The organism is Shewanella sp. SM29 (assembly GCF_025654245.1).
Classification (GTDB): Bacteria; Pseudomonadota; Gammaproteobacteria; order Enterobacterales; family Shewanellaceae; genus Shewanella; species Shewanella oncorhynchi.
Genome location: NZ_JAKKRN010000011.1, coordinates 1 through 57,671 on the forward strand (window position 1 = coordinate 1; position 57,671 = coordinate 57,671).

48 protein-coding genes and 1 other annotated feature (1 of these 49 running past the window's edge) are annotated in these 57,671 nt (G+C 46.8%); of the genes, 20 read left to right on the top strand and 28 right to left on the bottom strand.

Features of this window, described 5'->3' with window-relative positions:
• Both L5L77_RS09405 and L5L77_RS09410 read right to left on the bottom strand, forming a co-directional pair.
• On the bottom strand, positions 1–183 hold a 183-nt coding region (locus L5L77_RS09405; protein WP_263222623.1), incomplete at its 3' end, for a transposase domain-containing protein.
• A 99-nt stretch (positions 184–282) separates the two neighbouring features.
• Positions 283–2,766 carry a VolA/Pla-1 family phospholipase gene (locus tag L5L77_RS09410; RefSeq protein ID WP_263192227.1) on the bottom strand — a complete coding sequence of 828 codons (2,484 nt, stop codon included), beginning with the start codon at positions 2,764–2,766 and terminating at the stop codon, positions 283–285.
• A 262-nt stretch (positions 2,767–3,028) separates the two neighbouring features.
• On the opposite strand from L5L77_RS09410, the gene L5L77_RS09415 reads away from it, so the two are divergent.
• Entirely contained in the window at positions 3,029–3,766 is a 738-nt protein-coding gene (locus tag L5L77_RS09415; RefSeq protein ID WP_263192225.1) for a YciK family oxidoreductase, read from the top strand.
• Between the two features lie 146 nt (positions 3,767–3,912).
• Here L5L77_RS09415 and L5L77_RS09420 read toward each other — a convergent pair whose 3' ends face one another.
• The 6 genes from L5L77_RS09420 to rnm form a co-directional block, all read right to left on the bottom strand.
• Complete coding sequence (locus L5L77_RS09420) at positions 3,913–4,878, bottom strand: exo-alpha-sialidase (RefSeq protein ID WP_263184836.1); 966 nt, start codon at positions 4,876–4,878, stop codon at positions 3,913–3,915.
• 101 nt (positions 4,879–4,979) lie between these two features.
• Entirely contained in the window at positions 4,980–5,855 is an 876-nt protein-coding gene (gene rluB / locus L5L77_RS09425; protein ID WP_106650906.1) for a 23S rRNA pseudouridine(2605) synthase RluB, read from the bottom strand.
• Entirely contained in the window at positions 5,848–6,444 is a 597-nt protein-coding gene (scpB, locus tag L5L77_RS09430; protein ID WP_011788946.1) for an SMC-Scp complex subunit ScpB, read from the bottom strand. Before scpB ends, rluB begins: the two co-directional genes overlap by 8 nt.
• A gap of 6 nt (positions 6,445–6,450) precedes the next feature.
• On the bottom strand, positions 6,451–7,239 hold the full coding sequence (locus L5L77_RS09435; protein ID WP_263184837.1) for a segregation and condensation protein A: 789 nt from the start codon (positions 7,237–7,239) through the stop codon (positions 6,451–6,453).
• 159 nt (positions 7,240–7,398) lie between these two features.
• Positions 7,399–8,019 (bottom strand): L-threonylcarbamoyladenylate synthase, encoded by a 621-nt coding sequence (locus L5L77_RS09440; RefSeq protein WP_028760994.1) that lies wholly within the window; start codon positions 8,017–8,019, stop codon positions 7,399–7,401.
• A complete protein-coding gene (rnm, locus tag L5L77_RS09445) occupies positions 8,016–8,876 on the bottom strand; it encodes an RNase RNM (protein ID WP_168824188.1) in 861 nt (286 codons plus the stop codon). The genes L5L77_RS09440 and rnm overlap by 4 nt, the downstream gene beginning before the upstream one ends.
• 210 nt (positions 8,877–9,086) lie before the next feature.
• Positions 9,087–9,194: a sequence feature (Trp leader region), on the top strand.
• 96 nt (positions 9,195–9,290) lie between these two features.
• Here rnm and L5L77_RS09450 point away from each other — a divergent pair.
• The 16 genes from L5L77_RS09450 (at position 9,291) to xthA (ending at position 27,594) form a co-directional block, all read left to right on the top strand.
• Positions 9,291–10,976: an anthranilate synthase component 1 gene (locus L5L77_RS09450; RefSeq protein WP_263222625.1), complete on the top strand. Its 1,686-nt coding sequence runs from the start codon at positions 9,291–9,293 to the stop codon at positions 10,974–10,976.
• Positions 10,973–11,575, top strand: a complete 603-nt coding sequence (locus L5L77_RS09455; RefSeq protein WP_168824192.1) for an aminodeoxychorismate/anthranilate synthase component II — start codon at positions 10,973–10,975, stop codon at positions 11,573–11,575. The genes L5L77_RS09450 and L5L77_RS09455 overlap by 4 nt, the downstream gene beginning before the upstream one ends.
• On the top strand, positions 11,572–12,618 hold the full coding sequence (gene trpD, locus L5L77_RS09460; protein WP_263163363.1) for an anthranilate phosphoribosyltransferase: 1,047 nt from the start codon (positions 11,572–11,574) through the stop codon (positions 12,616–12,618). The genes L5L77_RS09455 and trpD overlap by 4 nt, the downstream gene beginning before the upstream one ends.
• Before the next feature lie 6 nt (positions 12,619–12,624).
• Positions 12,625–14,103 (top strand): bifunctional indole-3-glycerol-phosphate synthase TrpC/phosphoribosylanthranilate isomerase TrpF, encoded by a 1,479-nt coding sequence (gene trpCF / locus L5L77_RS09465; protein ID WP_263222627.1) that lies wholly within the window; start codon positions 12,625–12,627, stop codon positions 14,101–14,103.
• Between the two features lie 195 nt (positions 14,104–14,298).
• The gene (gene trpB / locus L5L77_RS09470) at positions 14,299–15,489 is read left to right on the top strand and encodes a tryptophan synthase subunit beta (RefSeq protein WP_012089560.1); all 1,191 of its coding nucleotides are present in this window, start codon (positions 14,299–14,301) and stop codon (positions 15,487–15,489) included.
• A gap of 5 nt (positions 15,490–15,494) precedes the next feature.
• Positions 15,495–16,331 carry a tryptophan synthase subunit alpha gene (trpA, locus tag L5L77_RS09475; protein ID WP_263222631.1) on the top strand — a complete coding sequence of 279 codons (837 nt, stop codon included), beginning with the start codon at positions 15,495–15,497 and terminating at the stop codon, positions 16,329–16,331.
• 246 nt (positions 16,332–16,577) lie between these two features.
• On the top strand, positions 16,578–17,009 hold the full coding sequence (locus tag L5L77_RS09480) for a glycerate kinase (RefSeq protein WP_105252115.1): 432 nt from the start codon (positions 16,578–16,580) through the stop codon (positions 17,007–17,009).
• Positions 17,010–17,080: 71 nt separating this feature from the next.
• Positions 17,081–17,365, top strand: a complete 285-nt coding sequence (locus L5L77_RS09485; RefSeq protein WP_028761002.1) for a DUF2798 domain-containing protein — start codon at positions 17,081–17,083, stop codon at positions 17,363–17,365.
• Positions 17,366–18,098: 733 nt separating this feature from the next.
• A complete protein-coding gene (locus L5L77_RS09490; protein WP_263222634.1) occupies positions 18,099–19,613 on the top strand; it encodes a lysine N(6)-hydroxylase/L-ornithine N(5)-oxygenase family protein in 1,515 nt (504 codons plus the stop codon).
• Between the two features lie 2 nt (positions 19,614–19,615).
• Positions 19,616–20,356, top strand: coding sequence for a GNAT family N-acetyltransferase (locus tag L5L77_RS09495; protein ID WP_263184843.1), 741 nt, complete (start codon positions 19,616–19,618; stop codon positions 20,354–20,356).
• 9 nt (positions 20,357–20,365) lie between these two features.
• Positions 20,366–22,294, top strand: coding sequence for an IucA/IucC family protein (locus L5L77_RS09500; protein WP_263184844.1), 1,929 nt, complete (start codon positions 20,366–20,368; stop codon positions 22,292–22,294).
• A 95-nt stretch (positions 22,295–22,389) separates the two neighbouring features.
• Complete coding sequence (locus L5L77_RS09505; RefSeq protein ID WP_263184845.1) at positions 22,390–24,612, top strand: TonB-dependent siderophore receptor; 2,223 nt, start codon at positions 22,390–22,392, stop codon at positions 24,610–24,612.
• Between the two features lie 123 nt (positions 24,613–24,735).
• Positions 24,736–25,824: a siderophore-iron reductase FhuF gene (gene fhuF, locus L5L77_RS09510; RefSeq protein WP_263184846.1), complete on the top strand. Its 1,089-nt coding sequence runs from the start codon at positions 24,736–24,738 to the stop codon at positions 25,822–25,824.
• A gap of 113 nt (positions 25,825–25,937) precedes the next feature.
• Entirely contained in the window at positions 25,938–26,483 is a 546-nt protein-coding gene (locus tag L5L77_RS09515; protein ID WP_028761007.1) for a septation protein A, read from the top strand.
• On the top strand, positions 26,483–26,782 hold the full coding sequence (locus tag L5L77_RS09520; RefSeq protein WP_028761008.1) for a YciI family protein: 300 nt from the start codon (positions 26,483–26,485) through the stop codon (positions 26,780–26,782). The genes L5L77_RS09515 and L5L77_RS09520 overlap by 1 nt, the downstream gene beginning before the upstream one ends.
• A complete protein-coding gene (xthA, locus tag L5L77_RS09525; RefSeq protein ID WP_168824214.1) occupies positions 26,782–27,594 on the top strand; it encodes an exodeoxyribonuclease III in 813 nt (270 codons plus the stop codon). The genes L5L77_RS09520 and xthA overlap by 1 nt, the downstream gene beginning before the upstream one ends.
• Before the next feature lie 992 nt (positions 27,595–28,586).
• Here the strand turns inward: xthA and L5L77_RS09530 are convergent.
• The 10 genes from L5L77_RS09530 to L5L77_RS09575 all read right to left on the bottom strand — a co-directional run bounded on the left by L5L77_RS09530 (position 28,587) and on the right by L5L77_RS09575 (position 39,767).
• Positions 28,587–29,012 carry an SMI1/KNR4 family protein gene (locus tag L5L77_RS09530; protein WP_131523523.1) on the bottom strand — a complete coding sequence of 142 codons (426 nt, stop codon included), beginning with the start codon at positions 29,010–29,012 and terminating at the stop codon, positions 28,587–28,589.
• Positions 29,013–29,199: 187 nt separating this feature from the next.
• Entirely contained in the window at positions 29,200–29,568 is a 369-nt protein-coding gene (locus tag L5L77_RS09535) for an SMI1/KNR4 family protein (RefSeq protein ID WP_028761011.1), read from the bottom strand.
• A gap of 485 nt (positions 29,569–30,053) precedes the next feature.
• On the bottom strand, positions 30,054–31,505 hold the full coding sequence (locus L5L77_RS09540) for a methyl-accepting chemotaxis protein (protein ID WP_263184847.1): 1,452 nt from the start codon (positions 31,503–31,505) through the stop codon (positions 30,054–30,056).
• Between the two features lie 104 nt (positions 31,506–31,609).
• The gene (locus L5L77_RS09545) at positions 31,610–32,101 is read right to left on the bottom strand and encodes a DUF1097 domain-containing protein (protein ID WP_028761013.1); all 492 of its coding nucleotides are present in this window, start codon (positions 32,099–32,101) and stop codon (positions 31,610–31,612) included.
• Between the two features lie 260 nt (positions 32,102–32,361).
• On the bottom strand, positions 32,362–34,608 hold the full coding sequence (locus L5L77_RS09550; RefSeq protein ID WP_263222637.1) for a xanthine dehydrogenase family protein molybdopterin-binding subunit: 2,247 nt from the start codon (positions 34,606–34,608) through the stop codon (positions 32,362–32,364).
• Position 34,609: 1 nt separating this feature from the next.
• Positions 34,610–35,113, bottom strand: a complete 504-nt coding sequence (locus tag L5L77_RS09555) for a (2Fe-2S)-binding protein (protein WP_113940726.1) — start codon at positions 35,111–35,113, stop codon at positions 34,610–34,612.
• A 3-nt stretch (positions 35,114–35,116) separates the two neighbouring features.
• Complete coding sequence (locus tag L5L77_RS09560; protein ID WP_263166745.1) at positions 35,117–35,899, bottom strand: nucleotidyltransferase family protein; 783 nt, start codon at positions 35,897–35,899, stop codon at positions 35,117–35,119.
• Positions 35,899–36,915, bottom strand: coding sequence for an XdhC family protein (locus L5L77_RS09565; protein WP_168824222.1), 1,017 nt, complete (start codon positions 36,913–36,915; stop codon positions 35,899–35,901). The genes L5L77_RS09560 and L5L77_RS09565 overlap by 1 nt, the downstream gene beginning before the upstream one ends.
• Before the next feature lie 322 nt (positions 36,916–37,237).
• The gene (locus L5L77_RS09570; RefSeq protein WP_028761018.1) at positions 37,238–38,977 is read right to left on the bottom strand and encodes a methyl-accepting chemotaxis protein; all 1,740 of its coding nucleotides are present in this window, start codon (positions 38,975–38,977) and stop codon (positions 37,238–37,240) included.
• Positions 38,978–39,122: 145 nt separating this feature from the next.
• Entirely contained in the window at positions 39,123–39,767 is a 645-nt protein-coding gene (locus L5L77_RS09575) for an MBL fold metallo-hydrolase (protein WP_131523516.1), read from the bottom strand.
• A 255-nt stretch (positions 39,768–40,022) separates the two neighbouring features.
• Between L5L77_RS09575 and L5L77_RS09580 the strand changes: the two genes are divergently transcribed.
• Positions 40,023–41,312, top strand: a complete 1,290-nt coding sequence (locus tag L5L77_RS09580; protein ID WP_028761020.1) for an alpha/beta fold hydrolase — start codon at positions 40,023–40,025, stop codon at positions 41,310–41,312.
• 210 nt (positions 41,313–41,522) lie between these two features.
• Here L5L77_RS09580 and L5L77_RS09585 read toward each other — a convergent pair whose 3' ends face one another.
• Positions 41,523–43,622 carry a DNA topoisomerase III gene (locus L5L77_RS09585; RefSeq protein WP_263222639.1) on the bottom strand — a complete coding sequence of 700 codons (2,100 nt, stop codon included), beginning with the start codon at positions 43,620–43,622 and terminating at the stop codon, positions 41,523–41,525.
• A gap of 166 nt (positions 43,623–43,788) precedes the next feature.
• Between L5L77_RS09585 and L5L77_RS09590 the strand changes: the two genes are divergently transcribed.
• A complete protein-coding gene (locus tag L5L77_RS09590; RefSeq protein WP_028761027.1) occupies positions 43,789–44,076 on the top strand; it encodes a hypothetical protein in 288 nt (95 codons plus the stop codon).
• 267 nt (positions 44,077–44,343) lie between these two features.
• Positions 44,344–45,822, top strand: coding sequence for an alanine/glycine:cation symporter family protein (locus tag L5L77_RS09595; RefSeq protein ID WP_105252099.1), 1,479 nt, complete (start codon positions 44,344–44,346; stop codon positions 45,820–45,822).
• 127 nt (positions 45,823–45,949) lie between these two features.
• Here the strand turns inward: L5L77_RS09595 and purF are convergent, their stop codons facing one another.
• The 9 genes from purF to fabB all read right to left on the bottom strand — a co-directional run.
• On the bottom strand, positions 45,950–47,464 hold the full coding sequence (gene purF / locus L5L77_RS09600; protein WP_028761029.1) for an amidophosphoribosyltransferase: 1,515 nt from the start codon (positions 47,462–47,464) through the stop codon (positions 45,950–45,952).
• A gap of 57 nt (positions 47,465–47,521) precedes the next feature.
• Entirely contained in the window at positions 47,522–48,010 is a 489-nt protein-coding gene (locus tag L5L77_RS09605) for a CvpA family protein (protein ID WP_028761030.1), read from the bottom strand.
• Between the two features lie 115 nt (positions 48,011–48,125).
• Positions 48,126–48,899 (bottom strand): SPOR domain-containing protein, encoded by a 774-nt coding sequence (locus L5L77_RS09610; protein ID WP_263175615.1) that lies wholly within the window; start codon positions 48,897–48,899, stop codon positions 48,126–48,128.
• The gene (gene folC, locus L5L77_RS09615) at positions 48,892–50,163 is read right to left on the bottom strand and encodes a bifunctional tetrahydrofolate synthase/dihydrofolate synthase (protein ID WP_263222641.1); all 1,272 of its coding nucleotides are present in this window, start codon (positions 50,161–50,163) and stop codon (positions 48,892–48,894) included. The genes L5L77_RS09610 and folC overlap by 8 nt, the downstream gene beginning before the upstream one ends.
• 44 nt (positions 50,164–50,207) lie before the next feature.
• Entirely contained in the window at positions 50,208–50,993 is a 786-nt protein-coding gene (gene truA, locus L5L77_RS09620; RefSeq protein WP_263184850.1) for a tRNA pseudouridine(38-40) synthase TruA, read from the bottom strand.
• A gap of 102 nt (positions 50,994–51,095) precedes the next feature.
• Positions 51,096–54,533, bottom strand: a complete 3,438-nt coding sequence (locus tag L5L77_RS09625; protein WP_263222644.1) for a FimV/HubP family polar landmark protein — start codon at positions 54,531–54,533, stop codon at positions 51,096–51,098.
• A gap of 177 nt (positions 54,534–54,710) precedes the next feature.
• Positions 54,711–55,727: an aspartate-semialdehyde dehydrogenase gene (locus tag L5L77_RS09630; RefSeq protein WP_263184852.1), complete on the bottom strand. Its 1,017-nt coding sequence runs from the start codon at positions 55,725–55,727 to the stop codon at positions 54,711–54,713.
• Between the two features lie 2 nt (positions 55,728–55,729).
• Positions 55,730–56,860, bottom strand: a complete 1,131-nt coding sequence (locus tag L5L77_RS09635; protein ID WP_263222645.1) for a 4-phosphoerythronate dehydrogenase — start codon at positions 56,858–56,860, stop codon at positions 55,730–55,732.
• Positions 56,861–57,020: 160 nt separating this feature from the next.
• On the bottom strand, positions 57,021–57,671 hold the 3' portion of the coding sequence (gene fabB, locus L5L77_RS09640; RefSeq protein ID WP_041408164.1) for a beta-ketoacyl-ACP synthase I. It continues 561 nt past the right edge of the window; the window shows 651 of its 1,212 coding nt (coding positions 562–1,212); its start codon lies beyond the right edge, outside the window; the stop codon is at positions 57,021–57,023.

The following is a 57,671-nucleotide window of genomic DNA, read 5'->3' on the forward strand; positions in this document are numbered from 1 at the left end:
CAAATCATCCATCGCGTCCATCGGCAATTTACGCCGTCTTAACGTCGCAACGCCCTGAGAGTCTAGGCAAGATTGAATTAACTCAGGTTCTAACACATCTGCTAAGCAGGTGAATTCGGTTAGGCGGGTAATATGAGTACGGGCGAGTGCTTCTGAGAGTTGCATAAAAAAATCCGATGACATGAGGTCATCGGATTTTGATCTTTTCAGCGAGATCGTCAAGCGATCTGTCTTAACTGATCGGCATTAAGCAAAGGCTGGGTTTTTCCGATTAAGGCAAGATTAGTTAGGACAAGTCGCAATGACCCCACTGTTTGTCACTAAAATCGTCGCATCGCCCTTACCTGCAGTAGCAGCATAGGTTGCCACTTGAGCCTGCATTTCAACCGTGGCAGCCGCGGCCATACCATCCGTTGATTCCTTTTCTTTAGGATCAACAATCGAACTGTGGTGACCTTTAGCGAAGCGCACAACGCCATGACCTTTGCTCGTGCTATCGGCACAAGGTAGCCCGATGGCAGCGATCAGTGGCTCAGTGCCCGATAATGGGAAGTTATCGACGCGATTAGGCAGCACTTGATCTGCTAAGTTACCGTTACCATCACCCGCCACTTCAATTAAGTGCACAGGTAAGCCTGTCGCTTTTAACATAGCAGCATGGTTAACAGGATCTGCAGAATCTACCGCTGTTTGAACCGCAAAGGCAAACGTCGGAATAAATTGGGCATATACCCCCTGCACCAGTGCCGCATATTCAGGGCTACCAGGCTCATAACCTGCTGTATTAGCCGCATCGACCTGTGCTTGGAAAGTTGCAGATGCCGTAATATTACTAAACAGCACTGGGCCAAAGGTTGCAGAACCTGCGAATGATCCTGCTAATCCACCTGCTGGCGCAACTAAGGATACAGCATTGATAGCATAAGCATTTGGCAAGGCATCGCCAGTTGCAGGATTCTTCATGCCTGTGCTGGCATAGGTCGCAAAATCGGTGCCCACAATGGCGCCTAAACTCAGACCTTGAGCACTGATTTTAGTCACATCAAATACTTGCGGCTGACCTGCTTGTGCTAAGCCCTGTGCTAAGCCCGTAAGAGCAAGACGCACCCCTAAATGGTCCATCGTCGCTTGACGGAAGTTATCTCGCACCGACAAAGTGCTAGAAATATTCACAAACACCAACGGGTTACCATTTTTAAAGGCATCCGGTTTACCGACAACTGCACCGAAGGCAGGATCTGTCGCAGAGACTTCATAAATACCATCACCGTTAGCATCGAATGAACGCGCACCGTGAAGTGGCATATCAATAGCAACAGTCGCAACCCCCATTGCCGCATACGTGCCGGCATAGGCCAATGACATTTCTTTACCGCCACCTAAACCGTGAAGGGCAATTGTTGTTGGCCAACCAGATGTAGGAGGAATAAACTCACGACCTTGCTGTTGATAAAAAGCGGCCAATTTCGTTGCATTGGGCATAGAAATCAGTACAGATACTGTTTCATAACCTTTGATTGCTGGAATAGGATTGAACTTAGTCAGATGTTTGGTTTTATCAACTGCCGTGCCATCGTCTAAAACCCATGTTTTACCCGCCATTAACGAGGGATTAGCTAAAGCATCAGCAGGGTTAGCAATACCATTAGCCACCGCTTGCATACCAAAATTATTCTGGCTGAGGGTGCCCGCTTGCAGTGCAAGTAGCACAGATACAGGGCTATCACCTTGGGCTTTCCAATGACCATTAATTAATGGTTTACCTTCAGCGGATAAACAACCAACTGAAGAACAATCACCGTAAATAGGCAGTTTAATTTTTGCCGTATACACATCAGCCAAGTTTGCGGCAACATAGGCAGCTCCAGCAGCTGGTGTTAAGCCCGCCACTTGAGCCACAGTCAATCCAGTTGGTGTTGGCATCTGGGCAAAGCTTGGTGCATAGGGAGCCCCCTTCGCCATCAGCAATTTGGTGGTTTCATAGACGTTAGCAACAGACTGAGTTGTAAATAAGCCAGAGTAACTGATGGTTAAAGGATCGACCTTATGGGCCGCAGCAATCCCTTTCTCATAACTATTCACTAAGGTTTGCAGCATCAATTGATCTGGTGTTTCTAAAGGTAACGTATTGATATCCAGCTTCAACAAACCATAGGTCGTTGAAGGAGCGATACCACGACCTTCAGAATCTTGAATAAGATTCGTTGTCGCATAAATATAAGATTGCCCAGCTTTGAGTGGCTTAAGCGGAATTATCACCACTTTTTTGCCCGAAGCGGTTGATATAAAGTCAACGCCAAACTGCAACTCAGCACCCACTTTACAGGCTGAAACTGACGGTTTAGCCTTACATTCGGGATCAGATGATAATGCGCCGCCTACTGTGGCTTCAAACATTCTGACAGCACCCGGTTGTGCAACCGATGCCGCCATTAAGGTCAGCGGTGTACCGTCATGTTTTTTCGCCAAATCGATATCAATAGAAATCGGTGATGTTGTCGACCACCCATCTAACGCCCCAAGCGCTATTTGTGGATCAACATAATTGCCCGAGCTTTCACCCGGAATTGATAATGTGCCATCTTTGGTGCCACTGAACAGCAAATCATTCGGTAATGGAACTTTTGAATTAGCAGGGTCGAACACCATGTGCGATTCAGGGATGAGCACTTCTGTCTTATCCTTGAGTTCATTAAAACTGTCCTCACCACATCCTGTGAGGCCCAGTGCAGATGCAATCGCAACACCCAAAATGAGTCTTTTCATCTTTTTTCCCCAAATCTTGTTGTAATAGTTTTGTTTTCCCCAAGAAATTAGTCACAATAGCTTTTAGATCTGTGACCAATAGGGCTTATGTTAGCCCCTAACTCATTTCAAGTTAACGTAAAAATATTGAGTTAGCCACAAGTTTGTCACAAAGATTTTAGCTATTGATAACAAAGTTTCATTCATTTGTTTGAAACATGCGTTTATCACTTCGGCGACTCTAGAAGTGGCGGGCATTCTCGCCAAGAGGAAAAAGAGACTCATGTTGGAATATCAAGCAACAAAAGATTTACTCAAGGGCAAGACGATTTTAGTCACAGGCGCTGGTGCTGGCATAGGCCGTACCGCCGCCATTAAGTTTGCAAAACACGGCGCCACTGTGATTTTACTTGGTAAAACAGTGAAAAAATTGGAAGCTGTTTACGACGTAATAGAACAAGCCGGTTATCCCAAACCTGCCATAGTGCCATTGGATCTTAAGGGCGCAACGGAACAAAATTATCGCGATATGGCCGATACCATAGCCGAGCAATTCGATCATTTAGACGGCTTATTACATAACGCTAGCTTACTCGGTGCCTTAGGTCCGTTTGAACACATAGATATTCCATCACTCGAAGACGTGCTCAAAGTGAACGTCACGGCCCAAGTCATGCTAACTAAAGCATTACTACCTGTGATGCGCCAAGCACCCAGTGCATCTATTATCTTTACGTCGAGCAGTGTGGGTCGTCAAGGCCGCGCCTATTGGGGACCTTATGCTTTCTCTAAGTTTGCCACCGAAGGTATGATGCAAGTTCTCGCCCATGAATGCGATGGCACCTCAGTTCGAGTTAACAGCATCAATCCAGGAGCTACCCGCACTGAGATGCGCGCTAAAGCCTACCCTGCAGAGAATCCACTGGATCTCAAAACCGCTGAAGAGATCATGCCGACCTATCTCTATTTGATGGGTCAAGATTCTAGTGCCGTCAACGGACAGCAGTTTAACGCACAGTAATCGAATCGCTTATTGAGTTTCTGCCTGTATGATTCAGCAATATTAAAGGGCCTATTTATGGCTCTTTATTATTTTAGATATTCTCAAAATGAAACCCAGAACTTGTCGATGATATTAAGAACGACAAAGATACCGCACCGCCAATCCTAGCTTAACTGAATTTTTGCAAAATAAATCATCGTTTTAGCTTTGGCGACTCTGTTTGACTCATCAAGCGAATTTTGTGTATCCAGCTGTGAGTCAGCTAACTCATGGCTGGAGTAATAACTTACCCACAACTCATTTCCGTCAATCACAACGCCCGCATAACTGGTATCGCCCTTCGATGGCAGTGTCAGTAGTTCTTGAACCACGCCAGTATCTGGATGAATTTCAACTAAAGCCGTACGAACTTGCTCATCGTATAAACGCACTACAGCCAACAAACGGGATTGATACATCAACATCACTGGCCCACCAATGCGCTTATCGAGTTCTTGCCATTGCCAATCGGTGAATGGCGCGCGACTGTGGCCGAGTAAACCGACAAATTCTGGGCCCCATACGGGATCGCGCCTCAATAGACAAAAGCCGTTTTCTTGATGAAAAACAATGGCAGTTTCGTTGACATAACCTTGATTATTAAACAGCTTTAGCCAAGTTTCAAACTTCACCCCATCCTCACTCTTATACAAACGGGTATCACCATCAGGCCCAGCGCGATAACCCACGCCATAGAGTGCATTTTGATGCTCGGTTAAGCGCCATAACCAATAGCCTTTATCCGCGACTTTTAACGCATCCGACCACGCTAGCCCATTGGCTGAGCGCCAAAGATATGATTGTAAGCCAGACTTATCGTGTAAAGTCCCGCCACCGAGTAAGAGTAATGCCCCTTGATACTCAATCAGTTTGCCATCGCGTAAATCCGCCTCATCCGAACGGATCAGTGCCACGCTCTGCCAAGTGTCGCCTAAATCCGCTGAGCGTAGAATTCGTAGCGCACCATCGGGTGATACATGGGCAGTCCCTTCACGGAAAACGCAAAACAGTGCCCCCTGAAACGTGATTAAATCGGTAAACGCATTATGGGCAGCGTGTTCCCAAATCCGTTTCACTGAAATTAGCTTCATTCATTCACTCCTCAATCCAACTGAGACTTGTTATAACATAGCTGCAAATAACAGAAAGCAAAAAGGCCGCTAAGCGGCCTTTTTCATTGGGATAAAACAACTTAGCTGCGCTGACGCGATGGCTTAGGTTTTCCCGAACCTGTCACTTTATGCTTACGTACTGCGCGGCGAATTTTGGCACTCTTTACTTGAGCACGGGCTACGCTGTGTTTATCGGCAGCAAGCATAGTGCGGGTTTCCGCTTCTAAACCTGCTAGTTTACGCAAGTAGTTAACTTGCTCCATTGGCAATTCAACCCAGCCACCCCGAGGCAGTGATTTTGGCAATTCAACCATACCGTAACGGATACGGATCAAACGGCTCACCTGCACTTCTTGAGATTCCCACAAACGGCGCACTTCACGGTTGCGACCTTCGCGTAAACACACATGCCACCACTGGTTCATGCCTTCGCCACCCGCTGGTTTGATGCTATCAAACTGCGCAGGGCCGTCTTCTAACATGACGCCAGTACGTAAACGTTGCACTGTCGCCTCAGGGATTTCACCAAAGGTACGCACTGCGTATTCGCGGTCGACTTCGTTCGATGGATGCATTAAACGGTTCGCCAACTCACCATCTGACGTAAACAACAATAAGCCTGAGGTGTTAATGTCTAAACGACCAACCGCTACCCAGCGTGAATCACGCACTTTAGGTAAGCGATCGAATACCGTTGGACGGCCTTCAGGATCTTTACGACTACAAATTTCGCCTTCAGGTTTATGATATGCCAGCACACGGCAAATCACGTCTTCGGCAGACTTTAAGGAAATGGCTCTGCCATCAATACGCACTTTAGCATCCGCTTCAATACGATCCCCAAGGCTAGCAATTTCACCATCAATACTAACTCGGCCTGCAGCAATCCATGCCTCCATCTCACGACGGGAGCCATGGCCTGCACGGGCCAAGACTTTCTGCAATTTTTCACTCATTAGTATTTTGCTCTTCTGACTGTTCTGGCGCTGATTTCAAACCTGAAAAAACCGCCTGCAATGACTCAGTATCCGACAGCGGCGGTAAATCCGCTAAGGTGTCTAAGCCAAAATATGCTAAAAATTCTAAGGTAGTGGCATATAATGCGGGTCGCCCCGGTACTTCTTTATGGCCAACTACTTTAATCCAATGTCTATCTGACAAACTTTTTATGATGTGACTACTAATGGCCACACCGCGCACCTGCTCAATATCGCCACGAGTCACAGGTTGACGATAAGCAATCACCGCCAAGGTTTCTAATGTCGCACGCGAATATTTAGGCGCCTTTTCTTGCCACAGAGGCTGCAAAAAAGGACTCAAGACTTCTAAGGTCTGGAAGCGATAACCTCCAGCGACTTTCACAAGTTGCACACCTCTGTCTTGATAATCCTGCTGCAGCTCATCCAATGCAGCTTTTATTTTGTCTCTGGAAACCGTGAAATCCACCAATACAGTGTCTTTCAACATTTTCGCCGACAAGGGTTTCCCCAATACAAACAAACTCGCTTCAATAAGCTGTTTTAATTGAGTCGGATTTATCTGCATCAATAATTAATAGGCCTTAACGTAAATAGTTGAAAACGGCTCTGTTTGGTACAATTCGACCAATAATTCTTTGACTAATTCCATCAAAGCTAAGAAGGTGACTACCACGCCGGCACGGCCTTCTTCTAGGGTAAATAAACGTTCAAATGCCGTAAAATCTTCCGAGTTCAACATGGCTAAAATCTGGCTCATGCGCTCACGGGTCGATAACTGTTCACGCTTAACATGATGATCTTCATAGGCATCGATACGTTTGAGTACATCACCAAAGGCGCGGGCAATTTCAAACAACCAAACTTCTGGCGGGATCATTAACGGCTTAATGTCGGGTGCTGCCACTGCTTTGGCTTGAAATACATCCCGCTCGAGCCGCGGTAAATCATCGAGTTTTTGCGACGCTTCTTTAATCACTTCATAGGCTTTAAGCTGCCGAATAAGCTGTGCCCGAGGATCTTCCTCAACCTCATCTTCAGCCACCATACGCGGCAGCAGCAAACGGGATTTAATCTCGGCAAGCGTTGCCGCCATCACTAAGTAATCGGCAGCAAGTTCGATTCGAGCCTGAGTCAGCAACGTAATATATTCTAAATACTGCGCGGTGATTTGCTGAATGGGTAAATCGACAACGTCTAATTTTTGCTTACGGATCAAATATAAAAGTAAATCCAATGGCCCTTCAAAGGACTCGAGGAACACTTCCAATGCCTCAGGCGGAATAAACAAATCCAGCGGCATTTCGGTCATTGCCTGACCACGAATAACGGCTAAGGGTAAACTTTGTTGCGTGCCCTGCATCCGCTATCTTGCTCCGTTAACACTGCGCTATCCAACCTAGGCTAACGCCAAACGCGCGATTATACCTGTAAATCTACGGCGATAAAACTGCCAAATGTTGACTACCACTATCAGAATCACTTACCCGCATCCATTAGCGATAAATCTAATGTGGCAGATTTAGAGGAACGGCGTGATATCACCCGCGCCTTCACGTAAAATCTCGGCGCCATCTTCAGACATATCAATCACAGTCGTTGGCTTTTCGCCTAAATAACCACCGTGGATAATCACATCCACTTGATGCTCGAGCAAATCACGAATTTGTTCAGGATCAGACTCGGCAAATTCTGCATTCGGCATCACTAAACTGGTCGACATCAGCGGCGCATCTAAGGCTTCAAGCAACGCCAGTGCGATCACATTGTCGGGCACACGAATACCTATGGTCTTTTTCTTGTCATTTTGTAAGCGACGCGGTACTTCTTTAGTCGCTTTGAAAATGAACGTATAAGGCCCAGGCGTGCAGCTTTTTAGGATGCGATACGCCTGATTATCCACTTTAGCGTAGGTCGCAAGCTCGGATAAATCACGGCACATCAAGGAAAAGTTATGATCGTTCTCAATTTGACGAATTCTCGCCATCCGCGTCATCGCGTCTTTCTCACCAATCAGGCAGCCTAAGGCATAGCCCGAATCGGTGGGATAAACAATCACACCGCCGCTTTTCAATACGGCAACCGCCTGACTAATAAGCCGCGTTTGCGGATTTACTTCATGTACATAAAAAAACTGACTCATGGTCGTTCCATCCAAGATTCCGATTGCCAGACCCAATCAATACCTTGGGGCTGATACAGATTTTTACCTAATTCTATCCAATTGCTCGGAAAGTGAAAATCACTCCCTATCGATGCAAGCAACTGGTTTTGGACACTCAGCGCCACAAGATTGGCCCTGTCGTCTAATGTTTGCTGGCCAAGCACCACTTCCATGGCATCTCCACCGGCTTCTTTAAATTCACGCACTAAACGCTTAAGCCACTTAGCCGATAACTTATAACCACTGGGATGCGCCAACACGGCTAATCCACCTGCGTTATGGATGATATCAATGGCACTGGCCATATCACCCCAATTATTAGGCACATAACCGGTTTTACCGCGGGCAAGATAGCGTTTAAAGACGCTGGGCATATCCACAGCATGACCATTTTCAGCCATCCAGCGAGCGTAATGTCCACGGCTCAATGCCGCATCACCCGCCAACGCCTTAGCACCTTCGTAGGCACCTTCAATGCCGGCTTTAGCTAATCTATGGCCAATTTCTTGAGCACGTAATTCACGTAATTCACGCTGGTTTTCTAAAAATGCTAATAACGCTGGATTATCAGCATCGAAGTTAAGCGCCACTATGTGGATATCATAACTGTTCCAGCGAGTAGAGATTTCCACGCCAGAAATCAATTTCAATGGCGCAGCTTGTGCCTGATTAAAAGCACGGGCTTCAGGTAAACCAGCCACTGTGTCGTGATCGGTAATGGCAAATAACTGCACACCCTTTTCAAGGGCTCTTGCCACCAATTCAGACGGCGTTAACTGACCATCGGACGCGGTCGTGTGGCTATGTAGATCAGCCAATATGCTTTGAGTATTCATGGCGCTATTGTACGCGAACTTGTTAACAAATGCGCTGCTATCTCGTATTTTGTGGCTGAGTAACATCAATTTTATGCACCATTACAGCGAATAAATCGCAGGAAGTGAAAAATATTCAATTGACATTCAGCTCCAGCTAAGGTTTTCTATACATCAATTAACGAATTAGCGAGACCCTTTTGAATGACACACATTAACGCTTCATTAAACATCATTTGGTGGTGGCACTTCCCAACGTAGCGGGTGGTGTGAAGCTCTGTGCTCATTTGAAAGTGACCAGAATCAACAAGAAGCCCGCAGAAATGCGGGCTTTTTTGTTAGGTGCGAAAAATGTCGGCAGACTCGGGTAAAAATTAAGAAAGCGAGATAACTCATGATGTTAAAGACATTTTATAAGGTAGCTGGAATATGAACATGCCCAAACAGACATTCGCACGCTCAAGCACACTCAAGGCGGCATTAACCTACCACAGCGATCCACTACGCTTATATCAGCACATCACCCAAGATGCGCCCCATACTATGTTGCTCGAATCGGCCGAAATCGACAGTAAAGATCACTTAAAAAGCATGGTAATGACCCATGCCGCCATGATGATCCACTGTGACGGTTATCAGCTGACCTTCACCGCACTGACCGACAATGGCGCGAGCTTACTTGCTCCTATCGAACGCTTTTTTAGCCCGACCGCCCACTGCCAAAGCGCGCAATCCACCTTAGTGGTGACACTACAAAAAGACACTCAATTGCAGGATGAAGATGCACGCTTAAAATCGACCTCGCCACTCGATGGCCTGCGGATGTTTATCCAGCAGATTGATTGTGGCGCTCATACTGACAGCCAGATTAAACCCGCCTTTGAGGATCTGTTTTTAGGTGGCGTGCTGGCCTACGACTTGATTGATACCGTCGAACCACTGCCTGCCGTACCGAACCGCGATAACGATTGCCCTGATTACCTATTTTACCTCGCTGAAACCTTAATCCTTATCGATCATAAACTTAAACAAGCCGACATCATTACCCATAACTTCAGTCACGATTCAGCTCAATATGCCGCCATCACCGCAACGCTAAGTGAGCGGGTACAAAGTTTAACTGCAGAGTGTAAAACCCTCGGTAATTCACCTGCCGATATACCGACACTGGTCGCCATCGACGCAACTGAGCAAGTCAATATTTCCGATGAGGTGTTCAAACAAACCATTATCGATTTGAAAGAACACATTATTGCGGGCGATATTTTCCAAGTAGTGCCATCCCGTAGCTTTAGTTTGCCTTGCCCGAATACTTTAGGGGCTTATCGTGCCCTGCGCCTGACGAACCCTAGCCCTTACATGTTTTATTTCAGAGGCCAAGATTTCACGCTGTTTGGTGCCTCACCAGAAAGTGCGCTCAAATTTGATGCCAGCAGTAATCAGGTGGAAGTCTACCCGATTGCCGGCACCCGCAAACGCGGTAAAACCGCAACGGGTGAGATTGATTTTGACTTAGACAGCCGTATTGAACTTGAACTGCGTTTAGATAAAAAAGAACTGTCGGAACACTTAATGCTGGTCGATTTAGCTCGCAACGATATCGCACGCATCAGCCAAAGCGGCAGCCGCAAAGTCGCCGAATTATTAAAAGTTGACCGTTATTCCCACGTGATGCACCTCGTCAGCCGTGTAACGGGTCAACTGCGCCAAGATTTAGATGCCCTACATGCTTATCAGGCCTGTATGAATATGGGCACATTAGTGGGCGCACCAAAAGTACGTGCATCACAACTGGTACGCCAAGCAGAAAAAGCCCGCCGCGGCAGCTATGGTGGCGCTGTGGGTTACCTTAATGCCCTTGGTGACATGGACACTTGCATCGTTATCCGCTCCGCCTTTGTTAAAAATGGCACCGCCTTTATTCAAGCGGGCGCTGGCGTGGTATTTGATTCGGATCCACAAAGCGAAGCAGATGAAACCCGTCAAAAAGCCCAAGCCGTGATTTCAGCCATCAAGATGGGCGCTGGACTGCTAGTAACTGAATCACCAGTGAATGAATCGTCAGCTCAATCCACTTCGCATAATCCTCTTCAGTGCAATATAAATAGGAGCCAAATATGAAACTCTATCTACTCGATAACTTTGACTCCTTTACCTATAACCTAGTGGATCAATTTCGCAGCCTAGGTTGTGAAGTGGTGATTTACCGCAACGATGTTGCCGCCGATTATATCGCTGAAAAACTGCTTAACGAACAAGAGCCTGCAGCCCTCGTGTTATCACCAGGACCAGGTGCGCCCCATGAAGCAGGCTCTATGATGGCACTTATCGCCAAAGTTGCGGGTAAGGTACCTATGCTGGGTATCTGCCTTGGGCATCAAGCCATGGTGGAATATTACGGCGGCACAGTGGCACGCGCACCTTTTGTGGTGCACGGCAAGGCAAGTCCGACTTTCCATGACGGTACTGGCGTATTTGCCGGTTTGCCCTCTCCCCTGCCCGTTGCCCGCTATCACAGTCTCGTCGCCACTCAAGTACCGGATTGCCTGCAAGTGATTGCAACCACTGACGCTATGCCGATGGCAATTCTGCACCCTGAGCACAGAGCCGTTGGCTTTCAGTTCCACCCTGAATCGATTCTCACCACCTTAGGCAGCACACTGCTCATTCAAACCTTGGCATTTCTGACCCAAGACATGACAGCAGGAGTAAATGCATGAGTACAAACCATATTCAGCCTTTACTCGATGTTTTATACCAAGGTAAGAGTTTAAGTCGCGAGCACACCTTTGAGATTTTTAGCGCGTTAATTCGCGGTGAAATGAGTGAAGCCACTATGGCAGGCATGTTAGTCGCGCTCAAGATGCGCGGTGAAACCATAGATGAGATCAGTGGCGCCGCCGATGCCATGCGCGCCGCCGCCAAGACGTTTCCCTACTCGAATGGCGATAACCTTAGCAATGGCATCGTTGACATAGTTGGCACGGGTGGCGATGGCTTTAATACCATTAATATTTCCACCACTGCGGCCTTTGTTGCCGCGGCGGCGGGCGCCAAGGTCGCCAAACACGGCAATCGTAGCGTGTCGAGTAAATCGGGTTCATCGGATCTTTTGGCGCAGTTTGGCATTGACTTAACCATGTCACCAGACACCGCCAGTCGTTGCCTCGACGCATTGAACCTGTGCTTTTTATTTGCGCCCCACTACCACGGCGGAGTAAAACATGCGGGGCCGGTCAGGCAAGCACTGAAAACGCGCACTTTATTCAATGTGTTAGGGCCACTTATCAATCCTGCCCGCCCCGAATTTATGTTACTTGGCGTGTATAGCCCTGAGTTAGTCTTACCGATAGCGAAAGTATTAAAGGCGCTTGGCACAAAACGCGCTATGGTAGTGCACGGCAGTGGTTTAGATGAAGTCGCGCTGCACGGCAACACCCAAGTGGCCGAATTAAAAGACGGCGACATCATAGAGTATCAACTCACGCCCGCCGATTTAGGTGTGCCTTTAGCACAAATCAGTGACTTAGAAGGCGGCGAACCCGCGCAGAATGCCTTGATCACCGAGGCAATTTTGAAAGGTTGTGGCACAGATGCACATGCCAATGCGGTCGCCATCAATGCGGGTTGTGCTTTATATGTGTGTGGGATTGCTGATTCAGTGAAAACAGGAACCTTACTTGCGCTCAGTACCATACAAAGCGGTAAAGCCTTTGAATTGTTAAGCCAATTAGCTAAAGTCAGCAGTGAAACAAAGGAATAAGTGGCAATGACTCAAGAACTGATAACAAATAGCCAAGATATGAGAACTCAGCCACAGGCAGAAACAAACCCTATGCCAAAAAGTAATGTGTTAACCCGTATAGTCGACACCAAAGCTGCCCATATTGCCGCCCTGAAGCTGCGTTTCCCCGAGGCCAGTCTGTCGCCAAAAATCTCTGACCGCAGTTTATTTGCCGCACTCAAGGCGCCCAAGGCGGGTTACATTTTAGAATGTAAAAGAGCCAGCCCGTCCAAAGGGCTTATCCGCGATGTGTTTGATGTAGAAGCCATTGCCGATATTTACGGAAAATATGCGGCGGGCATTTCGGTATTAACCGACGAGCAGTTTTTCCAAGGGGATATGGACTATATCCCTAAGGTGCGCGCTCGGGTGAACCAACCTATTCTGTGCAAAGATTTTTTTGTCGATGAATACCAAATTAAACTCGCCGCCCACCAAGGTGCCGATGCCATTCTGTTGATGCTGTCCGTGCTCGATGATGCGCAATATCACCGCCTAGCGAAAGAAGCCGCTAAATATCTACTCGATGTGCTGACCGAAGTCAGTAACGAAGAAGAACTTAAACGCGCCATCGCATTAGATGCGCCGATTATTGGGATCAATAACCGTAACTTAAGGGATTTAAGTACCGATCTCGCCACCACAGAAACGCTAGCGCCACACATTGGCAGCGACCGCGTGGTGATCAGCGAATCAGGCATCTACAACAATCAGCAAGTACGCCGCCTGAGTCCACTGGTTGATGGTTTCCTCGTCGGTAGTTCGATAATGGCCGAGGCTGATATCGACTTAGCCTGCCGTAAATTGATCTTCGGTCACAATAAAGTCTGCGGCCTCACCCGCATGGAAGATATTCGCGCCGCGGCAACGTCAGGCGCCGTCTATGCCGGGCTGATTTTTGCTGAAAAATCCCCGCGCGCATTAACCCTTAATGCCGCTGAACAATTGCTCAGGGAATATCGCGCATCCGCGGCTCCCGCCATTGAATTCGTCGGCGTGTTTGTTAATGCCGCGCCAAGCACCATTACGGATACCGCAGCCAGTTTGCAGTTATCTGCCGTACAGCTGCATGGCACTGAAACTGAACTTGAAATCGCACAACTCGCAGAGCGACTTGAGCAAGCGGGACTCACTACTCAAATTTGGAAAGCCGTCAGCGTCGATGCGCAAACGGGTGAGCTTGGTAACTTACCTCAGGGAGCATCACGATATCTCTTTGATAGTAAAACGGCAGACCAATTTGGCGGCTCGGGCCAAGCCTTTAATTGGCAAAGCATTGATGCGAAATCCCTCTGCCCACAAAAAGCCCATGCCATGTTGGCGGGCGGACTCAACGCCGACAATGCGGCCAGTGCCAATGCCCAAGGATTTTACGGTTTAGATTTTAATTCTGGCCTAGAAACCGCCGCAGGAATTAAATCGGCGCAACTGATCCAAACGGCTTTTGCCCATTTACGTCTCTAGCCTATCGCGCTGAGCAAGAAGCCCTAGATGCTGTTGGTGCTCGACAAGAGTGATGCTCAACAAACAATATGAACCTATTAATGCCAGTGGCCAAATAGATAACGGCTCAGTTAACACTATTATGCGGTTAACACCAAGACGCTATTAGCACCATCAAGCCACTGACAAACTGATTGATAAGATAAGGAAAAAGGTATGTCAAAGTTAAAGCTTAACCCTTATTTCGGCGAATACGGCGGCATGTATGTGCCACAGATTTTAGTGCCAGCCCTTAAGCAATTAGAAACTGCCTTTGTGGAAGCACAGGAAGATGACGACTTTAAAGCCGAGTTTACCGATTTATTGAAAAACTACGCGGGTCGCCCAACAGCACTGACCTTAACCCGCAATTTAAGCCCAAATCCTATGGTGAAAATCTACCTCAAACGGGAAGATTTACTCCACGGCGGCGCCCATAAAACCAACCAAGTGTTAGGCCAAGCACTGCTTGCTAAGCGTATGGGTAAAAAGGAAATTATTGCAGAAACTGGCGCAGGACAACACGGCGTTGCCACCGCCCTTGCCTGCGCGCTATTAGGCTTGAAATGTAAAGTCTATATGGGCGCGAAGGACGTTGCGCGCCAATCACCTAACGTATTTAGAATGCGGTTGATGGGCGCGGAAGTCATTCCTGTCACCTCAGGTTCTGCCACCTTAAAAGATGCCTGTAACGAGGCGATGCGCGACTGGTCTGGCAGCTACGAAAAGGCCCACTATCTTCTGGGCACCGCTGCGGGGCCACATCCGTTCCCAACCATAGTGCGTGAATTCCAACGCATTATTGGCGAAGAAACCAAAAAACAAATGCTGGAACGTGAAGGTCGCCTGCCCGATGCGGTTATCGCCTGTGTGGGCGGCGGTTCCAACGCTATCGGCATGTTTGCTGACTTTATCGACGAGCCAAGTGTCGAACTGATTGGCGTCGAACCTGCGGGTAAAGGCATAGACACGCCAATGCACGGCGCGCCGCTTAAACACGGTAAGACAGGGATTTTCTTCGGCATGAAAGCGCCTTTGATGCAAGATAGCGAAGGTCAAATCGAAGAATCCTACTCGATTTCAGCAGGATTGGACTTCCCCTCCGTTGGCCCGCAGCACGCGCATCTTAATGCCACTGGCCGCGCCCGTTATGAATCGGCTACCGATGATGAAGCCTTAGAAGCCTTCCAACAACTGGCGCGCTGTGAAGGGATTATCCCCGCATTGGAATCGGCGCATGCTATCGCCTATGCCGTCAAAATGGCGCGCGAGTGCACCAAAGAAACCATTTTAGTGGTCAATCTTTCCGGTCGTGGCGACAAAGATATTTTCACCGTTTCTGACATTTTGAATGGTAAAGAGGTATAACGAACATGAGTGATACATTGACTAACCCAGGCCTTTACCAAGCGGCCCGTTACCAAGCCACCTTTGCCAAACTCAAAACTGAAGGTCGTGGCGCTTTTGTCCCATTCGTCACCCTTGGCGACCCTAGCCCTGAGTTATCGCTAAAAATTATCGATACCTTAGTGCAAAACGGCGCCGATGCCTTAGAACTGGGCTTTCCGTTTTCCGATCCCTTGGCCGATGGCCCAGTGATCCAAGGCGCTAACCTGCGTTCTTTAGCCGCAGGCACGACTCCAACGGCGTGTTTTGAATTACTGGCGCAAGTGCGTGCAAAATACCCTGAACTGCCAATCGGTTTACTGCTTTATGCGAACTTAGTCTTTGCTAACGGCATAGATGCGTTTTACGCCAAAGCGCAGCAAGCGGGTGTGGATTCAGTACTTATCGCCGATGTGCCAGTGGAAGAATCAGCGCCCTTTAGCGAAGCCGCTAAAGCCCATGGTATTGCGCCAATTTTTATCGCGCCGCCCAATGCCGACAGTGAAACCCTTGAGCAAGTGAGTAAAAGTGGTGAAGGTTACACCTATCTCTTATCCCGCTCGGGAGTCACAGGCACAGACACGAAAGCTGGCGTGCCGGTAGAGGAAATTTTATCTAAATTAAAAACCTTTAACGCCCCACCACCGCTCCTCGGTTTTGGTATTGCCGAGCCTTTACAGGTAAGCGCCGCCATCAAAGCGGGCGCTGCGGGGGCGATTTCTGGCTCTGCCGTAGTAAAAATCATCGAAACCCACCAGCACGATGAAGTTAAGCTACTTGCAACGCTTGGGGAATTTACTCGCGCAATGAAGGCTGCAACCTAAGAGAGTCTTGATTTAAATAATCCAATATAAATCAAGAATTCAATTACAAATAAAATAAGTGAGGTAGACTCGTCGCCTCGCTTATTTTGTTTATATTTACCAAGCTCTATGTTTACTCAGCCTTTATCTCCCGCAAACACTATCTATCAAGGCAATACTGACACTCACGCAGTACTACACTGACAGCGTATTTATTTAGTCACAGTTCCTCGATAGAATGCCCTATCGAAGAAAAACGGACTTTTTATGCAGTATCGGATCTATATTCTCGAATTAACGCCTTGGGGCTGTGGTTTTGAAGGTGAAGTTGCAGGTAAATGCGATAATGGTGCACCAATTTGGTTTTACTACCAAGGTAGCGATCAGCAGGCCGAAATTCGTTTTCCGGTTAACCAATGGGTCACAGTTGAATTGCTTGGCCGATTAGCAAGTGCCAGTCTTCAAGCTGATATGATTAAACAAACGCCACACCAGCATCTAAAATTCCCGTTGCATAACTGTCACTTTGAAGCTTCGGGACAAATCATCGACATCAGCCAAACACCCGAAGATACAATTTACCTGTTGCAATCAAATCTACCGCTCCCCTTTGATAATGAACTTGGGAAATCCCCTATCTCGCTAGGCCATTGGGTTAATGTAACAGGCGAGCTTTGGGTAACAAATTGGATGAATTGAGTCGATAAAAAAAGGTATAGTGCTAGCCTGTAACAAATCATTCGCCTGATACATATCCATTAGAGGATCCGATGACCATTTCTAAATCTTTACCCGATAACAAACCTCGTACTTTTTTGGGTACACCCAAATTACCGGCCAAGTATGCCACTGTGGTGATGCCATTTTTTCTCTCTATTCTCATGAGTTGTATCGTTTCTGGGATCAGCACTTTCAATGGCGTTGGCGCTTCACCGCAATTTCTCGAACTCTGGCTCGGCGCTTGGCTGATCTCATGGGTTGTCGCCTTTCCTACACTGCTGATGGTGTTACCTTTGGTGCGTAAAATCACAGCTCATTTTGTCGATTTACGCTAGTTTTACGACTTAATCTTCCGATTTAACTATTTTATTTCAAAGCCGTTTTAGGACGGCTTTATCTTGAACTCCTTCTCTTATGCGTACAGCAACTAAAAATTACATCGATAATTGCTCGATCTGTTACCCTGCCCATATTCACTTAAACTAAAACAGTACGACCTACACCATACCAATCGTATTAAATCAAAGCGCTCATTGAGCCCCCAGTCCACGCTTTACAATGGATTTACACTGACCGTTTAGCGGCACCTATGTTTATTGTATAAGGATGACATGACTCCCACCTAAATCAATTTTCCTCTGCTCTCGAACCAACTCAAGCATTAATGTAACCCACTGTATTTATATATTTTATAAAAATAGAGCTCGTAAAACCCTAAATGATACATCCTCAAAACGCTGCCTAATTATCACTCCTTTGTCATTTACTTATTTGTACCATTAACCGTATCTGCCCCCCTTATTCATCAGTTAAAAGTATTAACCCACAGCCCCACACAAATGAGAATGATTTGCATTTGAATATTTTCACATGCTAATTTACCTACCGTTGTCGGGACAGAGACAGCAGGAAATGGCCTAAGGACTGAGCTAAAAATAGCGAGTTAATCAACGCAAGATAAATAGCCAAACAGTCTATTTTGATAACCGCATTCACTTTGGTTTGCGTCCTTAGGTAACTGATTACTGGATCGGCAACGCGCAGCAGCATGTTGCCAAGGAGGCGTAAGTGAGTACACAGCAAAGGGAAATGGATCGCGAAATCTTTGATCTACTTGGCATAGGCATTGGCCCATTCAATCTTGGCCTCGCCGCCTTATCAGAACCTATTGACGGCTTTAACTGCTTATTTTTAGATGCTAAAACCAGTTTTGACTGGCATCCAGGCATGCTACTCAAATCCTCAAGATTACAAACACCCTTTATGTCGGATCTGGTGACTATGGCCGATCCCACCAGCCGCTACAGTTACCTTAATTTTGCCAAGCAAACGGGCAGACTTTATCCCTTTTATATTCGTGAGAATTTCTTTTTACCTCGCCACGAATACAACTTGTATTGCCAATGGGTGAGCCAACAACTCAGCAACCTTAAATTTGGTTTTAAGGTCACTCAAGTGGATTACAACGCAGGTGAAAGTATTTATCGAGTTACAGGTTTTGATAGGCGCAGTGGTAAAACCCATACCTATCAATGCCGAAAGCTAGTGCTAGGCACTGGCACTGAACCTTATCTACCAAAGGATTGCCCAATCCAAGATGCACGGGTCATGCATACCGCCAGTTATATGCAGCAAAAAACCTACCTGCAGAGTCAGAGTGCCATCACAGTAATTGGTAGTGGCCAGAGTGCGGCGGAAGTGTTTTACGATCTACTGCAAGATATTGATACCTATGGTTATCAACTCAATTGGATGACACGATCAGCGCGTTTTTATCCCTTGGAATATACCAAGCTTACTTTAGAGATGACCTCGCCAGATTATGTCGATTACTTCCACGAGTTGACCCCTAATCAAAGATGCTCACTGATCGCCAGCCAGAAACAGCTCTACAAAGGGATAAATTCTGAGCTGATAAACGACATTTACGATTTGTTATATCAAAAGCGCCTATTGGCCGATTTTCAATGCCGACTGATGACGAATGCGGCGCTGACTCATATCGAGCCCCAAGCCAATATGCTCAAGTTGCATTTCCACCACAATGAAAAAAATCACACCTTTGAGCAAGAAACGGGCGCCGTCATTTTAGGCACAGGTTACCACTATCGTTTACCCGAGTTTATCAGTGGTATTAAACAACAAGTCGAATTCGATGACGCCGGACAACTTAGCGTGCAGCGTGATTACAGCATAGATATTCGAGGGGATATTTTTGTCCAGAATGTCGGTTTGCATACCCATGGGATAAGCTCTCCAGATCTGGGTATGGGCTGTTATCGCAACGGCACCATCTTAAAAGCTGTGCTCGGTTATGCGCCCTACCACATTGAGGAACATATCGCGTTTCAAACCTTCGATCCGGCCAAACTTGCCAGTCATCAGCCCTGCGGCGCCAATGCAATTAACACGCTGGAGCTTAATCCAAGACATTTTCCTAAGGCGCCGCACAGAAAAACTCAAGTTGATGCGCCACAAACTATCCCTCCAACCAAGATTCCAAATTCTGGCGTAAGTTCAACCGTGAGTTCAGGCGCGGGAACCAATATGCCGGTCTTAATGGCGCCGAACCAGGAGGCATAATAATGGCAAGCCAATTTAGCAACCATTGTTTAACGCAACTATGTTTAACGCAACTATCCGCTATTTCGAGCATTAATGGTTTTCAGTTCAGAGCGTTAGACCTTACACAAGACATTCCAACACTACAGTCTTGGTTTAACCAAGATTACGCCAAGTTTTGGGGTATGCAGGGCTTGAACCTTGATGCCATAAAAAATCTGTTAGCAACAACAGAACACAAGTTTGCCTTGATAGGTGAATGGCAGGCCAAAGCACTATTTATGGTGGAACTCTACGATCCCGTCCACGATGAAATCGGCCAGCACTATCGTGTTGCGCCGGGTGATTGTGGTATGCATCTGATTATCGCGCCGCCAGATGGCAAACCCGTCAGCGGCTTATCCTTGAAGGTGATGGATGCGATAGCGCAGCTCGTGCTTGAAAAACTTGCCTTTAATCGCCTCGTGGTTGAACCCGATCAACTCAATAGCAAAATTCATCGCTTAAATAGCCTGATAGGCATTCGCTATGAAAAAGCGATTCAATTAAGCACTAAAGCTGCTTTCCTCGGATTTTGCACTGCGGCCCAGCGCCTTCAACCATCGAGCACGCCCTCTTTGACGAGCCTAACCCAAACAACCTCAGCCCTGCCAAGCTCAGCTCAGTCAACGTCTGCTCTGCCAAACTTAGCAAGCCCAACCCTAGCAAAGCCAAGCTCGCACGCGGTATCTCCAACCTCTCCCATGACATTATCGACTCTTTAGGTGAATTAGATGAACTTACCCACAAAAGCCTTATTAATTAACCCATTGCCAACGCAAGATCATCATGATCAAGCAGTACATGCTCAACAAAGCTCGGCGCTGTCGACAACATCAACTTCTATGCCGGAGCATTTGACTCCCGCCTATTGGCAAGCGGCTAATCGTCATTTAGTGAAGAAAATCCTCTGCGAATTCACCCACGAGAAGCTCATTACGCCGACCCTGTACGGGCAAAAAACGGGGCTTAACCACTATGAACTGCGGCTCAAAGACAGCACTTACTATTTTAGTGCGCGGCACTATCAGCTCGATCATCTTGCTATCGATGCTGATTCCATCCGCGTTTCACTTGCAGGCAAAGAACAAACCCTCGATGCAATGTCGCTGATCATTTCCCTTAAAAATGACTTAGGGATCAGCGAAACCTTACTACCAACCTATTTAGAAGAAATCACCAGCACCCTTTACAGTAAGGCATACAAGTTAGCGCATCAGGCGATCCCCGCCGCCACGCTGGCGCGAGCCGATTATCAGAGCATAGAAGCGGGTATGACAGAAGGCCATCCGGTGTTTATTGCCAATAATGGCCGGATTGGTTTTGATATGCAGGATTACCGTCAATTTGCCCCTGAAAGCGCGATGCCGATGCAATTAGTCTGGCTTGGAGTGCGCAAGAGTAAGACCACGTTTGCAGCCCTCGAAAACTTGAGTCACGACGCGTTACTCAAGGAGGAGCTTGGCCAGCAGTTCGATGAATTTCAGCAGCATCTTAAAACCCAGCAGCATGATCCACAGGACTTCTACTTTATGCCTGTGCACCCTTGGCAGTGGCGTGAAAAAATCGCCCGCGTCTTTGCCGGCGACATCGCCCGTGGCGATCTGGTTTATCTTGGCGAAGGCAGTGAACAGTACCAAGTACAGCAATCGATACGCACTTTCTTCAATCTTTCATCGCCACAAAAGTGCTATGTCAAAACCGCGCTTTCCATCTTAAATATGGGCTTTATGCGCGGCCTGTCGCCCCTTTACATGAGCTGCACACCGCAAATAAATGCATGGGTGGCGAACTTGGTAGAGAGCGACCCTTACTTTACTCAGCAAGGGTTTGTGATCCTGAAGGAAATTGCCGCCATAGGTTATCACCACACCTATTACGAACAAGCACTCACCCAAGATAGCGCCTACAAAAAAATGCTTTCTGCCCTGTGGCGCGAAAGCCCACTGCCACACATTGATCCTAAGCAAAATCTGATGACCATGGCTGCGCTACTGCATACGGATCATGAAGATAAGGCCCTTATTGCAGCCTTGATAGCCGCCTCAGGCTTACCAGCAAAGGATTGGGTCAGTCGCTACTTAAACCTGTATTTATCGCCGCTGTTACATGCCTTTTTCGCCTACGATCTGGTCTTTATGCCCCATGGTGAAAACCTGATCTTAGTACTCGATGAATATGTGCCAGTCAAGATTTTGATGAAAGACATAGGCGAAGAAGTCGCGGTACTCAATGGCGCGAAGCCGCTACCTGATGATGTAAAACGCCTTGCGGTGAGCCTTGAAGAAGAGATGAAACTTAACTACATCTTACTGGATATTTTTGACTGTATTTTCCGCTATTTAGCACCGCTGCTCGATGAGCAAACCAGTGTCAGTGAAAGCCAATTCTGGGAGCTAGTGGCGGACAATGTACGTGATTACCAAGCCCAGCATCCACATTTGGCCGACAAGTTTGCCCAATACGATCTGTTTAAGGACAGCTTTGTACGTACGTGCCTCAATCGTATCCAATTGAATAATAACCAACAAATGATAGACCTCGCCGACAGGGAGAAAAACCTGCGTTTCGCCGGTGGCATCGACAATCCCTTGGCGGCCTTTAGACAAAGCCATGCCTTTAAGCGCCCTATGCTTAGCAGCGCTGAGCAAAAGGCACGTTAACACACCACAAAGTGGATAACCCCGAAACTTTAGCTGGGCCAATGTTGGCCCAGCTTGTTTAACCCCCAACCTAAACGGAATTAAAGATCAACATTATGAAGACTTTTCCTCTCTCCAGCATCGCACTCGTCTGTCGGCAAGCCCTCGTTAACCCGAAGCTATTGCTGTGCTCAGCCATGTTAGCCACGGTTCCCCATGCCACAGCTGACACTGTCGATGCGGATAGTAAGACTAAAAAGCACCAAAAAGAAATTGAAGTCATCAATGTCATTGGCGCTAAGGATTTACACGACAACCGTTATAAGACCCAAGCGATGAACACGGCAACTGGTCTCGATTTATCCTATCTAGAAACACCGCAGTCGGTCACGTCTATCACCCGCCAAATGATGAATGATCAACAGCTTAATAGCGTGATTGATGCCATGACCAGCGTCGCGGGGATCAATGCCCGCCCAATGGATAACGACAGATACAGTATTAGTGCCCGTGGCATTGCCGTGAGCAGCATTTTGTACGATGGCGTACCCACCACCTACGACACCCGCTTCAACTATGGGGATAATCTGATCGACACCGCCATCTACGAGCGAGTAGAAGTGGTACGCGGCGCGACTGGCCTCATGACGGGAGCCGGTAATCCCTCGGCGGCGATTAACCTTATCCGTAAACGCCCGACTCAAGAGTTTATGGGCAACACATCCCTAAGTGTGGGCTCATGGAATAATGTGCGCGGTATGGTCGATGTTTCCAGCGGCTTAAATGACTCGGGTTCTGTGCGCGGTCGCGTGGTGGCCGCCTATCAGGATAAAGATTCATTCCAAGACAGGTACGAGCAGCAGCGCACTACGCTATACGGCATAGTCGAAACCGATATTGGCGATAGCACCTTATTCACCCTTGGTGTCGATTACCAAGATGCTACGCCGAGCGGCACTATGTCGGGCGGTTTACCACTATTTTACAGCGATGGCAGTCGCACTAATTATGATCGTGCCACTTCAACGGCGCCCGATTGGGGCTCGGCGCATACCCAAGGCCTCAACACCTTTGCGAGTCTCGAACACAGATTAGATAACGGTTGGAACCTAAAAGGGACTTACACCTATGGCGATAACTCATTGGAGTTCGATGTGCTATGGGCCATGGGCTATCCCGATCCTGTAACCAATGTCGGCGCAAAGGCGGGGTCTATCGCCTATGTCGACGGCAGTCGCACCCAACACAATATGGATTTGCGCGCCGAAGGACAATACCAACTCTTTGGATTAGAACATCAATTGATGTTTGGCTGGAATGGCCAACGCCAAGAGTTCGCCAATCCCTATTATTACCCCACGGCTGCAGTACCGCTTTTAGGGGATTTTCGCGATCCGAACTTCCAATATCCAAAACCTCAATGGAAGGAAACTTATACCACGGGTTCATTTGGCGAAACCAAACAGAGTGCAGCCTATGTAGCGACTCAGCTTAATCTCAGCGACGCGTTAGCTGTCCTCGTCGGATTACGCTTCAATGAGTGGGAAACCGACCAAGATAACTTTGGCAGCAGCTACGATTTTAGCATTAGCAACGAACTCACTACTTACTTCGGCCTCACCTACGCCCTGACCGAGCAATATTCGCTCTATGCCAGTTATACGGATATTTTTGCACCGCAAACTAAGCAAAAAATAGATAAAAGCTATCTAGATCCGGTCAAAGGGAAAAACTACGAAGGCGGGATTAAGGCGAGCCTGTTCGATGAGGCTTTAGATATGTCGCTGTCGGTGTTTGAGATCAAGCAAGACAACATAGGCATAGACACTCGCACACTCATTCCTGGCACCACCACTCCTATCTACAAAGAAGTCGATGGCACTAACACTCGGGGTTTCGAATTTGAATCGACGGGTAAAATCACTGATGACTGGAATGTTTACTTAGGCTACACCCAGTTCACCACCGAAGATCCTAAGGGCAAACGCATCAATACCACGTCACCACGTCAGCAGTTAAAACTCTTCACCACTTATACCTTTGGTGGTGATTGGCATAAATTGCAAATTGGTGCAGGGGTTAACTGGCAGAGCCGCGTCTACCAAGATGCCGATAAACCTGTAGGCAATGGTATAGACACGATTAAAGTCGAAGTAGAGCAAGGCTCTTACACGCTAGCGAGTCTAATGGCAAGTTACGCCTTCACCGAGCAGCTTAAGCTCAGCGCCAACCTGCACAACGCCTTAGATAAAACTTACTACAGCCAAGTCGGTCAATATAGTCAATTCCAATACGGTACGCCGCGAAGTGCCAGCTTAACCTTGGACTATCGCTTCTAAGTCAGATTTATATTGAGATCGTTCGAAAAACCTTGTGAGCCCAAATCTTGGGCTCGCAAGGTAATCATTTACATGGACTTATCGATAACCGCGGCAATCAATCACAGCCATTAAGGAGTCACTATGGCAAGCCAACGGAGAGACACCAGACTGCAAACATTGTGCGATACCTCGCCAAGCCACAACGCGTTGAATCAAACTATTTTGACACTCAATCAGCTGTTACATGAGCGGGCGCCCTTCTATGGCGAACACCTTAGCGCAACGCAGTCACCTACAGGGCTCAGTTTTGATGAATGGAGTAACGCCGATACTTATCAAAAACTCATTGCACGTTTTGCCATCGCACACCCTAGCGCAGAAACTCAGAGTGAGAGTGAGAGTGAAACTGAAGATGAAACCGAGACGGATAAAACAGCTGCAACCAGCCGAGCGCACACTTTCGCCAGTAAAAGCGCCTTAGTCAGTAAAAGCGCTACGGCCAGTAGAAAAGACACTCGCAAAGCGCTGCATTCACTTTGGGGCCAATGGTATTTTGGCCTTTTAGTTCCGCCTGTGATGGAGTGGATTTTTAACGCCCCAAAAGCCGATTTCGAGCCTATTCACTGGCAGCCACAGTCCGTTTTTATGCTGGTACACGCCAGTGGCCGAGTAGCAAAATTTGAATTTAACATCGCAAAGCGCCAGCTAAATACCGCTTTGACCTTTAAAAAATACCACGGCATCGAGCCACTTTCCCAAACAAACACTAAGCCAAGTTTCAAGACAGACACTAAGGTACACTCGCCATTAACTTCATATAAGCCGCCAGTTAATAAAGAACTCGCCCTACAAGGCTTTATCTTAAACTTACTGCAACCGAGTGTTGAGCGCCTACTCACTTTGAGCCCCGTGCCCGCTAAATTATATTGGAGTCACTTAGGCTATCTGATCCACTGGTATCTAGGAGAGTTGGGATTATCTCAGCAACAAAGTCAGCAACTTAAGCAAGCTCTGTTTCGCAGAACGACCTTTTTTGATGGCACCCAAAATCCACTGTATAACAGCATCAATTTGATTGTTGAACCCAAAGAAGGCAGTACAAACATCCAATGCATTCGCCGTACTTGCTGCCTAAGGTATCAACTCGCCAACACTGGCCAATGCCACGATTGCCCACTACTAAGTCGCCCTAACGCTAAGACAAACGCCGCCAAACAGGCACAAGTCTAACTTGCCCATTAAACCCATTTAATGGGCAAGATCGCAATCCTAGGCCCATGGTGCTTTTGCCCTTATGTTGCACATGCTACACTCAAGCCCATGTCTCTTTAACATGATTATTTATGAAACAACTGCTTGATTTCCTGCCCCTCGTCATCTTTTTTGCCGTTTATAAATTTTTCGATATTTATATCGCCAGCGGCGCATTGATCGCAGCCACCGCGCTTCAATTGATCGTGACCTATGCGCTATATAAGAAACTTGAAAAGATGCACTTAATCACCTTTGCGATGGTAACAGTGTTTGGCACACTCACTTTAGTGTTTCACGATGATTCTTTTATCAAGTGGAAAGTGACCATTATCTATAGTTTGTTTGCCATCGCCTTAGGTGTCAGTCAATTGCTCAATAAATCGATATTAAAGTCGATGTTAGGCAAAGAAATGCAAGTAGACGACAAAATTTGGGCTCGCGTAACTTGGTATTGGGTGATCTTTTTCGCCGCTTGTGGCCTAGTCAATATTTATGTCGCCTTTAGTTTGCCATTAGAAACTTGGGTCAATTTTAAAGTGTTTGGTTTAACCGCTTTAACCTTAATTAATACTGTCCTGACCGTATTTTATCTTTATAAACACCTTCCCGAAGATCAACGCAAGGAACTCAAATAATGTGGTATATGATTTCAGCTCAAGATTTTGAGAATAGTTTAGAAAAACGTTTAGCCGCACGCCCAGCCCATTTAGCTCGCCTGCAAGCCCTCGCCGATGAAGGTCGTTTACTGATCGCTGGCCCACACCCAGCCATCGACAGTGAAAACCCTGGTGATGCAGGCTTTAGTGGTTCACTGGTTGTCGCAGATTTTGAATCCTTAGTGGCAGCAAAACACTGGGCCGATGCCGATCCCTATATCGAAGCGGGCGTTTACCAAAGTGTTGTGGTTAAACCCTTTAAACGAGTCCTGCCTTAATGAAAATAGTGTCCTTTAACATCAATGGTCTGCGGGCGCGCTTGCATCAATTGCAAGCCTTAATCGATAGCCACCAGCCCGACATCATCGGCCTGCAAGAAACCAAAGTGCACGATGAGGCGTTTCCATTAGCCGAAGTCGAAGCCATGGGATATCAAGTGCATTACCACGGCGGTAAAGCTCACTATGGTGTTGCCATGCTGTCTAAAATCGCACCAGAAAAACTGCAAAAGGGTTTTCCTAGCGATGATGAAGATGCCCAGCGCCGCATGATTATCGGCACATTTACCCAAGCGAATGGTCGTCCATTGACTGTGTTCAACGGCTATTTCCCCCAGGGCGAAAGCATAGACCACCCAACAAAATATCCTGCTAAACGTAAGTTTTATCAGGATTTAATGCACTACTTGCAGACAAATCACAGCAACGATGAAGATATCGCCATCATAGGTGACATCAATATTTCGCCGACCGATTTAGACATAGGCATAGGTGAAGTCAATCGTAAGCGTTGGCTAAAAACCGGCAAATGTAGCTTCCAACCGGAAGAGCGTGAGTGGTTAAAAACCTTACAAGACTGGGGCTTAATCGACACTTTCCGTCAATTACATCCAGAGCGCATCGAACGTTATTCTTGGTTCGATTACCGCAGCAAAGGGTTCGATGACAACCGTGGCCTGCGTATTGATGTGATTTTAGCAACGCCTTCACTGGCAGCACGTTTAGTCGAATCCGACGTCGATTACGATCTGCGCGGCATAGATAAACCCTCAGATCATGCGCCCATTTGGAGCACGTTCAAAGAGGCTTAATCAGCTAACGTTCGACCATCTTAGTAGATATAAAACATCGGCTTAGGTCGATGTTTTTTTATGGGCGAAACATATTTTATCTTTGTCGTTCGATGAATAGTCAATGAGTCAGGTGTGATACTGAACGTAATTCACTTTTGGACAGATATGTCTTGAAGACGAGTGTTTGGGGACCAATAATTTTAGTTGTGAGGAGTTTAGCGTTTGCAGATATCCACTCACACATGCTTGCCATGGTATTTGCTCGTCGACTCGCAGCCAGTCCATCCGTGGATGCTCGACCGCCCCATCTGATGTGAAAGGATTCACAAATGCCGCGATGGCATGGACGCCAAAGAGCGGCCATGGGGCGGAAGGTCGTCTCGCAAATAACCATGGTTCACCTGTTTAGCATCGGCGAAGCCTGTTTGTTTTTAAAGAAATAGGTAGCATGCTTTGGGACAAAAGCGTATTAGGTCATCAGCTATAACAAGTGAATTTCGCATAGAAATTTCTATGGTGTAACGCCTTGCTCAGCTGCATTTTTGGAGTAGAAGCTTTTGTGTTATCAAACAAAAAAGAAGGAACGGAAAAATTTCAGATACAGCAATTTGTTATGTTCGCATTCTGATAATACTATCAACATATTGATGGACCATTATTCAACTTTCACATAGAAGCAATTACATTTACAACTGAAAAGACCAATTTGAGGATCTTTAGGTGTAACTCCCTTACGTTTAGCTTGTGAGTTAGCAACTTCTACAGCGTGCTTAATCTCATTAATTTCTTTGCTAGATAGCCTTCTCGTATGCCCATGTACAGGACATCGTTCTCGTTCTCCATCACCCGATATTCGCTCTCCTGACATATTGATGCCCTCTTTCTAATTTCTACCGCTTTAAACATAACGCCGCCAGCAACTGCCGGAGTGAGTTGGAAGCTTTTTTACGTCTTTTTGCAAAAAAGAAGACAGTTTACGGAGGTCAGATTGACTGGCCTTGTTAAACATTTTAGAACTTGAGCGAATAACCACTGGAAACCCACTCATTGAAATTTTCCGCCAACAATACCATAGACTCTTTCGTTAAATCGCCGAAAGGTACCCTATAAACTGGCCAGTCTTCTGAACTTATATTATGTGTGGTATCGAAGACAATTGACTCTCCCCCACCATCTGAACCAATAGCAACCAACCCAGGCAAGTATTGCTCGTAGCAATAGGCTTCTGTTAATTCGGATATCTCTTTAGCGCTCCAGAGCACAACTGAGTCATCTGGTTCTTGCACGCCAATCGGAGTTTCTGCCCCATTAGTTTCAAGCAAGAACTTCTTATACTCACTCGGAAGATCTGTTCCTAACCATTTCTCAAGAGCCTGAATTTCTTCAGCACTTGCTGGATTTTCCGGATATTCGAATTTATCTCGATATTTGCTCATAATGCTTAACGCCCATTTAAGGGGCTGATAATCGTTTGCTAAAATTGTGTAGCGAAGCGAAGTCGAGCAAACTGTTAGCAATCCCGCTTTAAATGCTTGTATGGGTTAACGTTTGGCTAAGGGGCAGGCTTTAACCCATCACTGAGAGCGGAGCGAACGATTTGAACCACTATTTAGGCTATCACAGTTACTCAAGGTCTACACAAACCTGCTTGTGCCATGCAGAAAGATTCGGCCATTCTTCCTTAGTGCTGCCGTTGTGAGACCAATAAATTATCTCACCCGTCTTTGCTATGCAGAAATAGTCGCCATTATCCTCGATGAATGGCAAAAGGTCTCTTGGAAGACCCATGACATTCCAGGCTGTTTCAGCAATGTCAAAGATATCAAGATGGCCAGAGCCGGGTAAAATTACCGCAGGCTCAAAGGTAGCGTTTGCAACATCGCTGCCAGACTTCAAAAATGATCGGTAGTCATCATGAAAACTGATGCCCAGTTTGCTTTCTGCGCTAGCTATTTCGGTATCTGTCGGGTTTCGAAATGGATCGTTATTCATAATTATTGTTGCCTAACGTTAAGCGGCGTCCCAAGCCAATTTTAATTGACCGAGGCGAACAAGTGATACTCTGGTGAACGTTTATCATCAACAAACAATTTAAAATTGCTTGATATTTTTCTTAAATATTTCCGATAAAGGTTAACACAATCAGCCATATAGAAACCATCAATTTCCCCAAATTCTATTTTTACAAAACACAGATTTCCACCGCCAACCACAGTGAAATACCCTCCGCAAAAAGGACATTTTCAGACATAACTTTCTCCCCTGAAATCTATGACCGTCAATTTAGATAATGTCACGCTGATAGAACGGAATGGGGCAATATAACTAAATAGTTCTTTGGGTACTTCCAAATTAAAATGGCGGAAATCTAAGATTTCCGCCATTGTCGGATGATACGTTACTACTTAACATGAGACTCAGTATCGGGCGTTATTGCTCAACACCCCATGCCGACGACTCACATTAAAGGTGACACATTAGCTCGTGCGGTACTGCTTTAAAATCCCATCTAACTCGACCGAGGCATGGTGCAGATCATTGGCTAAGGTCACACTGCGCTGGGCTGTTTGTTTGATAGTTTCTGACTGATGGCGGATTTCATTCAATTGTCCGGCAATGTCGCGAGCGGCGACACTCTGCTCTTCCGCCGAGGCGGCAATTTGGCTGCTCATATCAAATACCGCATTGACCGATTGCGCCATGCCTTGAACATCATCACCGACGGCGATAATCGCACTGCGACCTTCATCGGCCTGATCGACTATCTCCATGGTAATGCTAGATAAACGACTCGTGCCAGATTGTAAGCCTTCAATCATGGCCTGAATTTCTACCGTGGCCTGTTGAGTTCGACCCGCTAAGGTACGCACTTCATCGGCTACCACAGCAAAGCCACGACCTTGCTCACCGGCACGGGCCGCTTCAATGGCCGCATTTAAGGCTAATAAATTGGTTTGTTGGGAAATACTGTTAATGGTTGTGACCACGGCATCAATACTCGCCGCATCCTTAGACAATTGTTCCACCGATGAAAACGCCGCGCCAATCTTAGTTGAGAGTAAACCTATGCTTTCCACTGTGTGGCTAATACGCCCACGACTGGCCAACATTTGGCTTGAATTTTCCTTGGTTTGCAACGAAGTATTACTCGCATTAACAGAGACTTCTTCAATCGCGGAGGTCATCTGCGCCATCGCCACGGCAACGGAATCGAGGAATTGATGTTGGAACCCAATCAGTTTATCACTGGTGGCCGCCTGTTGATTAAATTCATCGGATGCCAATGATAAGGTCTGTGCATTTTTGCCAATGGCTGACACCATTTCACTCATATTGTCGGCGCAGCGATCGATTTCGCGGGCAATCAAACTGAAATCGTCAGTACCAAAGAAGTTTAATCTAAAGCTCAAATCACCATCGGCTAAGCGTTTGATGGCTAAGTACATGTCCCATAATCCACCACCGAGTGAAGTCGAAATCCAGTAACTCAGTTGGAATAAAGGCAACAAGCCCACTAATGCTAACCAGAACATAAAGTTAGCATCGCTACGCGCATCGGCTTCCCACTCATGGACATTCTGCGTCAGTTGTAAGGCTTGGCCTGACACACTGGCGCTGGCCGTCACTTTATCCCCTTGACGCTGCGCATCACTTTGCCTTGAAGTTACAGTTAACCCGTATTGACTAGCAAATTGAGATAAGGCGTCAGCTTCTAGCTTTTGCACCGTTGCAACTTGCGCTAGGGTATCGACGCTAGCTTGAACCCGAGCGATAGAGGCCTGCTCAAGGTTACGGTGCGCATGTTGATAGTTGACAAGCGCCACGGCGGCCGTGATCAGCGCCACCATAGAACACACTACCCAAAACTTTCCGTTGAGACTGAACTTGATCAATATGGCATCAATGGTACGAAACTGGATTTGTTTCATCTTGATAATTCCTAAGAACAAAATGCTATTTGGCACTAAATCAGCAGTATAGCTCAGATCGCCACGACAACTATGTCAGTCATAAGATCTGAGCAGGTATTATGCTAATCCGCGCTAGCAACTTGGTTACGTGTGGCGGCAGACCACTTTTGTGTCAGAGTAACCAACTGCCCCGTTAACAAGCTCATGCTAAAACCTAATAAGCCACCAATGATCAACGACGGCACGACATTGGCCACATCACCCGCCATAGCAAAGGTAGTGCAACAGCCAATAAATGCGCCGGGAATAAAGCTAAGCTTTTGATAACTTGCCTGTAAACACATGGCCGAAGTGGCTATGCCGGTAAAAATATACCCAAATACGGGCGAAATAAAAAAGCTGCTACCCGAGATAATGAGCCAAGCCCAAAATACACCGGACAGGTTTGTGCACCACGCCATCATCACGCCCTGAAAGCCAGCCTTAGGTTGAGCAAAAAAAGTGCTACAACCTAAAAAGCCGATCCAAGTGACCAGATGAAAAGCATCTGCGACGCCACACCAAATAGCCGCCAATAGGCCGGCAGAAATAGCGACTTGCCAACGATTTTCCATGGATGACCCCTTTAGTAATTCTATTCACGGAAGTTTAATACCCTTGGGCGCTCTAAAATGTGTATTTTGAGGTAGCTTGGGTAAACATATTGGTTAAATTACCTCTATTTTGGTAACAAAAACCTGATCTATTGCTAATTTTCGGCATTAATGCCCGTAAAATCGCTAACAAGCAAATTTTTTGTGGTAAAAAAACGAAAAAAGCGCTTATTAGGCGCTTTTTTGTTCAAACAGCTTTCAGTTAACCCTTCTGCAGTGCCCTACACTCGCAATAGTTTATTCACGGGAAGATCGCGGATCCTCTGCCCCGTCGCCGCAAAAATCGCATTGGTTAAACTCGGGGCAACGGGCGGCACACCCGGCTCACCCACGCCTGCGGGCGGCGCATCGGATGCAATAATGATGATCTCCATATCAGGGGTTTGGGGAAGTCGCAGCAAAGGATAATCGTGGAAATTCGATTGCTGCACTTTACCCTCTTTGTAAGTGATTTCACCCATCAAGGCTAAACTCAGGCCAAATACAATCGCACCTTCTGTCTGTGCTTTTACCCTATCAGGGTTAACTATCGTGCCCGCATCTATGGCTGCGATGGCATTAAGCACTTTAAGCTGTTTATCCTCACTCACTTCCACCAACATAGCCACAGCGACGTAACTCACAAAACTGCGGTGTACAGCAAAACCCCAGCCCTGATTTTTACCCGCCTTGGGCGCTTTAGCTTGGGCTTTTTCGACCGCGTCGATTACCCCAAAATAGCGACTGACGTCCACGGGATGACGATCAAGATCTTCGCCATAGTTGCCATATTTAAACTGTTGGTCGGTAAAGGTCTCACACCTTGCTTCACCTAACAGGCTACGCCACATTGCAGGGCAAGAAACCTGAGAACGATGAGCCATTTCATCGACAAAACTGCCGACACTAAAACCGTGCTGAATGTTACACACAGAACGCATCCAACCAATACGGCTATGCGCCTGCGCTTTTACCGCTTCGTATCTTAAATTCGGCAAAGCAAAGGGCACATCCACAAAGCCTAAATCCAACTCACCGCCAGAGGGATATTCCACCCCTTCGGCAAAGGTTGAACTGATCGATGGGAATCCCGTACGGGCTAAAAGCGCGGTCGGTTTGTTGCTGGCATCAAACAGTGCCTGATAGGACTGGGCGCTGATAGCATGGTAATAACCGTTTTGAATTTCATCTTCGCGGCTCCAACTCACCTTAATTGGACGCTTGAATTGCTTCGATAACAGCGCGGCTTCAACGCTAAAATCAGGTTTAGATTTACGCCCAAAACCACCACCCAATAGGGTGACATTCACTTTAATCGCATCTTCTTCCATACCCAGCGCAGCGGCCACATTTTGCTGTGTACTTTGCGGCGTTTGGGTCGATGCCCAGATTTCACAGCCCTTTTCAGTCACATGGGCAGTAGCAACGGGCGGCTCAATAGAGGAATGGATTAAATAAGGCACGGTATAAACCGCCTTTAACGTATTCGCTTCGGGCCAGTTTTTGATTTCATCACCAACTTGGCGCACAACATTACCGCTTTGCTGTACCCGCTCGACCAACTCTTTCAAATAAAGGCTTGAATCATGCTGACTGTTGTCGGCTTGAGTCCAAGTGACCTTTAATGCTTTGCGCCCTTCAAGGGCACTCCACGTGTTTGTGGCGATAACAGCAACGCCGCCCAAAGCCTGAAACGCGGGAGCGCCCTTAGCGGCGGGCAAACGATACACATCCACGACACCGGCCACTTTGCGCGCTGCGGTATCATCCAAGCTTGCCACATCGCTCCCAAGCACGGGCGGGCGCATGATGCTGGCGTAGAGCATGCCCTCGAGTTTGATATCGTAACCATAAATCGCGCTGCCGCTTAACATGGCATCCATATCAACGATTTGGCGTGATGCGCCAATCTGCTTGAAATCTTTAACCTCTTTAAAGGTTAACGACTCAACGGCAGGTACGGGTTGCTCAGATGCGGCTAACGCTAACTCGCCGAACTTGGCCGAGCGGCCCGATTTAGCATGCAACACTTTATGGTCGGCGGTATGCACCTCGCTCACGGGAACTTTCCAACGTGCGGCGGCAGCCTGCTCTAGCATGGTTCTTGCCATCGCCCCCATCTGGCGCATGCGGTCGTAATTTTCACGAATACTGCGGCTACCGTCGGTGTTTTGGCTGGCATAACGTTTATCAGCTAAACCTTGAATAGGGACGATTTTATCCCAATCCGCTTCTAACTCTTCGGCTAAGACTTGCAGAATGCCGGTTCTGATCCCCTGTCCCATCTCGGAGCGATGGCAGGTGAGATACACTTTGTCGTCTTCACCAATGGCAATAAACAGATTCAGCCGCGCTTCTTTATCCTGCGCCAGCGCCATGGGGCTCCATGTTAGTCCGCTCGCCCCTAATGCTAATCCGCCCCCTACTGCGCCAAACAGTTTTAGCACGTCGCGGCGGCTGATATTTTCTACGGCAGTAAAAGTACTCATATTAGCCCTCCTGTTTGGCATAGTTTTGCAGTGCCGCTTTAATCCGCGGATATGTGCCGCAGCGGCAGATATTCCCCGACATGGCCGAGTTGATTTGTGCTTCAGAAGGTTTCGGATGCTGCGCCACTAACGCCGCAGCCGACATCAATTGTCCCGCTTGGCAATAGCCGCACTGGGGCACGTTATGTTCGGCCCATGCATTTTTAAGCTTTTGATTATCCAGCCCTTCAATTGTTGTCAGACGTTTTCCCTGTGCCTGCCCCAAACTGGTTAAACAGGCGCGTACGGGATGGCCGTCTAAATGCACAGTGCAAGCACCGCATAACCCTGCACCACAACCATATTTAGTGCCCGTGAGCCCTAAAATATCCCGTAACGCCCACAGGATTGGCATCTTAGGATCGGCATCTAAGGTAAATGATTTACCGTTGATGAAAAGTGTTTGGGTGGAAGCGGCGGTACTGGCTTCCTTGATAACTGCAGTGGTTGATAATACTTCTGCCATAACTCACTCCTTAAGTGCCAACCACGACGCAAGATCGGCTTGGGTATCAATATCAATTGCGGCGCGGGGTAGTGTTATAGCGACTAACGCTCCCTGCTGTGCTTGTTGTTTTAAAATAGATTTCGCCCCGCGATCACCACTCAAGTGAGTGAACTGCGGTAATGTAGAGGCATTAAAAATAGCAGGTACACCTAAATCATCCAAATAATGGGCGGCAACGTCTTTACCGGTTTCATGCCATGTCAAAATCAGTTGTCGATAATCGTCTGCACTCAAGGCCACTTGGTCTGCCAATGTCAGCAGCATGGCATCAAAGCCCTGCTCCTTGGCATAGCTTGCCGCCAAACTCACTGAGGATGCCAAGCCTGTTTGCCACTGTGGATTAACTAAAATATCAAAGGGTTGGCGGGAATGAAGCTCGACTAATAATGGCTGCAATATGTGCTGATGAGCACCGAGTATGATTAACAAAGGCGTATGCTGGAGCGAATGAATGTCTTGGCGATCCACACCTAAATCTTGGCAACTAAGCTGCTGTAAACGCTCAACATGAGTGTTAATGATGGTTTGTTCGCGAATTTCCGTAGCACTATGTGATGGTAGAAGTTGCGCTAACTTAACCCCATCAAAGCGCTTACTCCCACCTGCCGCGAGTACCACAATCAACAACCGTTTGGATGAGCATGGCGCCTGCGCTGCCGACTTTAGCACTGCTGAACTGGGCTGTCTCGAACCGGGCAGTGTCGACGTTAGCGCAGTGGACTTTTGCACTGGCGGCAACGTCATCAACGCATTATCTCATCGAGATGTTTTAAGGTTGCGCCATGGAGCACGCCGTGACACTGGGCCAAAATACTTAAGGCCACGGCACTCGGTAACTCGCCGCCAAGGGCAAGCCCCGCGGGAGCAGAAAATACCCCAGTAAAAGATTCAGCACTGAGCCCTGCCATTCCAAGCACTTTATCCCGTCGATGGGCAGGACCAAGCAAGGCGATATAGGCTAGCGGATGCGCTTGAATGACCTTTAATGCCGCAGCATCTAAGCCCAAGTTATGGTTCATCACCACGGCGCAATCCAATTGAGCGATATGATTCGCGGTTAATTCCCCCGCGGTCAGTTTCACTATATGGGCATGGGGGAAATCCGCCGCTCTGGCATAGGCGGTACGACCATCGAAAACAGTCACTTGCCAACCTAAAGTGTGGGCCATGGCGGCAACAGGCTTAGCATCGATACCACCACCAAAGATCCCAAGATGGAATCTTGGTCTCAAGGGAATAATCAGTGATTCTCCCGCGTCTTGAGTGAAGACGCCCGTGCGTACAAAATCGCTGGCGGGGAACGGCGTCAACTCCTCAGAATAAAACGCAGCGTGATACTGGCGCGCATCAGTCCCCGCTTTGACTAAAGGCAATTGGTAAAACCCCGACCGACCGTGACGAAATGCCTGCACTAGCTCAACTAAGCCAAGATCATGATTCTCTTTTAGCAGAGGGATCAACATGATATCTACTATGCCACCACAACCGAGTCGATAGCTGGCATCGGACTCATCGCTTGCATCATAGGTGACGCACATGACTTGCTTAGTCTGCATGGCATTTTGAGCATGGCGACGTAAATCGGCTTCTAAACAGCCGCCACTTAACATACCCACACCTTGACCAAACTCATGGAACAACATCATGGCACCGGGTTTACGATAAGCCGAACCTTGAATTTGGGTGATCACCGCAAGTACCCAAGCGTCATCCGCCAGTGGTAGCCAATGCTCTAGTAAATCTTCGATTTGGTGATCCATCCGCAAGGACTCCATTGGGTTAGGGAGATTTAAAAAATTTAATGCGCTTATAGCTATTGAAACTATCAGCCGTTAATAACGCAGCTATCGACGTCTATTTGTCATCAAAGCTTGACGCAAGTTTTATCAGCAAATAAAACCGCTTCGTCAAACGCTCGCATTAAACATATGGACAACCAAGTTAGCAAAGGCGTGTGCGTATTGAAAGGAGTAATAGATTTCAAAAAGTGTTGAAGCATAAAATATGTTCAGGGGAAGCTAAAGAGGAAGAATAGACGTCCATGTCTTGAGTGGCGTTTGTTCGCAAATCAATCACATTTATCTAAAACTGGTATTCGCCCGCCTTAGTGCGCAGTATCTGGGATTGGTTGTCTAGACTAATGGATGTCGATTCAATCTGTTCGATAATCTGTGATACTTCACGGGAATTATCGCGGATCACCATCATGCTCGAAGCGATTTCTTTAGAAACCAAGGATTGTTCTTCGGTTGAAGCGGCAACCTGAGTATTGATCCCATGAATCGCTTCCGTACTGTGACGAATATCCTCAAATACTGCCACGATACGTTGCAGTTCTACCCCTGCCTTTTGCATTAGCGTCGCCGCTTGAGTCACAGATGTACCCACTTGATTCGTACGGCTTTGAAGGCTTGCGACAATATCATCGATTTCCTTGGTGGAATCTTGAGTGCGCTGGGCTAATGATCGAACCTCATCAGCTACCACAGCGAAGCCTCGTCCTTGCTCACCGGCCCGTGCGGCTTCAATCGCGGCATTCAGTGCCAGCAAATTCGTCTGCTCAGCAATCGCCTTAATCACACTCAACACATTGCTGACTTGGGTACTTTCGTTCACTAGGTGTGACATAGAGTCCTGAGTATTCCTAAACTCAGTTTCTAATACCGACATGGCTTTCAACGCTTCCGATACTGTCTGTTTACCTACAGTGACATGCGTTTCATTTTCGGCGGCGCGGCTTTCAGCATTCGAAGTGCTCTCACTCACATGCACTAAGGTCGTGGTCATTTCTTCCATCGCACTGGCGCTGGCATCCAGTTCTCTCGCCACCCGATTTGAGCTTTCACGCGAAATTTGAATTGATGCTTTAGTTTGCTTAGCTAAATCAGCCACCTCTTTTGCAATGCCATCCGTCGTCGATAATGAACTGGCAAGGGAAGAGATAAACAAGTTGATTTGATTAACGATTTCGCCAATTTCCCCCTGAGTCGTAACAGAGATCCGTCGCGCAAGATTTTTAGAACGCTGAATATCGAGCAATTCAACACAAGTCTGCACTAAGGGAGTCACAATCCTGCTCTTAACGATAATAAATCCGCCAACGGCGGCTAAAATCACGATAAATAACACCAGTTGGGACCAGTTTAATGCCGCATGCAGGGAGTCGAGTCGGTTATTCACATCACCATCGGTACGTTTATCCAATGCTGTAAAAAACTCATCAATCGGCTGCATGATCTTAGCTTTTTCTCTGTGGTATTGGTCGCTATGTAATAACTCCCTCGCCATGGTTAAGTTAGGCTCACCTTTGATCGTGTAGGTTTGGGTGTTGGGGTCCATAAAAATACCTTTAACGGCATTCATGGCTTTCACTTCGAGGGCGACTAACGCATCTGAGTTTTGCTGAGCTTGTTCAAGGTAACGGAATTCTTCATCAGAAAAACCGAGGGACTTCATTTGCGTGTTTATCGCAATGCTAGCACCGTCGGGTTTTGGCTTATCGCCATAGCTCAGCACCAAATCCCAGTAAATCTGGTGATATTTTTCAGGTCTAGACTTCTCACCATTACGGATAGCCAAAATATCCATATACATTTTTTCGTATTTTTCATCACCCGTAACAGCGTAAGTTCGAGCGAGACGCGTTAGGTCATCGGAACTTTGTCTTAACTCATCGGCAACTTGATAGGACTGATATCGCACGCTAGCCGCATCATTAAAGAGATCGATTTTAGACTTAACATTGAAGCTCAATACCGCAGAAATCACGGCACTCGCGACTATGGTCGAAAAGACCACGCTCATCATTGTTTTTGTTTTCATACTTACCCCAGTAGACGGAAGAACTGCTTTAAGTCTAGAAGGAAAAACAGAAAACATAAAAAAGGTTGGTTTATTAGTTGAAATAATCATTTGATTTGCGAGTGATTATCGCTCACAAATCAAGCAATGCTGAATGGCGTCTCAATTACAGTAAAAGTTGGTCCGCGACAAAGGGGTTATGCTCGCGCTCTTCACCAAAAGTCGACATAGGACCATGCCCAGGAATGAATTCAACCTCGGCACCTAAGGGCCACAGTTTTTCGGTGATCGAGTGAATTAAATCCTGATGATTTGATTGGGGGAAATCGGTGCGGCCGATAGAACTTCGAAACAAAATATCCCCCACCCACGCCAACTTAGATTGGGCAGAGAAAAGTGCAATGTGTCCCGGCGTATGCCCAGGGCAATGCAGCACAGATAAACTTTGCTCGCCCACTTTAACAATATCGCCATCCTGTAGATATTGATCCGGTTCAAAGGCATCGCAATGGGGAAAACCAAAATTTTGGCTTTGCTTAGGTAAGTTATCAATCCAGAATTTATCAGCAATATGCGGGCCAATAATCGGCACATTGGCGGCTTTCGCTAAGGCTTTAGCACCACCGACATGATCGATATGCCCATGGGTAAGGAGGATTTTTTCGAGGACGAGTCCAAGTTTCGCCACTTCGTTTTGGATCCTGTCAATATTCCCACCGGGATCCACGACTGCAGCACGCTTGGTTTTTTCACACCAGATCAAGCTGCAATTTTGCTGAAAAGGTGTCACTGGAATAATCTGATACTTCATAGCTTCAATCTCGTGTTATCCATAAGCGATAGATTACGCTAAGAAACTCATCATGGCTCAAATTTATATCCAAAAAATTGATCTTCACCAAAAGCTAATCAAATAATCCTAGCTTACGACATAAACTATTTTGTCTATACCCAAGTTAGCTGAAGATACGCGTTTCAGGTAGCCTAGGTTACTGCATCTTCAGCTTATTTGGGTATACAATCTGCCAATCACAATAACATGATCCTCTGCCATTAAGGTTGTTTGATGAAACCCGATATTATTCTCGCCGGAGTGCTGGCGAAGAAACACACTTTTACCTTGCCCCTCAACTATCAAAATCCAATTGCAGAGCAAATCCAAGTGTTTGCCAGAGAACTCTGTAGCCCAGAAAACAAAGATAAAAAACTACCTTATATCGTATTTTTTCAAGGCGGCCCTGGATTTGCGGCCATGCGTCCCGCCAGCAACAGCGGCTGGATCCGCCGCGCATTAAAAGAATATCGAGTGTTATTACTCGATCAACGTGGTACAGGCTTATCAACACCGATTAATTACCAAAGCCTGCAACATTTAGATCCCGCAGCTCAAGCGGATTACCTAAGCCATTTCAGGGCTGACAATATCATTCGTGATGCCGAAACGATTCGTGCCCAGCTTTGTCCCGCCGATAAGTGGGCGATTCTCGGCCAAAGTTTCGGGGGATTTTGCGTGTTACATTATTTAAGCGCCGCCCCTCAAGGCGTCAGCGAAGCCTATATTACGGGTGGCATACCATCATTAACCCGTAGCAGCGACGACGTCTATCTTGCGACTTATCAACGCGTACTGGCGAAGAATAAACAATTTTTCCAACGCTTCCACGATGCTCAACATCTCGTCACTCGCTTAGCAAAACATTTGCTTGAAAATGAAGTGTATTTGGCAACGGGTGAACGCCTCACGGTTGAAATGTTGCAACTGCTGGGTATTAATATTGGAATGGAGCAAGGGCCTGAATCGGTTTATTATTTGCTTGAACAAGCCTTGATCAACACGGCTTCAGGGACAGTCGTTAACCCGTTATTTTTAAATCATTTCGGTCAAATGCTCGATTACAACACTAACCCGATTTTTGCCCTGTTGCATGAAGCAATCTACTGTCAACACTCGGCTTCACAATGGTCGGCACACAGGGTTAGACAGCAATTCCCCGCCTTTAACTATCAACAAGGTAAACCGTTTTTATTCACAGGTGAGATGATATACCCATGGATGTTTGACCAATTTAGTCACTTAGTGCCGCTTAAAGCCGCGGCAGAAATCCTTGCCCATAAATCAGATTGGCCAACACTTTACAATCTAGAGCAACTGGCACAAAACCGAGTCCCTGTTGCAGCGGCCATTTACAGTGAAGATATGTTTGTAGAGATGCAATACAGCTTAGAAACCACAAAACAAGTTGGCAGGCTAAAGTATTGGTTAACATCAGAATATGAGCACAACGGTATCCGCATGGATGGAGAACGCATACTGGATAAGCTCATCAGCTTAAACCGAGGCGACACCCTAAGATAAATATGAGCTTTAAGGGCTAATTAAGTTAATGCTGAGATTATATGCCTGCTCCTCATCAGTTGAGTGATTTTGGCAAGCTTTAACGACCTATTTCCGTATGAGTAAACCGTTTTGGTTTACTCTTTTTTTTGCCCAAATTCAGTGCTATGAAAGCGTTATTGCTTAAGGTCGAATATCCCCTACCACAGAATCACAACGCACTCGTGACTATTAAGCCTCTGTAGCCACTTTGCGTGTTCGACTCCTTGCGCCAGCACTAGCCACTGACTTCTTCACACAGCTTTTAGCTGTACTTGCAGTGCCTGCCCGTTTTGCCGAGCTCGAGGCTTTGCGGTAAGGCGACTTACGATAACCGGATTTATTACTTGCCGTTTTACGATAACCTTGGCTTTGTAAACCATTAAGCGCGGTTGGCAGTTGGGCGCCTGCATTCTGGATAAGCGTGGATAAGGTGCCGAGCAGTGGCTGCATAAAGGCTTGATAAGAGGTTTCTTTATGGCAAATGCCATTCAGACTCGCTTCCCAAAGCGCTGTCATATCCGGCGTAGTCGCACTCGCGGGCAAGCTGTTAATCAATCCTTTCCCCACGTCTGTCGAGACAATAGATTTACCTAAGCGTTGTAAAAAACCGCGTTTGAACAGCAATTCGATAATACCTGCACGGGTAGCCTCTGTACCTAATCCGTCGGTTTCTTTAAGAATTTTACGGATCTCAGGATCGGTCACATAACGGCTAATACCCGTCATAGCTCCGAGTAAAGTGGCATCGGTAAAGGCCTTTGGTGGTTGAGTATTTTTCTCCAACAATTCGCCTCGAGTACAATGCAAAGCCTGTCCCAATTTCAAAGGCGGTAATTGGCCAATAAACTCGTCATTCTCCTCATCGTCCTTACCTGCGCTTTCTTCCGTCGACTTGTTGCCACTCGCCTTACTGCCATTTGGCTCTTGGCGGGCAAAGAGTTGCTTCCAGCCGAGGGATTTATCCTGACGCGCCTTGGTATTAAATAAGCCACCCTCGATTGTCACTTGCACTGTGGTTTCACTGTAACAATAAGCCGGATAAAACTGGGCTAAGTACTGGCGAGCAACATGAAGATATAACTGCCTCTCACGCTGACTCAAGCTAGATAAGTTAGCCGTCTTCTCTGTGGGGACGATTGCGTGATGGGCGTCCACTTTTTTATCATCCCATGCTTTAGATTTAAGACGGGGATCGGGTGCATCAGCACCTTGCAATAACTCAGCAGCACCGCTACTGATCGCCTTAAGTACCGAAGGCGCAAGGTTATGTTGCTCAACGGGTAAATAACGACTGTCGGAGCGTGGGTAAGTAATGAGTTTATGACGTTCATACAAACTTTGGCAGGTATCGAGCACATCCTTAGCACTCATACCAAACCGTTTGGCCGCATCAATCTGTAACGCGGATAAGCTGTAGGGCAATGGTGGATTCTGTTTCTTGTCCTTAGCCACTAATTGAGTGACTAAAGCGGGTTTATCACTGATGCGACTCACCACATTTTGCGCTAACCCTCTCACTAACACTCGTCCTTCTTCATCCATATAAGGCTGACAAGCTTCGCTAGGTTGCCACTTGGCGCTGAAGGTTTCTTGCTTCTCGGTCGCCAAATGCGCCAGTACTTCATAAAAAGGCTTAGATTGAAAGTGGGCAATCTCTTCATCACGGCGCACCACTAGCCCAAGCAATGGCGTTTGTACTCGGCCGACGGATAACACGCCTTGATAACCGACCTTTTTACCTTGGATGGTGTACGCACGCGTCATATTCATGCCATAGAGCCAATCGGCACGACTGCGAGCTAAGGCCGATGTGGATAAAGGAATAAACTCGCGATTGCTGCGTAGCTGCGTTAGAGCCCGTTTTACAGCTTGTGGGTTTAAGTCACTGATCAGTAAACGCTGGGTTTGATGTAGCTTGTCCCCCGTCACGCGAAGATAGGCAATCACTTCATCCACGAGTAACTGCCCTTCGCGGTCGGGATCGCCCGCGTTAACCAGCGTGTTGGCTTGTTTGACTAATCGTTTTAGCACTGTGAGTTGGCTGCGGGTCGCAGCCTTAGGTTTTAGTTGCCACTTGTCTGGCACTATTGGCAAATGCTCGAATTTCCAAGACTTAAATTCGGGATTATAGGCATCAGGTTCTGCTTGCTCGAGCAAGTGACCAACGCACCAAGACACACAATCGCCATTGGCGGCTTCGATAAATCCATCGCCTTTTTTATGGGGTTTAGGCAATACATCGGCAATGGCCCGCCCTAGGCTAGGTTTTTCTGCGATATAGAGAATCATACAAACACCAAGCACTGGATATAATTACAGTATAATTTAGCCCAAACGCCAGTTGAGTGCAAATTTCTGTAGTAAACCGAGCTTAAATGTAAAAGCTTAAGTGTAAATTCAATTGCGAATAATTCTCAACAAGGCATAAGATACACTAAATAACTAAGGAGTGACTATGAGACAGTTTGCAATAAATGCGCGACAGGCTATGACAATAACTCCAGCATTAATATTAAGATTCAATCAGTTATTGATATTCCATAGCTTAATGTTACTCGCAATAAGCATGCTCACCAGTACCTGGCTGGGACAAATGAAAATCATCGATATGCCGTTAGCATGGGGATTCATTCTCGTCATTCCTATTGCTGTGAGTTTATCTCTATTACTCAGCCATCAAATCACGCGCCATAGCTTAAGCAGCTTATTCGGCGTGTGGATGCTACTTTGGGTAATGGGATAACTGACATTCATAATAAATCACTACCGTATTTCGAGTTAACTCGCCCCTCTGCTCTATTTATCCATGCTAAAACTCAATTTCAAAACACATTGGTTTCAAATATTTAACACTTTAACTATGAAGCTCCCTAAAAAATAGTTATGTTGAGTATCTTGGATATTTACAAAAAATGTCTTAATCAAAAGTGAATGTCCTAACTCAACATCTGTTGAATAACCGTAAACCTAAAAACTCTGCTAAAACAACACAATAAAGGAATCGGAGTCTATGAATGAGATTGTCAACGCGATCAATAGTGTAATTTGGAGCCCTGCACTTATTTTTCTTTGCCTAGGTGTCGGGCTCTATTTCTCCCTTCGCACTCGATTTTTACAGCTGCGCCATCTGCCAGAAATGATCCGCCTGATGTTTGATGGTAAGAGTACTGATGCGGGAGTGTCGTCTTTTCAAGCACTCGCGATGACATTAGCGGGTCGAGTCGGTACAGGTAACATTGCAGGGGTTGCCACAGCAATCACCTTTGGTGGTCCTGGCGCTTTATTTTGGATGTGGATGGTTGCCTTTCTCGGTGCCAGCTCCGCCTTCGTTGAATCGACCTTAGGTCAAGTCTATAAAGAAAAAATCAATGGCGAGTATCGTGGTGGGCCTGCTTTTTATATTGAAAAAGGCTTAGGCATGAAATGGTATGCATGGGTATTTGCAATTGCGACCATATTTGCCTGCGGGATCCTGCTGCCAGGCGTACAAGCTAACTCGATTGGTTCAAGTTTAAAAACCGCTTTCAACATAGATCCTAATGTGACTGCAGCCATACTGGCTATGCTTCTTGGTTTTATCATTTTTGGCGGTGTAAAACGTATCGCTCACTTTGCCAGTGCCGTCGTCCCCTTTATGGCACTGGGTTACATCATAGTGGCTTGTGTCATCATAGCGCTAAATATTGGCCAGCTACCGGGTATTTTATGGTTAATTATCAAAAGTGCCTTTGGCTTTGATGCGGGTTTTGGTGCCATTTTAGGCTTAGCCATCATGTGGGGGGTAAAGCGGGGTATTTACTCCAACGAAGCGGGTCAAGGTACAGCGCCACATGCCTCATCTGCAGCGGCGGTAAGCCATCCTGCCAAACAAGGGTTAGTTCAAGCTTTTTCTGTGTATATCGACACCTTATTCGTTTGCTCTGCAACAGGTTTCATGCTGCTCATTACAGGACTGTATAATGTTCAGGGCCCAGACGGTGCGGCGCTCTATACCGGCATTGCCGGAGTCGCTGCAGGACCAGGCTACGTACAAACGGCAATGGAAAGTATGATGCCAGGATTTGGCAATATCTTTGTGGCTATCGCACTGTTCTTCTTCGCCTTTACGACCATAGTGGCTTATTACTACATTGCCGAGACCAACATTGCCTATATTAACCGTAAAGTAAATCATCCTTGGTTCATGGTCGTTCTCAAAGTCGTGATCATTGGCTCAACCGTATACGGCACAGTTAAAACGGCTGATATGGCTTGGGGAATGGGTGACATTGGTGTTGGACTCATGGCATGGCTCAATATTATTGCCATTATTTTATTGAGGAAAACCGCATTCACTTGCCTTAAAGATTATGAATCACAGCAGGCACTTGGCATTGAGCCACTTTTTGATCCGGTAAAACTGGGTATTAAAAATGCGGATTACTGGGTTGAACGTAAGCACGCTGAAGAAAATGTAATGACTGAAACAGCGCAACGCATAAATACGTAGACGTTATCACGATGATCCGTTAAGCAAATATAAGCCATTAAAAAGCCAGTGATTTCTCACTGGCTTTTTTTGTATCGTTTAGAACAAAAAGGACACAAACTTTACGATACTGAATTACCCACAATCCTTATGGGTGACAGACGTTATGCAGCTCTAAGTTAGTGCCGATATCTTTATTTCGATCGGCTTTAGCATCGTCATTTCGCAGTTGCGTCAAGTGATCTAAATACGCTTGGTCAACGTCGTTCGTGATGTAGTGACCATCAAATACGGACGTTTCGAAACGTTTAATCGCAGGATTCTCCATTCTTACCGCTTCAATTAAATCGGGTAAGTCTTGGAAAATAATGCCATCAGCACCAATTAACTTGGCGATTTCATCGGCATCACGACCGTGGGCGATAAGCTCGTTTGACGTTGGCATGTCAATACCATACACGTTCGGGAAACGAATTTCCGGTGCGGCAGAGGCAAAGTACACTTTCTTAGCTCCTGCTTCACGGGCCATTTCGATGATTTGCTCTGAGGTCGTACCGCGAACGATAGAGTCGTCCACCAACAAGACATTTTTGCCTTTGAACTCAGTGTTAATCGCATTCAACTTGCGACGCACTGACTTCTTGCGCTCCTGTTGACCAGGCATGATGAAGGTACGGCCAATATAACGGTTTTTCACAAAACCTTGGCGGTACGGTAAATCCATGCAACGGGCAATTTCCAGCGCGATATCGCAAGAGGTTTCAGGAATAGGAATAACCACGTCGATATCGTGATCGTACCATTCTTTCTTAATCTTCTCGCCAAGCTTAGCGCCCATGTTGACGCGACTTGCATATACAGACACTTTGTCGATCGTCGAATCTGGACGGGCAAAATAGACGAATTCAAAGATACAAGGTGCATAGCTAGGCTCGGCTGCACATTGACGGGTATACAGCTGGCCGTCAATTGAAACATAAATCGCTTCACCCGGTGCAACATCACGCATCACTTCAAAGCCAACGGCATCGAGTGCCACACTTTCAGAAGCCACCATGTATTCAGTGCCAGTGGCAGTTTCGTGCTTACCTAATACCAAAGGACGAATACCAAATGGGTCACGGAACGCAACTAAGCCTTGACCAATAATCATGGCAACAACCGCGTAAGCGCCACGAGCTTGTTGGTGTACGTTAGCGACGGCATCGAACACTTCTTCCGACGTCAGAGTCAAACTCGTGGTTTTTTGCAGTTCGTCGGCCAACAGGTTTAACAAGACTTCAGAATCCGAAGTGGTGTTCACATGACGACGTTTTTTGATCAGCCCTTCGGCTAATTCGACTGTGTTGGTTAAATTACCGTTATGGGCTAATGAGATCCCAAATGGCGAGTTAACATAGAAAGGCTGCGCTTCAGATGCGCTTGAACTGCCCGCAGTTGGATAACGCACATGGCCAATACCAGCATTACCTTGTAGGCGTTGCATATGTTTGACTTCAAAAACGTCTTTAACCAAACCATTGGCTTTACGTAGTCTGAAAGCACCACGATCAATGGTCACAATACCTGCCGCATCCTGACCTCTGTGCTGCAACACTGTCAGTGCATCATAAATGGTCTGATTAACCGATGATTGGCCAACTATTCCGACGATACCACACATGGGTAAGCTTCCTCATTGTAAGATGTTCTATCACTTAGGATTATTTTATTTTCTTTCTTATAGTTTGGGTACAAAGCTGGAGGTATTTTCCAAATAGTCAAAAAACCATTGAATAACAACGCCAAATTCGGGTACTAGCACAGAATCTTTCCACCATTGGGAGTTGGGAGATCCTGTGAAAGCATCCATGAAAAACAACAAGGCGCTCACAATAAGTGCGCCTCGAATAGCACCGAAGCACAAGCCCAAAAGCCTGTCAGTGCCAGATAATCCGGTTTTGACAACAAGTTGTCCGAGAATATAGTTAACTAAGGCACCGAGTACCAAAGTGGTAATAAAGAGGATGGCAATAGAAACGCCATTACGCAGCATCTCATCGTTCATTTGTGTTAAGTGAACGGCAAGATCTTGGTAAAATTGGCTGGCAACAAAGAAAGCCGCAAACCATACCACTAAGGACATGGCTTCTTTGGCAAATCCACGGATCAGACTGATGAGAGTCGATAATCCGATGACGAATATGATAGCGTAATCAATCCAAACCATTGAGATGGCTTTCCGACATGGGCTTTAAGACGGCGCGATTCTACCAGAGACTGAAACGATTCTCACCCCTAGTGAGGTAAATAAATCATTTTCAGTCTCGAGTGTTGTATCACCATTAAGATTCTAAGGGATTAAAAGGAACAATCCAGCCCTTGAGACGCGTGAGGTTTTCCACCTCAACTTGTACTTTCTTCAGCTTTGCCTCAGACACATCGGGTCCGACAAACACTTTAGTTAATACGCCATCTTTAGGGTTTTCAGGAATAGTGTACGCTTTAAAACCACTCTTACGCAGCTGTGCAACCAAGGCTTTAACATTCGTTGCGTTGTTAAAACTGCCAAGCTGCAAGGTAAAGCCACTTTTCAAGCTGTCACGGCTGACCACTTTAACGGCATCCTCTTTGGCTGCACTGGCTTTGGGCGTTTCTGCTTTAGGCTTTTCAGCCTTAGCCACAGTAGTCGCTTTAGCGTCCGCTTTTTTAGCCGGCTCAGTTTTTACAGTGGCTTTAGGCGGCTCTTTTTTAGCTTCAGGTTTAGTTTCAGGCTTAGGCTCTGCTTTTTTAACATCAGGCTTAACGTCTTTCTTAACATCTTGCTTTGCGACTTCGATTACTGGCGCGGCGACAGACTTTTCATTGTCAGCATTAACTGGCATTTCGGCTAAGGCGACCTCAGTCCCATTCAGCGCAGCAGCATCCTCGGCCGACAAGACTTCAAACATATCATCGTCGGCTTTTTGCTGCTCAATCACGGTCGGGCGCAAAGGAATTTCGGAAAACTGCTCTTCTTGGCGATCTTTTTTGCCATCCAAAATATCCGGCAAAAAAATTACCCCAAGCGCAACCAGCACCACAGTGCCGACTAAACGATTATGAAACTGGCTAGACAAAACTGACTTCCTGCATAAATTGAGACTTAAAACCTGCCACAGTGTAAAAGGAGCCAAACACAATTACCACATCATCTGGGTTAATTTGCGCTTTTAATGCAGACCAAGCCTCAGATATGTCCTCAAACTCAAATGCAACAGCCTCAGTGGCTAATGTTTTGCGTAGCATGGCCGAACTCGCGCCACGCTCACCGTGCAGACTGACCAAATACCAAGTGTCGATCAGTGGATTGATCACAGGCAACACACCTGCAATATCTTTATCCTTCAACATGCCGCAAAGGGCGAACACGCGCTTACCCACAACGATTGGCGCTAACTGTTGTACCAAAAACCGCGCCGCATGGGGATTATGGGCAACATCGAGTAACACTAACGGCTGCTCACTCACCCGCTCTAATCGACCCGTTAACCGAGCAGTGCTAATACCCTCAGCAATAATTGAAGGCGTGATATCCGGCCAGCCCTGTTCAATCACTGCCAATACAGTCGCCGCATTAGGTAATGGCAAAGTTGGTAACGCTAAATCGTGCAGTTTGAGCACTTGACCTTGAAAATCCCACAGATTGCCATGGGCTTGATAACTGAATTCATTACCGACACGATACAAGATGGCGCCAACCTCATTGGCGACATCATTGACAGTGTGTGGCAAGTTGGGTTCACCCACAATGGCAGGTTTACCACTGCGGAAAATGCCCGCCTTTTCACGGCCCACAAGCTCACGGGTATTACCGAGATAACTTTCATGGTCTAAATCGACCGACGTCAGTACGCTAATGTCGGCATCGATAATATTGGTAGCATCTAACCGTCCACCTAAACCGACTTCTAAGATAACCACATCAAGCTGAGCGGTTTTAAAGAGTATCAAGCCTGCGAGCGTAGCGTACTCAAAAAAGGTCAGAGAAATATCGCCGCGCGCGGCTTCAATTTGCTCAAATGCCGTAACAAAACCGCTATCACTGACATCGCTACCATTGATACGCACTCGCTCGTTGTACTTCAGCATGTGTGGCGAACTGTATACGCCCACAGTCAAACCCGATAGGCGCAGAATATTTTCGAGCATGGCGCAGGTGGTGCCTTTGCCGTTCGTCCCCGCCACTGTCACTATCTTGGTTGTACCTAAATCCAAAAGACCCAGGGTTTGCGCGACCTTAGAGACACGGGTTAACCCCATATCGATTTCGGTTGGATGTATAGATAGCAAATAATCCAACCACTGTTCCAATGCTGCATTTGACGCTGGTACTGTAAGCATGTCTGTATATCCTCGTATTCGATTATCTCTCAAATAAGATCTTTTCAATCCAACATGAATAATGGCCCAATGGCGAGCTTAGGTAATTGATATTGTTCTGGATAAGTCACATCAACTAAATAGAGTCCATGGGGTTTAGCCGTTGCTGCGGCTTGGTTTCTGTCTTTTAACGCGAGCAAATCGCCCATCCAAGTCAGTGGCTGATTACCTAGACCGATTTCTAACAATGAACCGACAATATTGCGCACCATGTGATGCAAGAAAGCATTCGCAGCGATATCAACAATCACATACATACCTTGGCGCGTGACATTAACGCAATGCACATTACGAAACGGTGTTTTCGACTGACACTGGACAGCGCGAAAGCTGGTAAAATCCTGCTCACCCAAGAGTGCCTGTGCCGCTTGGTGCATTTTGTCAGCATCGATATTGCCGTGATAATGGCTTACACCATGGCGTAAAATCCCAGGCCGAAAAGTGTGATTATAAATCACATAGCGGTAGCGTCTGGCGGTGGCCGAAAAGCGCGCATGGAAACTGTCGTCGACTTCTTTGACCCAACGAACGGCAATATTGTCGGGCAAATTAGCATTCACCCCTAAGGTCCATGCGCCTTCATTACGAATAGCATTGGTTTCAAAATGGACCACTTGGCCTGTGGCATGCACGCCCGCATCGGTACGGCCAGCGCAGAAGACGCCGATAGGCTCATTGGCCACTATCGATAACGCCCGTTCTAATTGCCCTTGTACTGAATCGACTTCGGCCTGACGTTGCCAGCCAAAATAACCATTACCGTCATATTCAATACCTAATGCAATCCGCATCCACTTATCCTCACAATTGATTTAGCGGCGCATTTTATCACAGCAGCCCATAAAAAAAACGGCGCTGAAGGCGCCGTTAGATTGAAACACTCTCAACCGGGATTAACTAATCTCTTTGAGCAAACGTCCAGCTTCATCCTGCTGGCGCTCGTTACCGTCAATTTGCACTTCTTTGAGCAGGGCTTTCGCACTGTCGCTGTCGTCAATTTCGATATAAGCACGCGCTAAATCCAGCTTAGCGTTGACTGAGTTTTCTTCATCATCAACATCGATCATCGCGGCATCACCGATTAAGGCACCGACATCACTCATCTCAACGTCAACTTCCGAATACAAATCGGTATCAGCCCCCTCTTCATCGGCATCATTCAGCAACTTGTCGATGTCGATAAAACCGTTTTCATTTTGAAAACTGGTTAAATCATGGTCAGGAACAAACTTTTTCTGCGCTTTTCGCGACTCCTGGGCATCGAGTGCAGCCAAGGCTTCATCGACGGTAAGATTATGATCATCGACCAGAGAGAAACTGTCTTCCGACGTCAACACATCTTCATCGTCATAATCTGTATTGGCTGTAAAAGCGGCGAGCACATTATCGTCACTTAAGTCTAGCCCTTGCTCAAGGTCCAAATCATCCGCGTCTTCTTTGATATCAAGTTTAAAATCTTCACTAAAATCAATATCGTTACGCGTAGCCTTAATGGGCTTCTCTTGAGAAGCATAATCGACCGCTGTGGCATCTTTGTTAGGCTCAACATCATTAGCCGTTACATCTGCTTGCGTTGCCGCAGGCTTAGCCTTAGGCGCAAAATCTAGCTCTGAGTCCCAATCGAGCACATGGGGATCTTTGCTCTTATTGGCTTTTAAATCATTAAAGAAAGAAGATTCTTTTTCTTTAACACTGGCCGCGGCTGCAGCAGCGGCCAAAGTGACTGCGGCCGTCGCTAATACATCTGCGTCGTTATCGTCACTCAATTCCTCGACTAATGTAAAAGTATCATCGGTGCCATCGATAGAGTGAGCCGCACCAATGCCTTTAAGTAAATTATCTTCGTCAACTGAATTGTCTTCTGAATCGAGCTGCGCCGTTTCCATATCGAAGTCGAATTCATCTTCATCGGCATCCAATTGCTCCGGCACATCAAACTCAGCTAAGAGTGCATCTAAATCATCATCACCTGACGCTTCACCTTTTATGTCTTCCGGTAACGAAGCTTCTAATTCTGCTGCGATTTCTGCACTGATATCATCATCTTCGGCATCGACTTTGAGTTCAGGCTCAGCATCAAAACTCGCCAGTAGTGAATCAATATCATCGGATTCTTCTACGCCTAATTCATTAAGCTCATCGTCTAACTCAGCGGCAATTTCAGCACGAATATCGGGCTCGACTTCAGGTTCAACCGCTGGCGTCGGTTTATCAAAATCCGCTAACAGAGCATCAATATCATCGGTATCTTCCACACCCAGCTCATCAAGCTCAGCGTTTAACTCTGCGGCAATTTCAGCGCCGAGGTCGGGTTCAACTTCAGGTTCTGCTGGTTTATCGAAATCGGCTAACAGGGCGTCAATGTCGTCGGTATCTTCTACGCCCAGTTCATTAAGCTCAGTGTCTAGCTCTGCGGCAATTTCAGCACCGAGATCAGGTTCAACTTCAGGTTCTACTGGTTTATCGAAATCGGCTAACAGGGCATCGATGTCATCGGTGTCTTCTACGCCCAGTTCATTAAGCTCCGCATCTAGTTCAGCAGCAATTTCAGCGCCAAGATCAGGCTCGACTTCAGGTTCAGCGGCTGGCGTTGGTTTATCGAAATCAGCCAATAAGGCATCGATATCATCAACGTCTTCTCCACCAAGTTCATCATCTAAATCATCACCGAGTTCTGCCGCGATGGCAGCACTGAGATCTTCATCATCAGACGCAACAACGTCTGGTGCAGGCGCTTGTGCAATCTCAGTATCTTCTGCAGGAACACTAAACTCGGCAAGTAATGCATCAAGATCATCGTCATCCGCGATGGCTTCATCGGCAGGTTTAGTGTCTGCGACTTCAACATCATTCAGCTTAGAAGTAACATCATTACTGTCATCTTCTTGAGCTAAATCGCTCGCAAAGTTACGCTCTAATTCACTTAAATCCTCTTCGGCTTCGGTGCTGTCTTCAGAAGTGCTGTCGTCAGAACCTAGGCCCGCTAATAGTGCATCAAGATCGGCTTCCTCAAGAATATTGCCAGATTTAGGTTTCTCCTCAACAATATCCTCTTCCTGATCGCCCATGGCTTCGGCCCACAGGTCATCAAGAGATTGCCCTTCGTCTTCAACCTCTGGTTCGGCAGAGATCCCCGGATCGACAAACATTTCAGAAGCCATATCCATCTGATCGTGGGAGTCAGTCAAATCTTGCTCAGGTTGTAAATCGACACTGCCCATATCAAGAAGACTATCGATGGAGTCCGCATGGTCAGAATCTAAATGTACCGCCATATCGTCTAAATCGTCATCATCCATGTCCATGATGGCGGTACCCGCAATCCCAGCGGCACCGGCGGCCATAACCGCTTCTTGTGTCTGCATTTCACGACGTTCTTTATTGCGTTTACGGCGCAGGAACCAGAACACAGCAAGCAGTAAGAACAAGGCAGGGATCACAGCCGCGGCAATCAATAACACAGGACTATTAAGGATATTGCGCCACAAGTCATCGGGCTCAATCGGTGCCTCTGCCTCTACTTCAGCTTCAACAGCTGTCGTCTCTGGCACTTGCGCAGCTTCAACTTCGGCTTTCAAGGCTTGGTTTTGTAGTTTACTGGCTTGAAGTGTTTCTTCCAGCACAGCAATCCGTTGATTTAATTCTTCAACTTTAACTTTTAGCGCTTCAACATCTGAAGTGCGAACTGACAGTTGATCTTGCGTGCGGGCTAATTCATCGGTTAATGACAGATTTTTGCTTTCTGCCGCTTCTAACCGCGCCGTCACATCTGAACTCAGCATCTTGGGCTTTTCTGGAACAGGTGTTTCAGCAACCGCTTTAGGTGGTGTCACTTTCGTTTCAACAATCACCGCAGGAGCCGTGACTGGCGCTTTTGCTGTCGTCACCTTAGCTGGCGGTTTAGACGTTGCTTTCGCCGGAGCCCGAGATTGTCTATCACTTTGCTCTGCTCTGGCTATCGCCATACGATTGGGGATCGACAGCATGACTTCTTTAGACGGAATGAGCAGGATCATACCGCGTTCTAAACTGTTATAACTGGCAGAGTTAAACGCATGAGGGTTAGCATCGTATAAGGCGGCCATCACCTGATAGACGCTTACACTGGCATCAGGACGGACTTTTTGCGCTATGCTCCAAAAAGTGTCTTTCGATGTCGTTGGACCATATTGATGGTTAACTTGACGGATCTGTCCGTCTGGCCCCATGATTTTTAAGGGTTTTAATCTTGGTGTATCTGCAGCAACGGCGGGATCAATAAAATAAGCGGTAGAAGAAACAGCTAAAACAGTGGCCATTAGACCCACAAGATACGAAGTGCGAAATTTCATCAATCCTTCCCTTTGAAGCGCTATAAAGTTATCTCACTGATAACAGGCTTTAGGCAATTGTATTTATTGAGATTACTATAAACCAGAAATCCCCGCCCTGCTACTGTTCACAATTGTAAAACAAAAAAAGCCTGCTGACAGCAGGCTTTTCAATGGGCATCAAATGCAATCTAATGCTTAGTAATAATCTCTCACTAAGATCTCGGCAATTTGCACACTGTTCAAGGCTGCGCCTTTACGAATATTGTCTGACACGACCCACAAGTTAATCCCGTGAGAATGAGAAATATCCTTACGAATGCGACCCACATAAACCGGATCGGTTCCTGCGGCATCTGTCACTACTGTTGGATAATCATCATCGGATTCAAACAATACCACTCCTTCGGCATTACGCAGTAAAGCTTTAACGTCTTCGGCATCAACAGGCTGACGAGTTTCGATATTAATGGCTTCCGAGTGACCATAAAACACAGGCACACGTACGGCGGTCGCATTCACTAAAATCTCATCGTCACCGAAAATCTTCTGGGTTTCCCAGACCATTTTCATTTCTTCTTTGGTATAGCCGTTATCCATAAATTTATCGATTTGTGGCAATACGTTAAAAGCAATTTGTTTTGGATAGACTTCAGCGTCAGCAGGTAAACCTTGCAATAATTTAGTGCACTGATGCGCTAATTCTTCAATGGCTTTTTTACCTGTGCCCGATACTGACTGGTACGTTGCCACATTAATGCGGCTGATACCATAGGCATCATAAATAGGCTTAAGTGCCACCAGCATTTGAATGGTTGAGCAATTTGGGTTAGCAATGATATTGCGATTGCGGAAATCAGCGATAGCATGCGGATTCACTTCAGGTACAACCAAAGGAATATCGATGTCGTATCTAAAGTGAGAGGTGTTATCAATCACAACACAGCCTGCTTCAGCGGCAATCGGTGCCCATTTGGCGGAAACATCACCTCCTGCAGAGAAGAAACCAATTTGAGCTTGGGTCCAATCGAAGGTTTCTACGTCGAGAATGGTAATTTGTTTGCCATGAAAGCTGACCGTTTCACCGGCGCTGCGGCTACTGGCTAAAGGGTACAAATTGGCAACCGGGAAATTACGCTCTTCGAGGATCTCTATCATAGTTTGACCCACTGCGCCCGATGCACCTAAAACGACAACATTAAATTCCTGTGACATAGCTACTGACCGACTCCTGAAAAACCTAAATTGGACAACCAATCTACCTCAGATTGACCGTCATAAGCCAGCGCCAATGCACTAAATTCGCGTCTATGTTGGTGATTTTTTCTCATAGTGTCGAAGCCATTCTCATTTAAGAATGTATTTCTGAACATCTTGTCATCATCGCGCAAATCATAGACAAAACGCGCGAGCTGTAATAACGCTTTTTCATTCGGCGCGGTCGCAAGTTCGACCGCCTTAATGTTAAAGCTTGGCAAGAGATCCAGCAGACTTTTATCGGCAGCAATATTAAGTAACTGACACAGCTTTTGATAGAGCATAAAAGTGCCGCGCGCCTTACCTTCTAAGCTGTAACCTGCAATATGCGGCGTGGCAAATTCAGCCAGTGGCACCAGTTCAGGCATCGGTGTTGGCTCGCCTTCCCACACATCGAGTACAAGTTTGAGATCATCACGCTGGCGTTTAACTCTGACAAGTGCTTTGTTATCTATCACATCACCGCGGCAGCAATTCACTAACCATGTATTGGGTTTGAGCGCCTTTAAGCGCGCCTCATCGAACAAATGTTTGGTTTTATGCTCGCCCGTGCGCGTGATGGGCACATGCAAACTGATGATATCAGCCTGCGCCATGATGGTTTCTAAGCTCACAAAACTACGCGGATCGCCCTCTGCAGCTTTAATGGGATCGTTAAGCAGTACTTTAATACCATAGGCTTGCAAACATTTTGCCGTTGCAGTGCCAGTGTTACCCGCGCCCACTATGCCGACGACCTTGCCCTTAAGCGGCGAATTAAAGCGCTGCGCCAACTCCAGCATAGCGATAAAAGCAAACTCCCCAACCGCAGTCGCATTGCAACCTGGCGCATTAGAGAAGGGAATATTTCGCTCGGCAAGGTAGGCTAAATCCACATGATCTGTGCCTATGGTGGCACTGCCGACAAATTTCAGTTGATGATTGTCCGAGAGCAACTCGGCATTCACTTTGGTGACTGAGCGCACTAATAACACATCGGCATCGCGCACTTGCACTGCGGTTAACGTGCGGCCATTAACAGGAATAATTTCCCCGAGATCGCCAAATAGCGGTTCAACATAGGGCATATTTTCATCGACTAAAATCTTCATGGGCACCTGATCTAAAAAAAGTGGGAATGGAAGGCATCAAGATGCTCGGTATTCTAACAAGACTAATGGGATAAATCCTTGTCGATGCAACAGGTTTACAAAAAATGCCCATAAAAAAGGGAAGCCTAAGCTTCCCTTCTATCGCGTTTGATAAACAAACTTATTTGAATTTACGCATCACTAGCGTGGCGTTTGTACCGCCAAAACCAAAGCTGTTACTCATGACTGTATTCAGCTCAGCATCGCGATATTCACGCACGATAGGCATATCTTTCGCCGCTTCGTCCAGATTTTCGATATTGATGCTTGGGGCAATAAAGCTGTTTTCCATCATGATTAAGCTGTAAATCGCTTCATGTACGCCTGCGGCGCCTAATGCATGACCTGTCATAGACTTAGTCGATGCAATCGGTGGGCACTTGTCTTTGAAAACTTCACGTAGCGCTTCTAATTCACGCACGTCGCCCACTGGCGTTGAAGTGCCGTGAGTGTTGATGTAATCGATTGGGGTATCGACATCCATCATCGCCATTTGCATACAACGCACAGCGCCTTCACCCGATGGCGCCACCATGTCATAACCGTCTGAAGACGCGCCATAACCAATCACTTCAGCGTAAATTTTTGCGCCGCGAGCCAGAGCATGCTCTAACTCTTCAACCACTAAAATACCGCCGCCGCCAGAAATCACAAAACCATCACGGTCTGCATCATAGGTACGAGAGGCTTTTTCGGGTGTGGCATTGTACTTGGTTGACAGTGCGCCCATAGCGTCGAAGCCCATGGTCAGTGTCCAATCCACTTCTTCAGC

Bases quoted from the DNA above. Each gene is read 5' to 3' on its own strand.
- L5L77_RS09450 (WP_263222625.1), top strand. From the start codon at position 9,291: ATGCCCAAACAGACATTCGCACGCTCAAGCACACTCAAGGCGGCATTA.
- L5L77_RS09420 (WP_263184836.1), bottom strand. From the start codon at position 4,878: ATGAAGCTAATTTCAGTGAAACGGATTTGGGAACACGCTGCCCATAAT.
- L5L77_RS09535 (WP_028761011.1), bottom strand. From the start codon at position 29,568: ATGAATAACGATCCATTTCGAAACCCGACAGATACCGAAATAGCTAGC.
- trpA (WP_263222631.1), top strand. From the start codon at position 15,495: ATGAGTGATACATTGACTAACCCAGGCCTTTACCAAGCGGCCCGTTAC.
- scpB (WP_011788946.1), bottom strand. From the start codon at position 6,444: ATGCAGATAAATCCGACTCAATTAAAACAGCTTATTGAAGCGAGTTTG.
- L5L77_RS09550 (WP_263222637.1), bottom strand. From the start codon at position 34,608: ATGAGTACTTTTACTGCCGTAGAAAATATCAGCCGCCGCGACGTGCTA.
- L5L77_RS09495 (WP_263184843.1), top strand. From the start codon at position 19,616: ATGGCAAGCCAATTTAGCAACCATTGTTTAACGCAACTATGTTTAACG.
- truA (WP_263184850.1), bottom strand. From the start codon at position 50,993: ATGCGGATTGCATTAGGTATTGAATATGACGGTAATGGTTATTTTGGC.
- xthA (WP_168824214.1), top strand. From the start codon at position 26,782: ATGAAAATAGTGTCCTTTAACATCAATGGTCTGCGGGCGCGCTTGCAT.
- L5L77_RS09415 (WP_263192225.1), top strand. From the start codon at position 3,029: ATGTTGGAATATCAAGCAACAAAAGATTTACTCAAGGGCAAGACGATT.
- L5L77_RS09590 (WP_028761027.1), top strand. From the start codon at position 43,789: ATGAGACAGTTTGCAATAAATGCGCGACAGGCTATGACAATAACTCCA.
- L5L77_RS09570 (WP_028761018.1), bottom strand. From the start codon at position 38,977: ATGAAAACAAAAACAATGATGAGCGTGGTCTTTTCGACCATAGTCGCG.
- L5L77_RS09635 (WP_263222645.1), bottom strand. From the start codon at position 56,860: ATGAAGATTTTAGTCGATGAAAATATGCCCTATGTTGAACCGCTATTT.
- L5L77_RS09555 (WP_113940726.1), bottom strand. From the start codon at position 35,113: ATGGCAGAAGTATTATCAACCACTGCAGTTATCAAGGAAGCCAGTACC.
- L5L77_RS09540 (WP_263184847.1), bottom strand. From the start codon at position 31,505: ATGAAACAAATCCAGTTTCGTACCATTGATGCCATATTGATCAAGTTC.
- L5L77_RS09505 (WP_263184845.1), top strand. From the start codon at position 22,390: ATGAAGACTTTTCCTCTCTCCAGCATCGCACTCGTCTGTCGGCAAGCC.
- L5L77_RS09440 (WP_028760994.1), bottom strand. From the start codon at position 8,019: ATGAGTCAGTTTTTTTATGTACATGAAGTAAATCCGCAAACGCGGCTT.
- L5L77_RS09455 (WP_168824192.1), top strand. From the start codon at position 10,973: ATGAAACTCTATCTACTCGATAACTTTGACTCCTTTACCTATAACCTA.
- L5L77_RS09585 (WP_263222639.1), bottom strand. From the start codon at position 43,622: ATGATTCTCTATATCGCAGAAAAACCTAGCCTAGGGCGGGCCATTGCC.
- L5L77_RS09575 (WP_131523516.1), bottom strand. From the start codon at position 39,767: ATGAAGTATCAGATTATTCCAGTGACACCTTTTCAGCAAAATTGCAGC.
- L5L77_RS09630 (WP_263184852.1), bottom strand. From the start codon at position 55,727: ATGTCACAGGAATTTAATGTTGTCGTTTTAGGTGCATCGGGCGCAGTG.
- L5L77_RS09545 (WP_028761013.1), bottom strand. From the start codon at position 32,101: ATGGAAAATCGTTGGCAAGTCGCTATTTCTGCCGGCCTATTGGCGGCT.
- L5L77_RS09595 (WP_105252099.1), top strand. From the start codon at position 44,344: ATGAATGAGATTGTCAACGCGATCAATAGTGTAATTTGGAGCCCTGCA.
- L5L77_RS09500 (WP_263184844.1), top strand. From the start codon at position 20,366: ATGAACTTACCCACAAAAGCCTTATTAATTAACCCATTGCCAACGCAA.
- L5L77_RS09410 (WP_263192227.1), bottom strand. From the start codon at position 2,766: ATGAAAAGACTCATTTTGGGTGTTGCGATTGCATCTGCACTGGGCCTC.
- L5L77_RS09435 (WP_263184837.1), bottom strand. From the start codon at position 7,239: ATGCAGGGCACGCAACAAAGTTTACCCTTAGCCGTTATTCGTGGTCAG.
- L5L77_RS09625 (WP_263222644.1), bottom strand. From the start codon at position 54,533: ATGAAATTTCGCACTTCGTATCTTGTGGGTCTAATGGCCACTGTTTTA.
- rluB (WP_106650906.1), bottom strand. From the start codon at position 5,855: ATGAGTGAAAAATTGCAGAAAGTCTTGGCCCGTGCAGGCCATGGCTCC.
- L5L77_RS09580 (WP_028761020.1), top strand. From the start codon at position 40,023: ATGAAACCCGATATTATTCTCGCCGGAGTGCTGGCGAAGAAACACACT.
- trpB (WP_012089560.1), top strand. From the start codon at position 14,299: ATGTCAAAGTTAAAGCTTAACCCTTATTTCGGCGAATACGGCGGCATG.
- L5L77_RS09605 (WP_028761030.1), bottom strand. From the start codon at position 48,010: ATGGTTTGGATTGATTACGCTATCATATTCGTCATCGGATTATCGACT.
- L5L77_RS09565 (WP_168824222.1), bottom strand. From the start codon at position 36,915: ATGGATCACCAAATCGAAGATTTACTAGAGCATTGGCTACCACTGGCG.
- L5L77_RS09515 (WP_028761007.1), top strand. From the start codon at position 25,938: ATGAAACAACTGCTTGATTTCCTGCCCCTCGTCATCTTTTTTGCCGTT.
- trpCF (WP_263222627.1), top strand. From the start codon at position 12,625: ATGACTCAAGAACTGATAACAAATAGCCAAGATATGAGAACTCAGCCA.
- trpD (WP_263163363.1), top strand. From the start codon at position 11,572: ATGAGTACAAACCATATTCAGCCTTTACTCGATGTTTTATACCAAGGT.
- L5L77_RS09480 (WP_105252115.1), top strand. From the start codon at position 16,578: ATGCAGTATCGGATCTATATTCTCGAATTAACGCCTTGGGGCTGTGGT.
- purF (WP_028761029.1), bottom strand. From the start codon at position 47,464: ATGTGTGGTATCGTCGGAATAGTTGGCCAATCATCGGTTAATCAGACC.
- L5L77_RS09520 (WP_028761008.1), top strand. From the start codon at position 26,483: ATGTGGTATATGATTTCAGCTCAAGATTTTGAGAATAGTTTAGAAAAA.
- fhuF (WP_263184846.1), top strand. From the start codon at position 24,736: ATGGCAAGCCAACGGAGAGACACCAGACTGCAAACATTGTGCGATACC.
- rnm (WP_168824188.1), bottom strand. From the start codon at position 8,876: ATGAATACTCAAAGCATATTGGCTGATCTACATAGCCACACGACCGCG.
- L5L77_RS09530 (WP_131523523.1), bottom strand. From the start codon at position 29,012: ATGAGCAAATATCGAGATAAATTCGAATATCCGGAAAATCCAGCAAGT.
- L5L77_RS09485 (WP_028761002.1), top strand. From the start codon at position 17,081: ATGACCATTTCTAAATCTTTACCCGATAACAAACCTCGTACTTTTTTG.
- folC (WP_263222641.1), bottom strand. From the start codon at position 50,163: ATGCTTACAGTACCAGCGTCAAATGCAGCATTGGAACAGTGGTTGGAT.
- L5L77_RS09560 (WP_263166745.1), bottom strand. From the start codon at position 35,899: ATGACGTTGCCGCCAGTGCAAAAGTCCACTGCGCTAACGTCGACACTG.